Below are 50,951 nucleotides of genomic sequence, written 5' to 3' on the forward strand. Positions count from 1 at the left end.
GCCGCGTCGCAGGACGCCGCTCCCGCGCCCGCGCCCGGGGTCAAGGAGAGCTCGGCCCCCGGGGCCTCGCCCTCGGTGGCACCCGCCGCGTCGGCCGTGTCCGCTGTGCCCGCCCCGTCCGCGCCGCCGACCCCGCCTGCCGCGCCCGACTCGCCGGGCACGCAGGCCGCCGCGGCCCGGATGTTCCCGCTCTCCGGCACGGCGGCGGCGAACGCCGGGACCACTCCGGCAACCACCCAGAAGGTCGCCGCGAAGACCGCCACGGAGACCGTGAAGGGGGCGAGGTCCGGCGGGGTGCTGGCATCCCCGGCGTTCACCCCGGCGTCGGCCGTGGACGGACAGGCGGATGAGGCGGTTCCGGCCTTCTCGGTCGCGATCGTGGTGTGCGCGCTCGTCGCCGTGGGCGCCAAGGCCGTGCTGAGCCGTCCCGCCCACGCCGCCGCGCACCAACCGGGCCGCCACCGCAGGCGGTAGGGACGGCGTCCGCCGCGGGCCGGGACCGCGCGGCTTTACCGCTTGCGGCGCTTGAGCGCTCCGGCCACGCGCTTGAGCACGCGGTCCCACTCCGAGCCGAACGGGTTGTCCTGCACCAGATAGGTCCAGGTGGCCGTGGGCCGCTTGAGGCCCTGCTCCGCGAGGTCCCGGGTGACGTCGGCCTTGTCGAAGGTCTCCGTGGAGCGCCGCTCGACCTCGTCGAGCATCGCCCGGTAGGCCGGAACGGCCTCGCGGTTGAACTCGTCGAGCGGGTTCAACCGCCCGAGGGCCCGCAGGTGGATGCCCTCGCGGAGGTCGGCGAGGAAGCCGAGGTGCTCGGTCCAGCAGCGGTCGAGGTGATACAGCACGATCTGCCGGGCCGCCCGCTCGACCGCCTCCTCGCCCGCCGTCTCGCACAGCTCGCGGTAGCGCTCCGGACGGGCCTGCTCCAGGGCCCGCGCCCCGGTGTCGCCGTACAGGACGCGGTCGCGCCGCTCCAGCACCTCCGTCCGCTGGCGCTCCTGCAGCCGCGTATAGCGCCAGGTGTTGCGGTGGATCTCCAGGTTGACGCCCTCCGCCACGCGCTGGGCGTGCGCCACCAGCGCGGCGGCGTTCGGGTCCCGCACCAGGCCGTCGCGACCGGCCGCGGGCAGCGACTGGTCCGGTGCGTACGCGGTGAGGAGGGTGTCCTCTCCGCTGACGAAGAAGACCGAGCCGCCGGGGTCGCCCTGCCGTCCGGCGCGGCCCCGCAACTGGTCGTCCAGCCTGCTGCTCTCGTGCTTGCCGGTGCCGATGACGTAGAGCCCGCCGAGCGCGGCGACCTCCCGCTCCTCGTCCGGGTCGCCCGCGCCGAGCCGGATGTCGGTGCCGCGCCCGGCCATCTGGGTGGAGACCGTGATCGCCTCGCGCCGGCCGGCCTTCGCGATGATCTGCGCCTCCTCGGCGTCGTTCTTCGCGTTGAGCACGGCCGCGCTCAGCCCCTTGGCCTTCAGCGCCTCGGCCAGGCGCTCGGACTCGGCGACGTCGAGCGTGCCGACGAGGATCGGCTGCCCGGTGCCGTGCCGGGTCTCGATCTCCTCCAGCAGCGCCCGCTCCTTGTCCTCCAGCGTGGCGAAGATCCGGTCGGGCTCGTCCACCCGTACGCACGGTTTGTTGGGCGGGATGACCGCGACCCTGAGGTCGTAGAACTCGCGTAGCTGCTCGGCCACCGCGATGGCGGTGCCGGTCATGCCGCACACGCGCGGGTAGCGGCGGATGAGGCTCTGCACGGTGAGCGAGTCGAGGATCTCGCCCGTCTCCGACGCCGGCAGGTGCTCCTTGGCCTCGACGGCCGCCTGCAGCCCGTCCGGCCAGCGCTGCAGGACGGCGACCCGGCCGCGCGAGGTGTTGATCAGGTGGACCCGGCCGTCCCTCACGATGTAGTCGACGTCCCTGGTCAGCAGCGCGTGGGCGTGCAGGGCGAGGTTGACCTGGGTCACCACGCCGGGGTGCTCGTAGAGGTCGATCCCGAGGGCCTTCTCGACCGTGTCGGTGCCCTTGGGGGTGAGGAAGACGCTGCGCCCCTCCTCGTCGATCGTGTAGTGGTAGCCGCGCGACAGCCGCCGTACGAGCGCGGCCATCTCGGGCAGCGCCGTTCCGGGGTCGGCCGCCCCGGCCAGCACGAGCGGCACGCGGGCCTCGTCAACCAGCACCGAGTCGGCCTCGTCGACCAGCGCGACCTCGGGGGCGGGCACGACCAGCTCGGCCGGGTCGGTGCGCAGGCGGTCGCGCAGCACGTCGAACCCCAGCTCGCTGACGGCGCCGTACGTGACGTCGCAGGCGTAGGCCGCCCTGCGCTCCTCGGGAGCCGAGGTCTCGGCGATCCACCCGGCCGTGAGGCCGAGCGTCTCGTAGAGCGGGCCCATCCACTCGGCGTCGCGGCGGGCGAGGTAGTCGTTGACCGAGACCGCGTGGACCCGGACGCCGCGCAGCGCGAACCCGGCCGCCGTCAGCGCGCCGACGAGCGTCTTGCCCTCGCCGGTGGCCATCTGCACCACGTGGCCGTCCAGCATGGCGAGCATGCCCACGAGCTGCACGTCGTACGGCCGCTGGCCGAGCGCCCGGCGGGCGGCCTCGCGCATCACCGCGCAGAAGTCGGCGGAGCCGACCCAGCCGGGATCGGCGGTGGGGGGGCGAAGGTCGGCGCGCCGGGCGACCTCGCTTTCCAGCTCGCCCGCCTCGGCCACGATCCGCTGGAAGGGGGCCAGATCGACGCTTCCTGGTTTGTCCAGAAACCGCCTGATCCATTCGCCTACCCGTGCCACATCCGCTCCAACGACTCGCTTGCCGGACTGGTTCCACATGCCCGGTTCATGGTCCCACTATCGGCGCGGATTTCCGCGGGCCGGCTACCTGACACTCCCTGACAGGTATACGCGACAGGATGAGTGCCATGACAACGACAGCGAAGCTCATCGCCGTGACCCTCGACTGTGCCGAGCCGAAGAAGCTCGCCGAGTTCTACTCCCAGGTCACCGGATTCGCCGTGCAGTACGCCGAGGAGGAGTACGCCGGGATCGGCGACGGCGCGACGAGCATCTACTTCCAGCGCGTGCCCGATCGGAAGGCCCCCTCCTGGCCCGGCGCGGACAAGCAGTTCCACCTCGATTTCCGGGTGCCCGACGTGGCCAAGGCGGTGGAGGAGTACATCGCCCTCGGAGCCACCAAGCCGGAGTTCCAGCCGGGCGACTGGGTGGTGCTCGCCGACCCGGAGGGCCACCTTTTCTGCGTGTGTCCCGAGAGGTCCTGAGGCGAGCCCCGAGAGGTCCTGAGACGAGCACAGTGGAGCGGCGACATCACCCGGCCCCCGCCACGTCGGCGGGGGCGTGGTGGTCGACGGAGCCTCGGTCGGGTGCCGGTAAAGCCCTACTTGTGTCGCGGGATCCCGAGGCGCGTGTCGCGTCCCACTAAGCTTGCGTGGTGATTTCTCGACACACCGGCGGGCGCGCATGACCTGGGTGGGAGTGGTGATCGCCCTCGTCGGCGCGCTGGGATACGCCCTGGGCGCGGCGCTGCAGCAGTTCGAAGCGGTGAGCGAGGGGGCGACCCTCGCCCTCGTCAGAAGGCCCCGCTGGTGGATCGGCGGGGTCATCGGTTTCGCCGGGGCGTCCCTGCACGCGGTGGCGCTCAGCGTCGCTCCGCTGGTCGTCGTCCAGCCCGTGAGCGTGGCGACCCTCGTGTTCGCGGTGCCGCTCGCCGCGACGCTGCACGGCAGACGCCCGCGCCGGGCCGAGATCGCCGGGTCGATCGCGGTGGCGGTCGGCCTGCTCGGATTGATGCTGCTGGTCCCGGCGCACAACGTGACGCCGGTCCTGTCCGACGTGCACGCCCTGGAGCTGATCGGCTGCGTCGCCCTGGTGGTCGCCGTCGCGTTCACCGTGGCCCGCCGGCTCAAGGGGCCGGCGAAGGCGCTGCTGATGGCGGTCGGCGCCGGAGCGGTCACCGCCACCGTGTCCACCTTCGTCCGGGTCGTCGGCGGAGGGCTCGAAGGAGATCTCGGCCGCCTGCTCCACTGGTTCACCCTGGCCATCCCGGTGCTGCTGGTCTGCGCCGTGGTGCTGCTTCAGAAGTCGTACGCCGTCGGCTACTTCGGCATCGCCTACGCCGGGGTCCAGGTCGTCGACCCCATCACCTCGGTGACCGCCGGAGCGGTGCTGCTGGGCGAGTCGCTGCCCACCGAAATGAGCAAGGCGATTCCCGCGCTGCTGGCGGCCGGGCTGCTGATCGCCGGGACGATCACGCTCGGCCGTCTCACTCCCGACCATTCCAAGCCCGCCGCCGCACCGGCCGAGCCGGAGAGGATCGGCGACCCGGTGGTCGCGTCCGAGGCGGCCTGACCTCTCAGGCCCGACTCTCAGGCCTGGCCTCTCAGGCCTGACCTCTCAGGCCTGACCTCGGGAGGCCGCCGGCCTCTCCGGCTGCCGGCCTGTCTCTCCGGCTGGTGGACTCGGCGATCTCAGGGCGCCCAGGTGAAGATCTCGTCGCCCTGACGCAGCGCGACGTTGGGCCCCAACCGGCCCGCCGCCCGCATCGCGCCGTTCCGCAGGGTCACGGCCACCGGGTTGCGCCACCGGGTGAGCCGGCAGATCGCCCGCGACCGTCGCACGATCGGCGTCGTCCGCGCCAGCCGTTCCCGGCTGTAGGCCGCCAACCCTGCGGCCGGCCCCGCGGCCGGGTTGTCGCCGCCGGGGGAGACCCGGCCGGCGAGCACGACGGCGTCCTCCATGGCCTGGCAGGCCCCCTGCCCGAGGTTGGGCGTCATGGGGTGGGCCGCGTCGCCCAGCAGCGCGACCCGTCCCACGTGGAAGGCGGGCAGCGGGACGTCGAGGCTGTGGATGTCGTGACGGAGCACGGCCGCGGGGTCGGCGGCCTCCAGCAGTGCCGGGATCGGGTCGTGCCAGCGGCCGAACAGCCGGAGCAGTTCGTCCCTCTCGTCCGCCGCGCGCAGGCCCGGCGGGACCGTCGCGGTGGCGTAGCAGTACACCTGGCCGCCCGCGAGCGGCATGACCCCGAAGACCAGCCCGCGTCCCCAGGTTTCGGAGGCCAGCACAGTTTCGGAGGCGGGCACAGTCTCGGAGGCCAGCACAGTTTCGGAGGCGGGCACAGTTTCGGAGGTGAGCACAGTCCCGGACGCTCCCGTCACGCCGGGCAGCGGCACGACCGCCCGCCAGCTCGTCACGCCCGCGTAGACCGGCGCGGGATGCCCGGGGAACAGCGCCGAGCGGATCGCGGAACGGATCCCGTCGGCCGCCACGACGAGGTCGGCGTCGAAGGTCTCCGCCGTCCCCGACACGACGACGCGGCCGGTCGAGGGATCGACGGACTCGACCGGGGTGTTCACCCGCAGGGCGCCGTGCGGCAGGCGTCCGGCGAGGATGCCGACCAGTGCCGAGCGGGTGAGCAGCACCATGGGGTCGCCATATCGCGCGGCGGCGTCCTCGGCGGTGGTCCGCGCGAGCCATCGGCCGTCCGGCAGCCGGAGGCCGCTCTGGCCCTGGATGGCGGAGAGCTTCCGCACCTCGTCGCCGGCCCCGATCACGTCGAGCGCCCGCAGCGCGTTGGGCGCGACCGCCAGCCCGGCGCCCACCGGTTCGATCGAGGGGGCCCGTTCAAGGATCGTCACCTCCCAGCCCTTGTGCGCCAGCGCGAGGGCCGCCGTCAGCCCGCCGATGCCCGCCCCGATCACCACCGCGTGCGCCATGCCCGCCTCCTCGACACTACAGATGTAGTGACCGTACTACACCTGTAGTCCGCCCCCTACGATGAGGGGGTGAGGAGTCAGCGTGCGGTCGTCGTCGCGGACGCGGCCATCGCGATCCTGGCCGAGCGGGGGATGCGCGGCCTCACCCATCGGGCGGTGGACGAGGCCGCGGGGCTGCCGCCGGGCTCCACCTCCAACCACGCCCGCACACGGGCGGCGCTGCTGGAGCTCACGCTGGCCCGGCTCACCGAGCGCGAGGAGGCCGTGTTCGCCGCGGCGATGGCGCCCGCCGGCGACATGCCCGCGGGTGCGGGCGAGGCGGCCCGGCTGGCGGATCTGCTGGCGCGGACGATGTACGCGGCGATCACCGTGCACCGCGAGACCACGATCGCGCGATACGAGCTGGCGCTGGAGGCGACCCGGCGCCCCGAGCTGCGAAAGACATACGACGAGGTGGGGCGCCGGATCCGGGAGCAGGTCGTCGCGGCGCTGGCCGCCGCCGGCTCGCCCGATCCCGTGCGGCACGGCCGGCAGATGGTCGCCTACATCGAAGGGCTGCTGTTCGACGCGATCGTGGGGGCGGGGGAGGTGCCGACCCTCGACGAGCTCGGCGCCGCCTTCCGGGAGCTGCTCGGCGTCGTCTCGGGCAGGTGAGCCCCGGCTCGTAGAAGCGTCCGCTCACCGTCCGGCGGGGCGATAGACGGTGATGATCACTCCCGTCCCGGTCGCCGCCCACTCGACCAGCCGGAAGTCCCGCAGGCCCGAGCCCGAGCCCAGGTCCGAGCCAGAGTCAGGGAACAGCCGGCGGCCGGAGCCGAGCACGAGCGGGTGGACCAGAAGGACCAGCGTGTCGACGAGGTCGCGCGACAGCAGCGACCGGACCAGGACTCCGCTGCCGAACACCACCAGGTTCTCCGGCAGCTCCTCCTTCAGGCGGCTCACCGCGTCGGCGGCGTCACCTCCGAGGAGCACGGAGTTCTCCCAGGAGAGGGGTTCGGCCAGGGTGGTGGACGCCACGTATTTCCGGGCGCGGCCGAGGGCCTCGCTGAACGGGTTCGGCGGCTGCTCGGGCCAGTAGCCCGCGAACTGCTCGTAGGTCGTCCGGCCGGCCAGCAGCGACCACGCGCTCGACATGTGGCGGCCCATGACCTCCTGCATGGCGGGGTCCTGGTGCCGGCTCGCCCAGCCGCCGTGGCGGAAGCCCTCGCGCGGGTCCTCGTCGGGGTTCCCTGGCGCCTGCATCACGCCGTCAAGCGTCAGGTGCTCGATCGCGACGACCTTGCCCATGCCGTGTCTCCTTCACCGTCGTCCGTCGGTCTCACCCCCTACACGAACGACAGGACGCCGGATCGACACGGGCCGGGGGCGTTATCGCCGGGCGGCCAGCAGGCGGGCGCGGTGGGCCGGCCACTCGTCGTCGAGGATCGAATAGAGGGGGCTGTCGCGCCAGGTGCCGTCCGCGCGGCGATACTGCCGCCGGAGCACGCCCTCGCGGACGCCGCCGATGCGCTCGATGGCCGCCTGCGACCGCAGGTTGCGGATGTCGGTCTTCAGCACCACGCGGACGAACCCCAGGGCGAAGGCGTGGTCGAGCAGCAGGACCTTGCACTCGGTGTTGACGGCGGTGCGCCAGTAGGCCCTGCCATACCAGGTGGAGCCGATCTCCACGCTCTCGTCGAAGCCGCCGACGTCCCAGTAGCCGGTCGAGCCGATCGCCCGGCCGGTCTCCTTGAAGACCACCGCGAACTGGGTGGTGCGCGGGTCGGCGATCAGCTTGTCCACCAGGCGGCGCGTGTCGTCCTCGGTCCGCGGCGTGGGTTCCGGCCGGTGCCGCCAGATCTCCTCGTCGCTTGCCGCGAGGAACAGGTCGGGCACGTGGCCGGGGGCGAGCGGCTCAAGGCGTACGACGCGGCCGTCGAGCACGGCCGGCGCGGGCAACTTCGCGGTCATACGGCCGACGTTATCGCCGGTCCGGGCGGCGAGCGGATGGCCACTTCGGGCGCAACGGCGAGGACCACTTCGCCGTGACCGTGTCGACACACATACCGTCTGGTCGGTACGCTGGCGGGGTGACTCCAGACCCGCCCGGCCTCGACCTCACCCGCCTCGCCGAGCACCTCCATCGCGAGGGCCTGACCGAAGGACCGCTCACGGCGGAGCTGATCGTGGGCGGCAAGTCCAACCTGACGTACGTCGTCAGGGACGGCACGAGCACGTACGTCGTGCGGCGGCCGCCGCTCGGGCACGTCCTGGCGACCGCGCACGACATGGGCCGTGAATATCGGGTCATGAGCGCGCTCCGGGACACCGGCGTCCCGGTGCCCCGCACCTACCACCTCTGCCGCGACTCCGAGGTCGTCGGCGCGCCCTTCTACGTCATGGAATACGTGGAGGGCGGGCAGCCCCAGCTCACCCCCGGCCTCGCCCACGGGCTGGTGGACGTGCTGGCCGCGCTGCACTCGATCACCCCAGAGAGCGTCGGCCTCGGCGACTTCGGCAGGCCGGACGGCTTCCTGGAGCGGCAGGTCGCCCGGTGGAAGCGGCAGCTCGACGCCTCGCGCAGCCGCGAGGTGCCCGGCATCGACGACCTCTACGAGCGGCTCGCCCGCGACGTGCCCGCCTCCGGCGCGCCGGCGATCGTGCACGGCGACTTCAAGCTGGGCAACACGCTCATCGCCGACGACGAGGTGCGGGCCGTGCTCGACTGGGAGATGTCCACGCTCGGCGACCCGCTCACCGACCTGGCGTTGTTCCTCCTCTATGGCGAGTTCGCCTCGCTCGACCGCGGCGCGGCCGGGGAGGCGCCGCCCGGCGCCGAGCTGAGCCTCCACTATGAGGAGGCGGCCGGCCGCGACCTGTCCCGGCTCGGCTGGTACGTCGGCCTCGCCTGCTTCAAGCTCGCGGTGATCGCCGAGGGCATCCATTTCCGATACACGAAGGGGCTCACGGTGGGGGAGGGCTTCGCCGAGGTCGGCGACCAGGTCGCCCCGATCGTCGCCCGCGGGCTGATGGAGGTCTGATGGACTTCGCGTTCGACGCGACCACGAACCGCTACCGCGACCGGCTGCTCGATTTCATGGACGAGTGCGTCTACCCGTCCGAGCACGCCTTCCACGAACAGGCGGCCGGAAGCGGCTGGAGCCCGCCGCCGATGCTGGAGGACCTCAAGGCCGAGGCCCGCTCGCGCGGCCTGTGGAACCTCTTCCTCCCGCCATCCGATGCCCGGGGCGAGCATGGCGCCGGACTGACCAACCTCCAGTACGCCCCGCTCGCGGAGATCATGGGCAGGTCGCCCGGCATCGCGCCGCCCGCGACCAACTGCGCCGCGCCCGACACCGGCAACATGGAGCTGCTGGCGGAGTTCGGCAGCGAGTGGCAGCGCAAGGAATACCTGGAGCCGCTGCTGGCCGGGGAGATCAGGTCGGCCTTCGCGATGACGGAGCCCGACGTCGCCTCCTCCGACGCGACGAACATCGCGACCTCCATCAGGAGGGACGGCGGGGAGTACGTCGTCAACGGGCGCAAGTGGTTCATCACCGGCGCGATGAACCCCAACTGCAAGGTCTTCATCGTGATGGGCAAGACCGACCCCGAGGCGCCCAAGCACCGCCAGCAGAGCATGGTGCTCGTCCCGCGGGACACTCCCGGTCTCACCGTACGGCGCGGCATGACGGTCTTCGGCTACGACGACGCCGACCACGGCGGCCACGCCGAGGTGGTGTTCGAGGACGTACGGGTGCCGGTGGACAACCTCATCGGCGAGGAGGGCGGCGGGTTCGCCATCGCCCAGGCGCGGCTCGGGCCGGGCCGCATCCACCACTGCATGCGGCTCATCGGCATGGCCGAGCGGGCGGTGGAGCTGATGTGCCGCCGGGTGCTTGAGCGCGAGGCGTTCGGCAAGCAGCTGGCCCGGCAGGGCGTGATCCAGGACTGGATCGCCGAGTCGCGGGTGCGCATCGAGCAACTGCGCCTGCTGGTGCTGAAGACGGCCTGGCTGATGGACACGGTCGGCAACAAGGGCGCGCACACGGAGATCCAGGCCATCAAGATCGCCGGCCCGGCGACGGTGGAGTGGATCCTCGACAAGGCCATCCAGGCGCACGGCGCCGGCGGGATCAGCCAGGACTTCCCGCTGGCGGCGCTGTGGGCGGGCGCGCGGTCGCTGCGGTTCGCCGACGGCCCCGACGAGGTCCACAAGCGGTCGCTGGCCTATCGCGAGCTCAAGAAATACATGGGGTGATATTTCGTGGCATGGGATGAGGCGTCGGTCGCCGAGCGCGCCAGAGCCTTCCTCGCGGAGCACGACCCGGCGGCCATGGACCGCCTGGAGTTCCTGCGCGCCCGGTTCGACGCCGGGCTCGCCTGGGTGCACTTCCCGGAGGGCCTCGGCGGGCTCGGCGCGCCCAGGGAACTGCAGGCCGTCGCTGAGCGGGAGCTGAAGGGCACGCCCGACAACCGGCCGGGCCGGATCGGCATCGGCCTCGGCATGGCCGCCCCGACGATCCTCGCCTTCGGCACCGAGGAGCAGAAGAAGCGCTTCCTGCGGCCGCTGTGGACGGGCGAGGAGGTGTGGTGCCAGCTGTTCAGCGAGCCCGGGGCCGGCTCCGACCTCGCCACGCTGGCCACCCGGGCCGTACGCGAGGGCGACGAGTGGGTGGTGGACGGCCAGAAGGTGTGGACGTCGAGCGCGCACACCGCGCGCTGGGCCATCCTCGTGGCCCGCACCGACCCCGGCGTGCCCAAACACCGCGGGCTGACCTACTTCGTGTGCGACATGCACGCCCCCGGCGTCGAGGTGCGCCCGCTGCGCCAGATCACCGGTGAGGCCGAGTTCAACGAGGTCTTCCTCACCGGCGTGCGGCTGCCCGACGCGCTGCGGCTGGGCGAGGTGGGCGACGGCTGGCGGGTCGCGCAGACCACCCTCATGAACGAGCGGGTCGCCATCGGCGGCACGCCGACCCGGCGCACGATGATGGGCGTCGTCGCCGAGACCTGGCGTTCCCGGCCCGAGCTGCGCACCCACGACCTGCACCAGCGGCTGCTCAAGCTCTGGGTCGATGCCGAGGTCATGCGGCTGACCGCCGTACGGCTGCGCGAGCAGCTCGCCGCCGGGCATCCGGGGCCGGAGGGATCGGGCATGAAGCTGGCCTTCGCCCGGCTGCACCAGGAGCTGTCGGGCCTGGAGGTCGAGCTGCTCCGCGAGGACGGCCTGGCCTACGACGACTGGACGTTCCGCCGCCCCGGCACGGTCGACTTCGTCGGCCGCGAGGCGGGCTACCGCTACCTGCGCGCCAAGGGCAACTCGATCGAGGGCGGCACCTCAGAGATCCTGCGCAACATCATCGCCGAACGCGTCCTCGGCCTGCCCTCCGAGCCGCGCACCGACAAGGACGTCGCCTGGAAGGACCTCCCCCGATGACGCTGCTGTACACGGAGGTCGAGGAGGAGCTGCGGGCCGCCGTCCGCGACCTGCTCACCGACACCTGCCCGCCGTCCGCCGTGCTCGACCGGGCCGGCTCGGCCGCCGCGGGCGGCACGCCGCACGACGCGGGGCTGTGGAAGGCGCTGGCCCGTGACATCGGCGCGGCCGGGCTGCTGATCCCCGAGGAGCTCGGCGGCGCGGGCGCCTCGACGCGGGAAGTCGCCGTCGTGCTCGAAGAGCTGGGCCGGGCCGTGGCTCCGGTGCCGTTCCTCGGCAGCGCCGTCCTCGCCACCCAGGCCCTGCTGGTGGCGGGGGGAGAGGTGGCCGGCGAGCTGCTGGGACGCCTGGCCGCCGGGGAGGCGACCGCCGCGCTCGCGGTGTCGTTCGCCGCCTCGCCGTACGCGCCCCCGGCCCCGGTGGCGACCCTCGGCGAGGACGGAACGGTGACCGGCACGGTCACGGGGGTGATCGGCGCGGAGGCCGCCGACGTCCTGCTCGTGCCGGTGCGGCTCGCGCAGGGCGTGGGGCTGTGCGCGGTCGAGACGTCGCCCACCATCCAGGGGAGCGTCGAGGGGGCCGTGCGGGTGACGACGGTCACCTCGCTCGACCTGACCCGGCCCATCGCGACCGTCGAGTTCGCGTCGGCGCCGGCGCGGATCGTCGCGAGGGCCGAAGGGCTGGAGCTGCCGTGGGTGTGGGAGGCTTTGGCGCGCGGCGCCGGCCTGCTCGCCTCCGAACAGCTCGGCGTCGCCGAGTGGTGCCTCACCACGACGGTCGCGTACGTGAAGGAGCGCCGGCAGTTCGCCCGGCCCGTGGGGTCGTTCCAGGCGGTCAAGCACCGGCTGGCCGACCTGTGGCTGGAGGTCGTGGGGGCCAGGGCGGCGGCCCGCAACGCGGCGGCCCTGCTGGCGGAGGCGCCCGCCGCGGGACCGCTCGGCGACGAGGCGGCGGTGGCCGTCGCGGTGGCGCAGGCCCACTGCGGGGCGGTGGCGGTGCACGCCGCCGAGGAGTGCGTGCAGCTCCACGGCGGCATCGGGATGACCTGGGAGCACCCCGCACACCTCTACCTCAAGCGGGCCAAGGCCGATCAGATTGCGCTGGGCACGCCGGGCGACCACCGCGACGCGCTCGCCGGTCCGGCCGACCTTCCGGCGCCCATGTGAGCTGTGTTTCCGGGCGTGATCAGGGGCGCAGCGAGTTGAGGAGGAGGTCGGCGAAGTGGCGGCCGACCTCCTGGCCGGTCAGCGGGCCGTCCGGGTGATACCAGGTGCCGAGGTGGTGGACCGAGCCGAAGAAGAAGTCGACCACCATCTCGGCGGGGATGTCGTCGCGGAAGACGCCGTCGCGCTGCCCCTCGACGACGAGGTCGCGGAACCGCTCGTGGTAGCGCCGCCGCTCGGCCCGCACGCTCTTGTACGTCTCCGGTGCGAGCTGGTGCATCGACCTGAAGAAGATCTTGGAGTCGTCGAGGTTGTCGACCGTGGTCACCACCACGTCCATCGCGGCGGCGTGCAGCCGCTCGGCCACCGGGCCCTCCGCGTCGGCGAACCGGTTGAGGCGCTCCATCTGCAGGCGCAGCACCCGGGCGTAGATCTCGTGGAGCAGGTCGTCCTTGGAGTCGAAGTAGTGGTACATGGCGCCCTTGGTGACGCCGGCCGCCGCGACGATCTCCTGCACCGACGTGCTCTCGAAACCCCGCTGGGCGAACAGCCGGGTGGCCTCGGCGAGCAGGCGCTGCCGTACCGGCTCCTCCAGGGACCCGTTCGCGCGGTCCCCCGTTACGCGGCGGGCCATTGCCGACCTCCTTCGTCTCTCGGTCAAGCATACCGACTGGTCGGTCAAGTGGCGGCACTGGCGTAACTGCGCTACTTCCCTCACCTTAGGAGGGTTGGGATTCCCGCTCGGGTATCCCGGAGAAAGCCGCATGCCTAGTGTGGGGGGTTTCGCGTGCCCAGTGGGTCCATTTACGTCCCGAAGGATGAGAAGTTCACGGGCGCATCGCCGCAGAATCTGTACGAGACGTTCTGGTTCGCCGGGCGCAAGAACCGCATCCGGCTGCGGGCCGCCGTCGCCTTCGCGGGGTTCGTCATCGGCAACCTGATGGGCCCGCGGTTCGGGCTGAACATGTTCGCCGCCGGTGTCGGCCTGGGCGTCCTCGCGGGCGGCACCGATCTGTTCATCGCCTGGCGCCTGCACGAGCGTACGGCCGTGTGGCGGGGCAAGCGCCGCGGCGAGGTGCGTACGGGACGGCTGCTGCGGTTCGCGCTGCGCCGGCACGGTTATCGGGTGATGGACGGCCGGGCCGTGCCCGGCGAGGCGTCGATCGACCACCTCGTCATCGGGCCGGGCGGCATCTGGATCGTGGACAACGAGGCGTGGTCGCCCGACACCCTGATCGCGCGCTACGGCGAGCGGCTGTTCTTCGACGAGAAGTTCGGCACCTCGGTCGCGAAGGGGCTCATCTCCGCCGCCGGGTCGTTGGCCGCGCTGCTGACCAAGGAGACCGGCATCGAGGTCTCCATCGACCCGGTGCTCGCCGTGCACGGCGGGAAGATCAAGGCCAGGGGCGGCGTGCTGCACGGAGAGGGCCTGACTGTGGCCTACCCGGGCAGGGTGGCTCGCTGGATCCGCGCGCACGGGTCCGAGAGGTTCACCGAGGAGCAGATCGAACTGCTGGCCCGTACGGCGGCACGTATCCTGCGCCGCATGAGCTGAGCCGCATGAGCTGAGCTGAGCGGCCCGCGGCCGTGTCGATTCGGGCGAAGGGAATCGACTCCGGCCGGCGTCTCTCAGGCCGGCGTCTGTCAGGCCGGCGTCTGTCAGGCCGGCGTCTGTCAGGCCGTGTCTCTCAGGCCGGCGTCTGTCAGGCCAGTGTCTCGACGAACGCGGCGAGCTGGGCGACGTTGCGGCACTCGTGCATGGGCACGACCGAGCCGTACGCCGTGGCGAGGGAGTCCCCGGTGTCCCACTGGGCCCGGGGCTCGGGGTTGAGCCAGTAGGCGTGCCTGGCCTGCCCGGCCAGCCGCTTCAACGTGCCCAGCGCGGGGACCTGATAGTTGGACCTGGCGTCGCCCAGGATCAGCAGCGACGTCCGGGGGCCCACGGCGTCGGGGAAGCGTTCGGCGAAGCGCTCGAAGACATGGCCATAGTCGGTGCGGCCGAACCTGACGATGTCGGCCTCGTCGGTGAGGCGGCCGATGGCGTCCAGCACGTCCGCGCCCGGGGCGAACAGGTCCGTGATCTCGTCCACGGTGTCCACGAACGCGAACGCCCGCACCTTGGTGAACTGCTCCCGGAGCGCGAACGTCAGCAACAGCGTGAAGTGCGAGAACGTGGAGACCGAGTCGCTGGCGTCGCACAACACGACCAGCTCGGGCCGGTGGGGGCGGGGCGGGCGCAGATGCGTGGTGAGCGGCACTCCACCCGTGGACAGCGAGGCCCGCACCGTGCGCCGGAAGTCGAGCCGCCCGCGCCGCCCCCGCTTCTGCCTGATCGACAGCCGCGTGGCCAGGCGGCGGGCGAGGGGATAGACCTCCCGGCGCAGCCGGGCCAGCTCCTCCTTGGTCGCGCGCAGGAAGTCGACCCGGTCGATCGGCGGCCGCACCGTAGACCTGGCGATCTTCTCGACGCCCGACTCCTCGGCGATCCTGCGGCGTATGTCGGAGGCGACCGCGTCGGTGAACGCTTCAATGGTCCGCGAGATGTGCCGCCGGGCGACCTTCTCCGGCAGGCCGCCGCGCTCGTCGAGCATGGCCGCCAGCATCCGGGCCACCAGCGTCTCCGGCGACAGCGCGCGCAGCACCGGGAAGGAGAACCACGACTGCCTGCCGGGGGCCGCCTGGACCTGCCCGAACCGTCCGGCCATCGCCCGCGCGAACTCCCGGAAGGCGGGGTCGGCCGGATCGCCCATCAGCAGCTCCGCCAGCCGCTCGCGCAGCTCCGGCAGCGCGGCGTCGCCGGGGATGTCCGCGCTCGCGGCCGGACCGGTCACCGGCGGGAACCACAGGTCGAAGAGCAGGTCGAACCCCGGCCGGTGGGCGGGCCGCTTCACCAGCGTCGCGGCGTACGCCTCACGCAGCGTCTCCCGCTCGGCCAGGTCGATGACCATGAGCGCGTGGGCCGCGTCCAGGCCCTCGGCCGGGGAGACCGGCAGCCCGGCCTCCCGCAGCGCGTGGACGAACCCCACGTGCCGGTCCACGAGGGACGCCGGAGCCGTCATGACCGGGACGGCAGGCCGAGCTCCTTGGCGGCCCGCACCTGGTCGGAGTTGTGCTTGAGCACCACGCCCAGCGTCGCGCCGATCAGCGCCTCGTCCAGCTCGGTGCGGCCCAGCGCGAGCAGGGTGTGCGCCCAGTCGACGGTCTCCGCGATCGACGGCGACTTCTTCAGCTCCAGCCCCCGCAGCGTGGCCACCGTACGGGCGAGCTGGTCGGCGATGCTCGCGGGCAGGCCGGGGATCTGCGCGAGCAGGATGTCGCGCTCCCGTTCCGGGGTGGGGTAGTCGAGGTGGAGATAGAGGCAGCGCCGCTTGAGCGCCTCCGACAGCTCGCGGGTCGCGTTCGAGGTCAGCACGACGTACGGCCGGCGTGCGGCGGTGATCGTGCCCAGCTCGGGGATCGTGATCTGATAGTCGGACAGGATCTCCAGCAGCAGCCCCTCGACCTCGACGTCGGCCTTGTCGGTCTCGTCGATGAGCAGCACCGTGGGCTCCTCGCTCCTGATCGCCCTCAGGAGGGGGCGTTCGAGCAGGAACTCCTCGGAGAAGATGTCGTCCCAGGCGCCGTCGTCGGCCTGGATGCGCAGCAGCTGCTTCTTGTAGTTCCACTCGTAGAGCGCCCGCGCCTCGTCCAGGCCCTCGTAGCACTGCAGGCGGATGAGCCGGGCGCCGGTGGCCTGCGCCACGGCCTTGGCGAGCTGGGTCTTGCCCACCCCCGCCGGTCCCTCGGCCAGCAGTGGCTTGCCCAGCGCTCCGGCCAGGAACACCGATGTCGCGATGCCGTCGTCGGCAAGGTAGCCGACGGCCGCCAGCCGCCCCCGGACCTCGTCAGGCGAGGCGAACCACATGTGCGCTCCCAACCGCTGAACCGAATGTTGTTCTACTCTAACCGGATTTTGTCTGATCTGGCCGCTGCGGTAACCTCTAAGAGCTTTCGCGCCGCTAGCTCAGTTGGTTAGAGCAGCTGACTCTTAATCAGCGGGTCCGGGGTTCGAGTCCCTGGCGGCGCACCAGCAGGAAACCCCAGGTCGGCATCGTCGGCCTGGGGTTTCTCATTGGTGCTCGCTTCGGTGGCGCGCCGTTCCCCTGGCGCTCTTCCTGCTGCTGATCGCCGCCACGCTGCTGTCGAGCGGCTGACGCCGGGAAGGGCCGGCGCCGCGAACCGGCCTGAAGTGCTATTCGAACGGCGCCGATCGCACTTTCGGCTGATACCGGGCCAGGCCCGGACCTCGCAGGATCAGGCCATGCCATACAACGATCCGCACGCGGCGCCGAGAGCCGAGGGCCCCACCAGGCATGACGAGGCACGTCCGGCTCCGACCGGCCGTCGCCGGAGCAGCGGGAAGCCGGCGTTCCGGACTCCGATCCTGCGGGCCGGCCTGGCCGGGATCGCAGCGCTGCTCACCCTGACGGTCACCGCATCCTGGACGCCGGCGTCCGCCTCGTCCGCGGACGCCTCCACCGGCTCTTCGGTCACGACGAGCAGCACGCCGTATCTGCCCGAGCCGACCGGTCCCCATCCGGTCGGCACAACGTCCCTGCGTCTGGAGGACACCTCACGCCCCGACCCCTGGGTCCCCGAGGCCGAGTCGAGGGAGCTCATGGTCTCCCTCTGGTATCCGGCGAGGTCCCGCAACGGACGGCGTGCGCCCTACATGACGCCCAAGGAGTCGGAGCTCATCCTGAAGGGCAAAGGGGTCACGGGCGTGCCGTCCGACGTGCTGAGCAGAACGCGGACCAACGCGTTCAGCGGCGCCGAACCGGCGGGACGTGGACACACGCTGCCCCTTGTCGTGCTCTCTCCCGGCTTCACCGACCCCCGGAGCTCGCTCACCGCCCTGGCCGAGGAGCTGGCGAGCAGAGGCTATGTGGTGGCCGCCATCGACCACACGTACGAGACCTTCGCCACCACGTTTCCCGGCGGGCGGGTGACCACCTGCGCCGCGTGCGAGCTCGAAGGCGTCGACGACTTCGGTGAGAAGGCGGTGAAGAACCGGGCGGTCGACGTCTCCTTCGTGATCGATCAGCTGACCGGTCCACACGCCACGTGGACGGGCGCTTCGCTGATCGACGCGTCCCGGATCGCGATGGCGGGCACCTCCCTCGGAGGCGCGAGCGTCGCCGAGACGATGCTGAAGGACTCCCGCGTACGCGCGGGAATCAACATGGACGGCCTCATGTTCGCCCCCATCCCCGCGAGGGGGCTGGCGCGCCCGTTCCTGTTTCTGGGACAGCCGTTGCACAGCCCGGGCGGCATGGACGCCACGTGGGACCGCGACTGGGAACACCTGACCGGGTGGAGGCGCTGGCTCGTGGTGGCCGGAGCGGTGCACCCGTCCTTCAGCGACTACGACCTGCTGGCCCAGCAGATCGGCGTCGACCTCGGCAGCGAGCTTCCCGGGCGCCGCTCCGTGGACATCACCCGCAGGTACGTCCGGGCGTTCTTCGATCTGCACCTGCGCGGTAAGCCCCAGCCTCTGCTGCACAGGCCGTCGGTGCGCTATCCCGAGGTCGAGTTCTGCTCGCCGGAAACGAAGACCTGCGGGTGATCATTCGAGTTCCTGGCCGCGCGCCTCACATCCCCGGTCAGCAGGGCCGGGTCGCCGTCGTCACCGGCGCGAACTCGGGGCTCGGCCTGGTCACCGCGACCGAGCTCGCCCGGCACGGCGCCCACGTCGTGATGGCCGTACGCGACACCGCCGCGGGCGAGCGGGAGGCCGAGACGATCCGGCGATCCGCGCCCGGAGCCGAGATCGAGGTGCGGCAGCTCGACCTGGCCTCGCTCGCGTCGGTGTACGCGTTCGCGAAGGAGCTGGCCGCCGACTTCCCGGCGATCGACCTGCTGGTCAACAACGCCGGCGTGGTCCTCCTCGGCCCCGCCCGCACGACGTCCGACGGGTTCGAGCTCCAGCTCGGCACCAACATGCTGGGCCACTTCGCCCTCACCGGCCTGCTGCTCGGCAACCTCGGCCGGGCGGACGCCGCACGGGTGGTCGGCCTCAGCTCGATCACCCACAAGAACGCCCACCTCGACTTCGACGACCTGATGTCGCGGCGCGACTTCAGCGCGAGCCGCGCGTACGGCCGCTCCAAGCTCGCCACGACCGTCTTCGGCCTCGAACTCGACCGCCGCCTGCGTGCCGCGGGCTCACCGGTCGTCAGCGTCCTCGCCCACCCCGGGCTGTCGAGGAGCAATCTCACTCCGCGGGCCTGGGAACACCGCGGGCGGCTCGGCCGGATCGTCGCCCGAGCCGGGCTGCTGGTGACGCAGCCCGCCGAGCGAGGGGCGCTGCCCCAGCTCTTCGCCGCCACCGCCCCCGGCGTACGCGGCGGTCAGTTCTTCGGACCGTCCGGCCCCTGGGAGACGCGCGGCCGCGTCGTGGAGGTGCACCCCAGCACGGAGGCGGCCGACCCGAGCGTCGGCCGCCGCCTGTGGACCGCCGCCGAGACCCTGACCGGCGTCACCTACCTCTGACCCCGCGTCCTGGCTACCCTCGGCCGGGGGCCGTTCCGAGATCTATGAGAGGCAGGTGTGATGGCCGGCTACCACACCCGCTGGGTGCGACCGTTCGCCTGACCCCCGGATAGGTGGGGTCCACGCGCCGTCGTCCAGGACGATCCCGGTCATGTGATCACACTACGACGAGGGCGCGGACTCCTGAACCCGCTCGTACGGCGGCGCCGGGTCGAGCGTCCCGGCGCCGCCGTTCAGAGGACGGGGATCAGTAGAGCTTGACCTCCGGCACCGGCAGCTTCACCTGCTTCGGGCCGTGCCAGTCCTTGTGGCCCTTCGGCAGGCTGAGCAGCGAGCCGACCAGGTCGAGCGGAAGCGAGACGCTGCTCTTTTTGAGATCGACGGTGACGTTCGCACCGGTGGCCTGCTCGCGGCTGTAGGTGGAGTCGGTGCCCGCGATCACCAGGCCGATCCTGTGGCCCTTCTTGAACGTGTACTCCTGCGGCAGGGTCTTCCACGTGACCTGCGCGTACGTTCCCGGGGTCAGCGGCGACGACTGGCTGAGGGAGTCGCGGTTCTGCGCGTCGATCCAGCCGCGGGCCACGACCTCCAGGGGCCGGGTGGCCAGGTTGGACGCGACCTTCTTGTAGCAGCCGTCGTCGTCGGCGGTGCCGTCGCCGTGGCAGTCCTCCTCGGTGAGGGTGGTGATGCCCTGCCCGAGACGCCAGTCGATCCGGGTGTCCTCGCCGAAGTCGACCAGGAGCGCGGTCAGGTTCGAGGTCGGCTTGTCGAGGGAGATCCGCAGGTCCACCTCGGGGGTGCCGGACATGCGCAGGTTCAGCGGCAGCTCGCCGGTGGTGAAGGCGATCCTGCCCGGCGCGGCCGTGCCGGCGTCGGCGACCATCGCGTCCTCGGACTGGCGGGTGTCGGTGAAGACGGCCGTCTCACCCTTCTTGGCGGGCAGCAGGCCGAGCGAGCCGTCGGCGGCCGGGCGGAGCGGGACCTTGCGGGCGAGCGGCGCGGGCCAGTCGCGCTGCGTGATCCACTCGGCCGGGCCGACCTGCACGTCGGCGCGCGGCTCCCGCATGATCCCGTTGTTCACGCCGAGCAGCCAGTGGTCGAACCACCGGTGCAGCGTGTCGACCCACACGTCGCGGCGTCCCTCGAAGTCGAAGGGGTCCACGTGCTGATACTGGCCGACCCAGATCTTGCGCGGCACGTCGCGGTCGGCGAGCGCCTGCCACCACACCGAGAAGTTGTCGGGCTTGACGTTCAGGTCGTTGACCGTGTGCACGACGAAGACGCTGGCGTGCACCTTCGAGGCGTCGCCGAGCGACCCGGCGACGTAGTCGCGCTCGGCCCAGAAGCCGTTGTAGTTGCCCGTGGTGTCGTCGGCGTCGACGTCGAGCCGGGCCCGCTTGGCCGCGCACTTGGCGGCCGGGTCGGTGTCGACGGCCCGGGACAGGTACGACATGTAGTTGAAGTTGTAGATGACCGCGTTGGAGCGCTGGTACTTGTACCAGGAGCTGATGGCGGAGATCGGGACGATCGTCTCCAGGCCCTCGACCCCGGTCGCCGCGACCGCGTTGGCCAGCGTGCCGTCGTACGACTTGCCGATCATGCCGGCCTTGCCGGTGCTCCAGTCGGCCACCGCGGGGGAGCCGTCGTCGTGGAAGGCGGGGGCGCGGCCGTTCAGCCAGTCGATGACCGCCTTGCCGCCCAGGACGTCGGCGCTGCCGCCGACGTCCGGGCAGCCGTCGGACTTCGTGGTGCCGACCATGTCGACGTTGAGCACGGCGTATCCGCGCGGCACGAAGTAGTTGTCGTAGAACAGCGGGAACTTCACGGGCTCGCCCGCCGCGTCGTACACCTTGCGCTCGGACTCGTTGCCGCGCCCGGAGTTGTCGTAGTAGGGGCTCTCGTCGATGATCGTCGGCACCTTGAGCCCGGGGCCCGACTCCCTGGGCCTGATGATGTCGACCCTGACCCGGTCGAGGCGGCCGTCGGAGTCGCTGTCGACGCTCGACTCGACGTAGACGTGCTCGCGGATGGCGTCGGCGTAGGAGAAGACCGGTTGGGTGCGTCCCTTGTCGACGGTGATGGCCGGACCGGTGGCCGCGTGGGCCGGGGCCGCGCCGATCGCGGCCACGGCGACCGCGGCGATGGCTGCTCGTAACAGCACGGAGAGCCTCCAGAGGGGGTGTGGAAATCACCCGCAAATCTCCATGCGTGCCGCTATGCCGACAAGATCCCTTTATGCGATCGACATCACCTTGATCCTGCTGTGTGACAGAAGTGGTTCACGGGGGTCAGGAAGCGTTGTGAGATTGCGGCCGGTTCATCGGGGTGACGAACACCGGCGTGCCGGAGACGGCCAGGCGCAGCCGCCGGTCGCGGACCTCGACGGCGTGCGGCTCGCCGAACGCGTCCACAGCGGTCGCGGCGGACGCCGGCCAGGGCCAGGAGACGGCGACGGGCGGCTGATCCTGGTCATCGACCATGTCGCGGTGGTCCCACAGCACGAGCAGCGGTTCGTGTCCGGCACGCTCGACCTCGAACGCGTACAGATCGGGCGCGTCGGCGGACGGGACGCGGGTCACCCGCCGGGCGCCCGCGAGCTGCGCGGCGAGCAGGGCGAAGGTGTCCGCCGCCGGGTGCCGGACGGTGAGCTCGCCGTCGCGGTAGCCGAGCATGGCGAGCTTGCCGAACATCAGATGCATGATCTGCAGAGGATCGGCCAGGCCGGGCACCTCGGGCGCGAGGTTCCAGTAGAGGGTGCGGCGGACCCCGGACGCCAGCGCCTGCAGGGTGCACGCGACGAGCTGGCGGCAGTTGATCCGGTGTCGCCTGGCTTCCAGCTCGGGCGGGCACCCTTCCATGAACATCTGCAGCCGGGGCGGGAGCTGCGGCATCCGGGCGTACAACGCGGCCATGGCCTGCCGCTCGGGGGTGTCCTGCCGCGCCCTGGCGGCCAGTTCTTTCGTGCTCTGCACGGCCGGCTGGCTCGTGCTCTGCACCTGCCCGCCCGCCTCGGCGAAGGCCTTGGCGAACACCTCGTACATGACGGCCTGGGCTTCGGGGAACTCGAACGGCACGGGCGCGGCGAACTCGCCTGCCACCACCGGCCGGAGACAGTCGTGCGCCCGCATCAGCTCCCGTACGGCCTCGATGTGGGCGGGGACCGCGGCGGCGTCGCCATAGAGATGCACGTCGAAGAGGTCGAAGGCGTCCCGGCCGCCGCGCAGCACCTGCTCGAAGAAGCGCCACGGCTCGCTTCCCGGCTCGCCGCCGAGCACGTCGTAGCCGCACCCGCCGAGCACCACGGCGGCCGCGGGGTCGGCCTCCTTGACCGCGGCGTACATGACCTTGAGCTGCGCGACGTACTCGTCGGCGGTGCCCGCCCACAGCAGGTCGGTGTTGCTCGGCTCGTTGTCGCACTGCCAGTAGCGCACCCGGCCGGCGCAGCGGCGCACCACCCGGCGGACGAACTCGGCGTACGCGTCCAGGTCGAGCGCGGGGGAGGGCGGCAGGAAGTCGGTCGGCGTCCGGGTCGCCCAGGGGGAGCTGGAGCACAGCGTGATCCACACCTCCTCGTCGCCGTCGAGCTGGCCGAGCAGCGCGTCGACCATGTCCCAGCGGTAGTGGCCCGGCTCGGGCTCGACCTGGCTCCAGTAGACGTACGCCCGCAGGATCCCGGCCCCCAGTGACCGGGCCTGGGGGACGAACGTGCCGGGCGGGCCGAACAGCCCGTAGCTGATGCCCCTCACCACGCCCAGCCGGATCCCCTGCGGTTCGTACGCGTCGCTCATCGCTCGCCCCATCGGTGCCTCCGTAAGTTTATGACGTACACATAGAGTGTATGGCGTAAACTTACGGCATGGGAGAGGGAGAGACGGACGGGTTCCCGCTGATCTGGACCCAGCCGCAACCGCGCAGGCGCGGGCTGGACCGGGAGAAGGTCGTGGCGGCGGCGATCGGCGTGGCCGACGAGGCCGGGCTCGACGGCCTGACGATGAAGGCGGTCGCCGCCCGGCTCGGGCCTTACTCGCCGATGGCCCTCTATCGGCACGTGCACAGCAAGGAGGGCCTGTTCGACCTCATGCTCGACGCGGCCACGGCCGAGATCCCGCTGCCCGCCGAGCCCGGCGACGACTGGCGTGACGACCTGCGCACGCTCGCCCTGGAGACCCGGCGGATGACGTCACGGCATCCCTGGTTCGCCGTGCTGGTCCACGCCCGTCCTCCGGCAGGCCCGCACATGATGCGCCGGCTGGAGTTCATGCTCACCGTCCTCGTACGGCAGGGCGCGAGCGTCGGCGATGCGATGACCTACGCGGCGCTGCTCGATCGGCACGTGCTCGGCAGCGCGTTGCAGGACAGCGAGGAGGCCCGTCAGGAGCGGCGCCAGGGCCTGGACGACGACGCCCGGCTCTACGCCGCCGTCGCCGCGCTGCGCGACCTGGCCGCCGCCGACGGCGGCCTGCCCCATCTCACGGAATGGCTCACCCATCCGGCCGGTCCCACGCCGGAGGAACGCTTCGCGATCGGGCTCGACTTCGTCCTCGACGGGATCGCGCGCAGGCTGTCGTGATCGCGCCGCGTCGGAAACGCAAGATCACGAATGAGCCGGGGCAGGGCGGCGTTCATGAAGGAGCAAGGAGCGGCCCCGGGCCTGCCCGACCGGGCCCGGGGGTGCTCACCCCCGGGTGCTCTCCCACTGCAGCGCGCCCTTGACGATCTTCGGCCGCCAGCCGCGGATCGGCCTGCCGGTCTCCAGCGATCTCGTGGTCGCCTTCAGCAGCGCCAGGTAGGACGGCCACACGACGTCGCCCTCCAGGGTGAGGCCCTCCTCGTTGAAGAACTCACCGGTCTTCCCCGTACGGGTGTCGACGAAGAGGTTGCCGCCGTCGTTCGCGTAGGCGAAGGGGATCAGGTGACCGTCCCACCAGTAGCCGTCGGGACCGATGTCGCAGAGCATCTTCCACTCGCTGTGGATGTGCTCAGCGGACATCAGCTCATAGAAGGGGGCGGGGCCGAATCCCCACGAGCCGGCGCCGTCGTGCCGCAGCAGCGAGGCACGCAGGTCGTCGGGGAAGCGCAGCCTCATCGCCGCCTCCGACCTGGCGATGTCCAGAGGGCGGGCCGGTGGCCGCAGGCTCTTGTACGTGACGGGCGCCTTCCGGGCCAGCCACCGCTCGATGCGCCGCCACACCGCGTTGACCTCGGCGGTCACGCGCGGCCCCGGCATGCGCACCCGGGTCGTACGGCCGGGTGTACGGCGGCCCGGCAGGCATCCGACGGCGCGCAGCTCCCCGGCCGTCGGCTTCTCCGGGGTCGGCTCCACGGTCGGCGTCGGGGTGGGGGACGGCCGGGGGCCGCCGGCGCAGCCCTGCCGCAGGGGCGTGGGCTCCTCGGCCCAGCGCAGCTCGCAGCCCGTGGTGACGACCGGATGCCAGTCGCGCAGCGCCTCGCCTCGCTCCAGCGCGCCGGTCAGCGCCTCCAGCATCGCCAGATGCGACGGCCAGCCCATCGGGCCGTCATACTCCACCTGTTCCTGCGCCCCGGCCTCGCCCACCCGGCCCGTCCGCGGCTCGACGAACAGCTCCCGTCCGGAGCCGTCGCTGCCGACGGCCAGGAAGCTGCCGTTCCATCTCCCGTCCTCGGGGTCGGCCGCGTCCAGGTCGCCCTCCATCACCAGGTCCTGGCAGTTGCCCCAGTTGATGTAGTCGATCTCGAAAAGGCCGAGCAGGCCGTACGCGGGCGGGAGCTGGAACCCCGCGCCCAGGTTGCCGTCGGCGCCGTCGTGCCGGAGATAGGAGACGTACAGGTCGTCGGGCAGGCGGCGGCCGTGGTTCGACTCCCACCCGGCGAGGCTCTGCGGGTCGGCGCCGAACTTGAGCCTGCGCAGCGTGGCCGAGGCGTGCGCGCCCAGCCAGCGTTCGATGCGGTCCCACGCCTGGTTCACCCGCGCCGCGATCGCAGGATCGGGCGTACGCGGGGTGTAGGTGGGCTCGGCGGTCGCGAAGCTCGGGTCCCGCAGCATGTCGGGGGTGAGCTTCGCCTCGTCGCCCCACTGCACCGGCGGGCACCCGATGCTCTTCGCCTCCTCGGGAGTGAGGGCGTTGGCCTTCATCTCGGCTTCGAACTCGGGATCGTCACAGGACAGCGACACGGTGCCGCCCATCGATATGGAGGAGCACATCACCGACTCCCCCATGAGATCCGGCTCACCGGCGACCCCGCCCAGCAGAAGCACGCCCACGAGCGCCGGCCACACGACACGCCGCGATCTGATCACCGGCGCACTGTATCGATCTTGACCGACAGATCTCAGGCCGTTCGCAGGTGCCGTGATCCGTTCATGGAGGTCCTCGCCGGCCGGGCTCGAACCGGCGTCCACCCGGATGAAGAGCCGGGCGTTCTACCTCTGAACTACGGCGGGGCCGGGGTCCAGTCTGCTCGACCGGCCCCGGCCGCGCCACGCATTAACGCGCCACGCATCAATCCGCCTCCACGGCGGGAGGCAGGTCGCCGGTCACGACGCCGGCCCGGAGCCCGTGCAGGGCGTCCGGCGCCAGATCGGGTCTGACGGGCCTGCCGCTGAACACCCCGGCGCGGCGCAGCAGGGCCGCCCACACCGGATCGGCGACGGCGACCCCGTGCACCAGCTCGGGCGTGGGCCGGAACACGGCGACACGACGCGTGGGCGTGGGCGCCGTCCAGCCCGACTTCTCCGGGTCGAGCCCCGCCGTACGGCAGGTCGCTTCGACGTCCGCACGGGTGCAGGACGCCGTGCCGTCCAGCACCTCCCAGGGCGGCGGCAGCGCGGCCCAGACCCGGGTGGCGGGATCGATGTCGCCGCCGGTCGAGCGGTGCCAGGCCGCGAGGTCTGCGGCCATCAGCCGCATCGCCTTCCCCGGGCAGGACGCGTCGAGCAGCTCCAGAGCGTCCAGCGACGCGAGGCACGCGAGCCACCCGGCGCGGGCGGCGTTGTAGGCCCCCGCCAGGGTGTTCCACGTGCTGGAGTCGTCGCCGCGCCGCACGACCATCGACGTCCGATCCGTGGCCGGTCGCCAGCGCCGCCCCAGGAACCGGGCGGCCTGCCGCATGACCGCGGACCACTGACCGAGCAGCCGTCCCCGCTCCCCGTCGGTGAGACGGTGCAGCACGTCGGGCATGGCCCGGACCTGCGCGATCATCCACCAGTCCGCGTCGTCCCCGCATCGGCGGAGCAGCACCTCCGCGATCTCGTCGAAGGGGTTGTCCCGCCCGGAGAGGCTGAACTCGCGGCGCAGCTTGCGGCGTGCCGTGTAGTAAGCCACGAAGCAGGCGGCGTCCGGGTCCGCGACGAACCGCTCCAGCGGGATGCTCGCGCCGAAGCCGGTGACACCGATCAGCAGCAGCCGCCGCTTGTCCTGCTCGGTCTCGAGCGTGCCCGCCTTCTCCTCGATGCGGCGCAGCATCCGGAACCGCCGGTTGTACTGCCGCTTCGACAGGTCCATCCCGGCGGCCTCTCGGGCCTCGCGGTTGAGCCGGTCGGCGAGGAAGTCGGACCTGCCCGGTCTCCACCCGATCATGCGCCCGGCGGTGCCCGCGTACGCCCGCAGCGACTCGGGGTCGTCGGGGTCCACGTCCGCCCGTACGCCGAACAGCCGGGCGGCCGCCGCCACCTGGCGCGCGCCGCCGACGGGGCGCGCGTAGTCGTCCGGCAGCGAGGTGAACCATCCGCGCGAGGAGTGCCGCGCGGCGCGGGCGAGCAGATTGCGCTCACGGCCCGACAGCCGTCCGGCCAGGGCCTGGAGGACCAGTTCGGCGACGTCCTCCGGCCGGTAGCGGCGGTTCAGAGAGCCGTGCAGCTCGGCGAGCGCCTCCCCGCGGGAGTGCTCGGAACCCGTGCGGTGCTTCATGCCCGCCATGATGTCGGCCGTGCCCGCCGGAAATCGATCGGTTATCCGGCCGCCCGCGAAAAGCCGTTGGGCGCACGGGCCGGGACGGAGGAGACTCGGCACATGGAGATCATCGCGGCGGAGCGGCTCACGTTGTGGCCGCTGACCGTGCAGGACGCGGACGAAATGGCGGAGGTGCTGGCGGGGGAGGAGTTGTACGCCTTCATCGGCGGAGCCGCGCCCACCCTGCCGGAGCTACGCGCCAGGTATGCCCGGCTCGAAGCCCGCCGCTCCCCGGACGGGCGGCAGGAGTGGCTCAACTGGATCATCCGCCGCGACATCGACCGGCGAGCGGTCGGCTACGTCCAGGCGACCGTGGCGGACGAGGGGCGGCGGGCCGAGGTCGCGTGGGTCGTGGGGACCGCCTGGCAGGGCCACGGGTACGCCTCGGAGGCGGCGGCGGCCCTGGCCGGATGGCTGCGGGCGCGCGGCGTCGCCCGCATCGAGGCCCACATCCATCCCGATCACCACGCGTCCATGGCGGTGGCCGGCCGCATAGGCCTGCTGCCCACCGATCACGTCGAGGACGGCGAACGCCTGTGGACCTGGGAACGGCCGAGCGGTACGGGGCGGGAGGCCGGAGCCTGAAGGCGCCGGCCTCCCGCGGGTCCGTACGGACCAGCCGGTCTACTTCCCGGCGCCGGGCAGCCGCAGTGTCGCCACGACCCCCGCGTGGTCGGACGGCCACAGGCCCAGCGGCGTACGGTCGGCCTCCCTGTTCCCGACCACGTTGATGTTCTTGACCCCGAACGCCCCGCGGAACAGGACGAGGTCGATGCGGCGCGTCAGGGAGGAGACGGGATTGCGCAGGTCGGGCGCCTGGCAGCAGGTGAATCCGGGGTCCCCGGGTCGCCGGAGCTTCCACGCGTCGGCGAAGCCCTGGTCGAGAAGGAAGCGGTAGGTGGCGAACGTCGGATCGTCCGGGTCACTGGCGTTGGCGTTGAAGTCGCCGACGAACACGACGGGCAGGCGCGTGTTCGCCGCACTGGCCACGAGCTCCTGCGCCTGCGCCCGCTGAACGGTGAACGGTGGTGTCGAGTCCAGATGGGTGTTGACGAAGCGGAACGTCCGCCCGCAGACGGTGGCGTCCACGGAGATCCAGCCGCGGATGTCGGTGATGGCGCCGACGGGTGAGGGCTGCGTCGAGTTGATCACGTAGGTCTGCACCTGCCGGTTGGACAGCGTGATCTTCCTGGCCGCGTCCGCCCTGACGATGACCACGTCACGATAGGTGAGGCGCACGTCGAACCCGAGCGTGCTGGGCGCCTCGATGTCCAAGCCGGGCATGATGCCGACCGTCTCGTAGTGGTGCCCCAGCCGGTCGAGCTCGGCCAGTAGGGCCTGCAACTGGTCCGACTGCACGTTCTCCGCCGGCCGCGAACCGGTGCGGATGATGTCGACCTCCTGGAGTCCCACCAGGTCGGGCTCGTTGCGGGCGATCTCGCGGGCGACCGCGGCCGCACGTTCGGCGGGCGCGCTCGCGATGATGTTCTGGTAGACGGTCGTGACCGCAGCGAGGAACTGCGGGAGCGTCTGCGCGGCGATCAGCGGCGCGAAGCTGCTGCCCACGTACATGTTCTGCGTCATGACGCGAATGTTGGGATCGCAGGGTTTCGGCGCCGGCTCGTTCTTGGGGTTTTTCCGGACGGGCTGCGCCGCGTTCTGCTGGTCGCCGACGTTCTGTCGGCCCTTGACGCTCTGCTTGGCCTTCTGTGCCGATGAATTCCGTACGTGCGAATCGGTCTTTTGGGTGTTCGAGGTGATCGTGCGTGAATGGGCGAGTTGCCGGTTGTCCGGCAGCGCCCTCGATTGCGTCGTCGACTGCTGAACCGGGGACAGGACCTGGGTGAAATCACGGAGCAGCTTCTGGCTCTGGCTCTGGCCCTGGTCGCCCCGCTGCCGCTGATGGTTCTTGTTCTTGTTCCGGCTCGCGCCGGGGTGTGGAGACGCGGGGTGTGGAGAGGAGAGGCCGGCGGCGGCGTCACCGGGCAGGATCCGCGCTGTCTCGAGACCGGCAGTGCCGTCCGCGGCGGCATGGGCGACGGCGCCGCCGGTCAGCAGTGCGCCGACCGCGAGAAGCGCGACAAGGCTCATTCTTCTGGGCAATGCAACTCTCCTATGCACGGGCTCTCCGACATTTCCCCCATAATGAAATGTCGGTATTTGCGACCCGCCGTGAATCGTTCCGTGCCGCCTTGGCTTTCCTGTCCGTCCGTGGTGTAAACGGTCCTCGCCTTTTCTTTCGATTACCTTGAGGGCGTACGTGGTGTCCGTTGCCGGGGCCCTTTCTCGCGTGCTCCTTTCCTCCTGGTTTGATGGAACGTCGACGTCAGGGAGGCGGGCATGGAGACGGCCGAGTGGTACAGGTACTTCGCGGAGCGCGAGGTCAGGGGGCACAGCCCGGTCTACGAGGCGCTCGCCCTCGCGATCGCCGCCGATCCCGGGCTGATCGAACTGATCGACGGCCTGCCGGAGCCGAAACGGCAGCCGAACCTGCTGCTGGCCGCCGTGCGCTTCCTCGGCGGGCCGTACGACGAGTTCGGCGCCTTCCGGGAGTGGACCGTGCGCCACTGGCCCGAGGTGCGGGAGACGATGCTCGCCCGGCGGACGCAGACCAACGAGGCGGGCCGGTGCGCGAGCCTGCTGCCGGTGCTGGCGGCGCTGCCGCAGCCGCTGGCCCTCGTGGAGGTGGGCGCGTCGGCGGGGCTGTGCCTCTACCCGGACCGCTACCGCTACCGGTATGACGACGGGCCCGAGATCGGGCCGGCCGGGAGCCCCGTCCTGCTCACCTGCCGGACGAACGGGAAGGTGCCGGTGCCGGAGCGCCTCCCCGAGGTCGTGTGGCGGGCCGGGCTCGATCTCGATCCCATCGACGTACGCGACGACGAGGCGGTGCGCTGGCTGGAGTGCCTGGTGTGGCCGGAGCAGCAGGACCGGCTCGCCCGGCTGCGCGGGGCGGTGCGGATGGCGCGGCAGGACCCGCCCCGCCTGGTGCGGGGGGACGCCACGGCGGCCCTGCCCGATCTCGTCGCCGCCGCGCCCGCCGGGGCGACGGTCGTCGTCTTCCACAGCGCGCTCCTGCCCTACCTGGACGCCGGGGCGCGGGACCGCTTCGTGGCGCTCGTCCGCGACCTTCGGGTGGGGGGCCTGCCGGTACGGTGGATCTCCAACGAGGGCTCGCCCCGGCTGCCCTCCCTTCTTCCGAAGCTGACGGCCGGGCTGCCGGAGCGGCGGCTGGCGTTCCTGCCCGCGCTCGACGGCGAACCGCTCGCGATGGCCGGGCCGCACGGCGAGTGGCTCGACTGGCTCGCCTGACCGAGCCGATCTCCGAGCCGATCTCCGAGCCGATCTCCGGGCCGATCTCCGGGCCGATCCGTCAGCCGATCTTCAAGCTGCGCGTGGGATCCGCACCGCGGGGGGTAAGGAGAGACCGGAAGGAGAAGGCATGCCTGACCCTGCGGAGACGGAGCGGCTGCGCCAGGTCGTGGACGAGCTCTTCCACGACCGCCTCCGCGTGACGCGCCGCGACCTCTACTCCGCCGCCGCCGCGGACATCCATGTGCCGGCCGAGACCCTCGCCCTCCTGAACGAGATCCCCGAGGGCTCCTACAGCCGGGACGAGATGCTGGAGGCCATCGAGGGGGCCGTACGGGCCCGGGAAGAGGCGGAGCGGGAGACGCGGCGACCCGAGCGGATCGTCGCGCTGGAGGACACCGCCGAGGCCGAGCGCGCCATCACCGAAGACACCACGTTGAACGCGCTGATCCAGGAGCCCTCCGGCCCTCCGCCGGACGCGCCGCGGTTTCAGGAGCCGGGCGAGTGAGACGCCCTGCGTCGCCAGAAGGCACATGAGAAGGCGTACGAGGAGGAGGGGTGACGCGATGCGATCTGGCCCGGTGACCGGACCGGCGACCGGCCCGGTGACGATGCGGGTGCGGCGCTACCTGCCCGACGGCAATCCGTTACGGCGCGGCACCGACCGCGTCGAGTCCCTGGCCGTCCTGGCCTTACTGATCCTGTGCGTGCTGAGCCTGGGCGCGGCGTGCGCCGTGGGCGCCGCCGTCTATCGCGGCGGCCTGGCCGAGGAGCGTTCCGGGCGATGGGTGACGGCCACTGTCACCCGGGACGCGCCGGCGGCCACCTGGGTCGCGGTGGAGGGCACCGCCGCGCGGCTGCGCACGGGCGTCGCCTGGACGACCGCCGACGGCCGCACGGTGACCGGGCAGGCGCCGGTGCCCTCGGCGGCCAAGGCCGGCACGCCCGTGCGGATCTGGCTGGACCACGAGGGCAGGCCCGGCGACGGCCCGCGCAGCCGGATCGACACGGTCGCGGACGGCGTCGCGTCCGGAACGGCCACGGCGGCGCTGTCGCTGACGATGCTGCTCGCCTGCCTCGCCCTCGTGCGCCGCCGTCTCGATCACCACAGGTACGCCGCCTGGGACGCCGGGTGGCTCGCGATGAACCGGCGGCGCAAGCCCAAGGACGCGTAAGCACACAGGAGGCGCGTCGTGCTGACAGTCACCGACCACGCCGTTCGGGCGATCCGCGATCTGATGGTGGGGGAGTATCTCCCCGACGAGGCGGGCCTGCGCATCGCGGCCAAGCCGGGCGAGCCCGCCTCGCTGGAGCTCTCGCTGGTGAGCGCGCCGTTTTCGGGTGACGAGGTGATCGAGAAGGCGGACGTGCGCGTCTTCGTCGAACCGGAGGTCGCCGAGACCGTCGGCGGCAAGACGCTGGACGCCGAGACCGGGCCCGGCGGCCGGCCCACCTTCCGCCTCACCTGATCACCTGATCACCTGTCGCCCGTCCTCACAGCTCGGCCGGGACCCGCGGCGGCGGGACGCTCGCCTCCTGACGACTGCGCAGCGCCTCCAGGCCGACCAGGTCGTCCGGCTCGGCGTCCGGGGTCTCCTGGTCGAACCTCGCCAGGGCCGGATGCCGCAGGGCCAGCGTGATCGTGAGCGCGATGGCCAGGCCGCACACGACGTACAGCAGGCCGATGCCGCGGCCCTCGCCGACTCCGATCACCTTCCCGACCGTGCCGGCCAGCGGGCCGTCCGGCCGCATCAGCGGCTCGAAGAGCAGCCCCACCAGCCAGGCCTGTACGGCGAGGCCGACCGGCTGGGTCGACAGCGCGAGCATCCGGTTGATCGCGATGACCCGGGCGTGGTAGCGCTGGGGCACCTTCGAGTGGATGATCGTCAGCCAGATGCCGTCGCTGATCGTCATCATCAGCGACATGCCGAAGGCGCCGACCGTGATGAGGACGAGCGACGGGCGCAGACCGGCGATCGCGCAGAAGATCCCGAGCACGCCGGCGGCCGCCAGCATGCCGAACATCCGGCGGTCACGCGGGCCACCCCACAGCGTGATGATCAGCCCGCCGCAGACCGCCCCGATCCCGGCGAGCAGCGCCACCCGCCCCGTGTCGGCCAGCTCGCCGACCGACAGCACCAGCGGCGAGATCATGATGAACCCGGTGAACAGGAAGAAGTTCACGATGAACATCGTGAAGGCCATGGCCCGCAGGCCGCGCCGCCGCAGCAGGTAGCGGAAGCCGTTGCGGATCTCGGCGGAGACCGTCTCGCGGCGCCGCCAGGCCATCGTGGCCGGGAAGCGCACGAGCAGGGTCACGGCGAACGCGATCGCGTAGCAGACCACGTTGGCGGTCAGGATGCCCTCGATGCCGATCAGCGCCAGCACGGCGACGGAGAACAGCGGCACCATGAGCTGGGCCACGGCGTTGCCGAGCTGGACGACGCCGCCGACGTGATGCAGATAGTGCTTGGGCGCGAGCTGTGGACCGGCCGACTGCCAGGCCACCCGTTGCAGGGTCACCGATATCGACAGCACCACCAGCAGGCCGTACAGCAGGGGCATGCTCAGCACGTCGCCGGCCATCAGCGCGAGCAGCGCGGCCTGCACGGCCAGCGACAGGCCGTCGGCGGCCAGCATCGCCCGCTTGCGGTCATACCGGTCGACGAGCGCGCCGATCAGCGGCGCGAGGACGAGCCCCGGCACCAGCCCGATGATGGCGAACAGGCCGAACTGCACCAGTGAGCCGCTCTTCAGGTAGGCCCAGATCGGCACGGCGAACTCGGTCATCACGGCGCCGATCATCGAGACGATCTGACCGGTCGCCACCGTGAAGAACCGGCCCAGGCTGGGCTGCGGCCCGCCGACGTCGGCCTTCCGGTCGGTGGACAGCGCCTGCCGCCACCACGTCGCCGGGTCCTCGGGCGGGCGTGGCCGCCACTCTTCGGTGCGTTCGACGGCGGCGTGGGTGGTCGTGACGATCGCGGCCAGTTCCTCGGTGCGATAGCGGAGGAAGTAGTGGCCGGCCTCGGCCATCACGACCAGCGCCGTGGTCTCGGAGACGCAGTGCCAGTCGCGGTAGCGCTCCTGGTAGAAGTCGGTCAGCGCGTCGCGGTCGCCGACGATCGAGATCACCGGGGCGCGCAGCTGCGGGCTCTGCCGCTCCACGAGCTCGCTGAAGTAGTCCTCACCGGCCCGCGCGTCCACGCGCATAGTGCGGATGATGTGGTCGACCTGCTCGGGATCGAGGTCCTGGAGGTCGGCGCCCATCGCGCGCAGCCAGTTGGCGTGCGCGTTGGCGTTGTCCAGCGCCTTGCTGCGGAAGATGCGCCCGAGCAGGCCGTTCAGGCCCTTCGTGGGGGTGGCGAACGGGAAGCTGCCGCCCATGTAGACGGCCTCCACACGCCGCCCGGCCGCCTCGAGCCGCCGCGCGATCTCGGCGGTCAGCGCGCTGCCGACGCAGTGGCCGTACAACGCGACCGGGCCGCGCACGCGCTCGACCACCTCGTCGCAGACCCGCTGGGCGGCCTCGTGGAACGGGATCGTGCTCTCCTCGACACCCAGCTCGTGGCCGGGCAGGGCGACCGCGAACAGCGAGTGGCCGTCCGGCAGCGCGTCGGCCAGCGGCTGGTAGACCATCGCGCTGGCCCCGCCGTACGGGATGCAGACGAGCGACAGCGTCGGCGTCTTGACCGGCCGGGTGAGCTCGACCAGCAGGCCGCGCGGGCCCTCCTCGGCGGTGCTCTCCGGAGTGCCGTTGGCGGCGTCGATCACCGCGGCCAGCTCCCGCACGGTGCGGTTGGCGATCGCGTCGAGCACGGTCACCTGGTAGCCGTCGGAGGGCAGCGCCTGGCGCAGCTTGGCGACCATGCGGATGAGCAGCAGCGAGTGGCCGCCGAGCGCGTTGAAGTCGGCGTCGATCGAGACGGCGTCGATGCCGAGGACCTCCCGCCAGACCCCGGCCACCACGATCTCGGTCTCGGTCGTCGGCTCGGCCAGGTCGTCGCCCACCCGGACCACCGGATCGGGCAGTGCCTTGCGGTCCACCTTGCCGTTGGCGTTGAGCGGGATGGTCTCCAGCGGCACGAACACCGACGGGACCATGTAGTCCGGCAGCCGTTCCGCGCAGTGGTCCGCCAGCTCGGACAACTCCGGCCCGGTGGGGACGTAGTAGGCGACGAGCCGCTTGTCCTCGGGGGTGAACGCGTGCACGGTGACGACCGCGTCGCGCACACCGGGGTGATCGAGGACGGTCGCCCGCACCTCGTCCAGCTCGATGCGGTAGCCGCGGATCTTCACCTGGTCGTCGTAGCGACCCAGGAAGGCCACGTCGCCGTCGCGGGTCCAGGCCACCCGGTCGCCGGTGCGGTACATCCGGCCGCCCGGGTTGAAGGGATCCGGCAGGAACCGCTCCTCGGTGAGGTCCGGCCGGTTCATGTACCCGCGGGTCACGCCCACGCCGCCGACGTACAGCTCGCCCGGCACGCCGACCGGCTGCAGCCGCCGGTGGGCGTCCAGGACGTACATCCGCATGTTGGGCAGCGGGCGCCCGATCGGGACGACCTCCACGAGCTGGGCGTCCCGCACGGGATAGACGCAGGTGCCGACCGACGCCTCGGTGGGGCCGTACTCGTTGATCAGCCGGCCCGGGCCGAGCATCTCCAGCCAGCGGTTGGCCATCGAGCCGGGCAGCGCCTCGCCCGCCACGACGATCTTCCCGGCGAGCGCGGCGGCCTGCCGGGCGTCGATCTGGTGACCGAGCACCTCCAGGTGCCCGGGAGTGCATTTGATGAAGGCGTACGGCCCGCCCGCCACCAGCAGCGCGCCCAGCTCGCCCATGTCGAAGTCCTGCGGCAGCACGGTGACCCGGCGGCCCGCGACGAGCGGCGCCCACAGGTTGGGCACCACGAGGTCGAACGCCACCGAGCCGAACAGCGGCGCGCCGCCGTCGCCCTGGTACGCCAGGTCCTCGACGGCCCACCACACGTGGTTCACCAGCCCGCGGTGGGTGACCTGCACGCCCTTCGGCTTGCCGGTCGACCCCGACGTGAAGATCACGTAGGCCAGCCGGTCGATGTCGTACGGCACGCCTGCCGGGTGGCGCGGCAGGTCGTCGAGGACGCCGCTCTCCACGTCGACGACGTCGTCCAGCACGCCGGCGCCGTCGAACAGGTGCGCGTAGCCCGCCGAGGTCAGGACCAGCGGGGTCGCGGCGATCGACAGCATGTCGTGCACGCGCTGCGCGGGGAACTTGGGATCCATCGGCAGGTAGGCCGCGCCCGCCTTCCACACGCCCAGGAGGCAGGCGATGAGATCCGGGCTCCGGTCGAGCAGCACGCCCACCGTGTCCTCCGGGCCGATGCCCCGCTCGCGCAGCAGGTGAGCGACCTGGTTCGCGCGGGCGTGCAGCTCGGCGTAGGTGGTCGTGCGGCCCTCGAAGGCGACCGCGACCGCGTCCGAGTCCGCGTGGCGCTCCAGCAGCTCGGGCAGGGCGACGTCCGGGTAGGGCCGGGCCGAGTCGTTCCAGTCGTCCAGCACCACGTCGCGCTCGGCGTCGGTGAGCAGCTCCAGGCGGGCCAGCGGGGTGTCCGGGGCGGCGGCGACGCGCTCGGCCAGCGCCCGGTAGTGCCCGGCCATCCGGGCGACGGCGTCCGCGTCGAACCGGTCCTTCTGGTAGGTCAGGTAGAGCTCGGGGTCGCCGGCGCCGTTCAGGTGCACCAGCAGCGCGAGGTCGTAGGTGAAGTCGTCGACCTCGTGCTCCCAGACCGACGCCTCCAGCCCGGGCCAGCGCCCGCGCTGGTCGCGGAAGACCCGCAGCGAGAAGCCCACGGTCGACAGCGAGAAGTTGCGGGCGTCCCGGTCGCTCAGCGCCCCGGCCAGCTCCGAGAACGGCAGGTGGTTGGCGAGCGCCTCGCCGAGCCTGCGCCGGACCCCCGCCGCCGCCTCCCGGAACGACGGGTCGCCGGACAGGTCGGCGCGCAGCGGCAGGGCGTTGACGAAGCAGCCCAGCACGGGCTCCAGCTCCACGCGGCGGCGTCCGCCGTCCACCGTGGCGATCGTCAGGTCGCCCTGCCCGGTGTATCGCGCGAGCAGCATCGAGAAGACCGTGAGCAGGGCCACGAACGGGGTGGTTCCGGGGCCGCCGGCCTCCCGCAGCGCCCGCAGGACCTCCTCCGGCAGGGTGAACAGGTGGCAGTCGCTCCGGTGGCCCTCGGTGACGGCCTGGCCGTCCCGCGCGACGGGCAGCTCCACCGCGCTCGCGCCGTCGAGCCGGTCGCGCCAGTAGATGAGCCGCCGCTCGCGCTGCTCGCCGGTCAGCTCACGCCGAGACCATGCCGCGTAGTCGGCGTACTGGAGCGGCGGCGCGGCCACCTCGGCGGGCCGGCCCTCGTGGGTGGACGCGTACACGCTGGTCAGCTCGTCCACGATGATGCCGACCGACCATCCGTCGCACGCGATGTGGTGGCAGACGAACATCAGCACGTGGTCCTCGTCGGCCAGCCGCACCAGCGTCGTGCGGTGGACCGGCCCGGCCTCCAGGTCGAAGCGTTCGACGGCGGCCCTGCACGTGATCTCCCGGGCCCGGGCCTCCCGCTCGGCCTCCGGCAGCTCTCGCAGGTCCACGACGTCGAGCGGCGCGGGCCCGGGGTCGAGGACGACCTGCCGGGGCTCGTGCCCGTCGCCCTCGTAGACCGTACGCAGGATCTCGTGGCGTTCGACCAGGCTGTGCAGGGCGGCGGTCAGGGCCCGGAGGTCGAGCGGGCCGGTGAGCCGCAGGCCGATCGTGGCGTTCGGCGCCGGGGCGCCCTCGGCGAAGCGGGCGCCGAGCCACATCTGGGTCTGCTCGTAGGAGCAGGGGGCGGGTCCCTCGCCGCGCGGGGTGATCGCGGTCGCGGCGGCGGCCTTGGCGGCCCTGGCGGCCAGGAGCCGGCGCAGCGCCTCCTGCCTGCGTGGGGAAAGCGACGCTATTAAATGCTCGTTGTCAGTCGTCGGCGTTATCGTCACCGAGCGTTCTCCTCTCTGCGCAGACAATGCGCAGGACCAGCTGACCACGCAAAAAAAGTGGTTGAACCAGAAAACGCTTGATCGTCGATTCCGCAGGACGTCGCCGCGTATCTCGCCGCCTTTGAGCCGAGATGCGTGGGAGCGCTCCCACGAAAGTGATTATTTTACGATACGGGATGCACGCTGGGTAACGCAAGCCTCGCTTCCACCTGCGATCCCGTGCGCAGGGTATTGGGAAATCGACCTTCCGTCAGCATTTGCGGGCGACCGAACATGAGCAGTCGTCGGCATTGCCGGCAGACACAGGCATATGTCGGAGAATTTGACTGGCGCCGTCGAGCAGACCGGATGAAACATGTTTCTTGCGCGTAACCCGATCCGGGTTCTATGTTGGCCGCCGGAATCTCTTTCCGCAGGGGCGCCGCTTATTCGAGGGCCTGCCTGCCTTCTTAATTCGACTTTTCCCCGTGCTCGGCCGCGGCCGGATCCCGCGCAGAAGGAGGACGCATGGACGACTTCTGGAAGCCCTTGGAAATAGCCCCGGACGGCTTCGCCGCCACACCCGAGGGGTTGCTGCGACCGCTGCGCGAGCTGAACGTGGGCGACCTGCTGGTCCGCGAGAAGGCGCTCGTCTTCCGGGGGTTCGGCGTCACGCCCGAGACCCTCGATGCCGTCATGGACACGCTGCTGCCCAACCGCCTGGCGTACGTGCACGGCAACTCGCCCCGCACCAAGGTCGGCGGCAACGTCTACACCTCGACCGAGTATCCGCCCGAATACACGATCTCCATGCACAACGAGCTGTCCTACTCCGCCACCTGGCCCTCGCGGCTGCTGTTCTACTGCGAGAAGGCGGCGGCGACCGGCGGGGCCACCCCCGTCGTGGACGGCGTGCGCTGGCTGGAGTCGCTCGACGACGAGGTCAGGGACGCCTTCGCCAAGGGCGTGCGCTACACCCAGAACCTGCACGCCGGCCGGGGACTCGGCAAGAGCTGGCAGGAGACGTTCGAGACCGAGGACCGCGACCAGGTGGCCGCGTTCCTCGACGGCATCGGCGCGGACTGGCAGTGGCGGCCCGACGGCGGTGTGCGGATCTCCCAGGTCAGGCCGGCCACCACCCGCCACCCCGTGACCGGAGCCGAGGTGTGGTTCAACCAGGCCGACCAGTGGCACCCCGCCTCGATCGGCGACGAGGCCGCCGCCATGCTCGCCGAGCTCATGCCGGCGGAGGAGCTGCCCCAGTCGGTGACGTTCCCCGACGGCGCCCCGATCCCCGGCGAGTACGTGATCCAGGTGCGCGACCGGGGCCTGGACAACGCGGTGGACGTCGACTGGCGGGAGGGCGACCTGCTGCTGATCGACAACGTGCTGGTGGGGCACGGCCGCAGGCCCTTCACCGGCTCCCGCCGCATCCTCGTGGCCATGTCCGACTGATCACGCGCCTTTCGGAAGGGACACCGAAGTGAACAAGATCGGGCTTGGGGTCGCCGCGACCTTCACCGCTGAGCCGATCGGGGACGCCCTGCGGTTCTGGCTCGCCGAACTCGGCATCCACGGGGACGCCGGGGAGGCCGTCGCCTTCGCGCCGTACGACCAGGTCTTCCCCTCGCTCCTCGACTCGGGCAGCGTGCTCGGCCGGGCCCGTGCCGCCGTCGTGCTGATCAGGGCGGAAGACCTGGTGGCCGAGCAGGAGGGGCTCGACGAGGCGGAGGCCGTCGCCACCGACCTCGCCGCCGCGCTGCGCACCTCGGCGCGCGGGTCCGGCAGTCCGCACGTGCTCGTCGTCTGCCCTCCCTCGCCCGAGCACGGCTCGCCCGAGGTGCACGCGCGCCTCGCGTCCAAGCTGGTCCGGGCGTTCCAGGACGACCCGGCCGTCTCCGTGCTCACCTCCGCCGAGCCGTACGAGCCGGGGCCGGAGGACGTGCACGACGCCTTCGCCGACCGGACCGGCAACGTGCCCTACACCGACCGCTACTTCGCGGCGCTGGCCGCCGCGGCCGTCCGCCGCCTGCACGCCATGACCACCCCGCGTCCCAAGGTCGTCGCCGTGGACTGCGACGGCACGCTCTGGGACGGCGTGGTCGGCGAGGACGGCCCCGACGGCGTGGTCATCGGCCCCGAGCGGCTGGAGATCTGGCGCGAGCTGGCCCGCCAGGTCGCCGCTGGCAGGCTGCTGTGCCTGTGCAGCAAAAACGAGGAGAAGGACGTCCGCGAGGTGTTCGCGCGGCATCCGGAGCTGCCGGTCGGCCTGGACGACGTCGCCGCGGTGCGCGTCGGATGGGACGCCAAGCCGGTCTCACTGCGCTCGATCGCGGCCGAGCTCGGCCTCGGGCTCGACTCCTTCGTCTTCCTCGACGACAGCCCGGTCGAGTGCGCCGAGGTGCGGGCCGGCTGCCCCGAGGCGCTGACGCTCAGGCTCCCGGCGGACGCCGCCGAGGCGGCGGCCTTCCTGCGGCACTGCTGGCCTCTCGACCTGGCCGCGGTCACCGAGGCCGACCGCGAGCGCACCCGGCGCTACCAGGAGGAACGGCAGCGCGAGCAGGCCAGGGGCGAGATGTCCCTCGCGGACTTCTTCGCCACGCTCGACCTGCGGGTGACCATCACCCCGGCCGGTCCCGAGCACGAGGCCAGGGCCGCGCAGCTCGCCGAGCGGACCAACCAGTTCAACCTCTCGGGGACGCGCCGCCTGGACGGCGACGAGAAGTTCGTCGTGGACGTGCGTGACCGCTTCGGCGACTACGGCGTCGTCGGCCTCACCGACGTGCGTACGGAGGGCGACACGCTGCGCGCCGGCGCGTTCCTGCTGAGCTGCCGGGCGCTCGGGCGCGGGGTGGAGCACCGCATGCTCGCGCACCTGGGGGCCCTCGCGCGGGAGCGCGGGCTGGCCCGGGTGGCCCTGGCGTTCCGGGAGACCGAGCGCAACCAGCCGGCCAGGGACTTCCTCGCCGCCCTGCCGGCGACGGTGGAGCCGTACGGCGAGGAGGCGGCCTGGTATGTCCTCGACGCGGCCGGCGCGGCCGCCGTCGTCCACACGCCGGGCCCTGCTGAGGAGAGGGCAGCGGGGCCCGCCGAGGACACCCCATCTGTCGGACCCGCCGGTTGGGCGGCCGTCGAACGGATCGCGACCCGGCTGACCGGCGCCGGCGCGATCCTCGACGCCATGCGGGCCGCCCGTCCCGTGACGGAGGTGGCGGGAGCGAGCCCCGTCGAGGCGGGCGTCATGCGGATGTGGGCCGAGCTGCTCGACGTGGCGCCGGCCTCGGTGAGCGACGGCTTCTTCCAGCTCGGCGGCCACTCGCTGCGGCTGGTGCAGTTCATGGCGCGGGTGCGTGCCGAGTTCGGCGTCGAGCTGCCCTTCGACACGCTCTACACCACCTCGTTCACCGTCGCCGAGGTCGCCAAGGCGATCGAGGAGCGGCAGCTCGCCGACACCGACGACGAGGAGCTGGCCGGGCTGCTCGACGAGCTCGCGGGCCTGTCGGACGAGGAGATCGACGCCCTGCTCGACTCCGAGAACGGCTGATCCGCATGGCCACGATGCTGCTGAGCACCCACGGCACCAACGGCGACGTGCTCCCGTTCGTACGGATCGGGCGCGAGCTGGCGGACCGCGGCCACGACGTCGTCGTGATGACGCACTCCTGGTTCGCCGACCGGATCGCGGCCGCGGGCCTTCGGCACCTGCCGATCGACACGGACGAGGGCTACGACCGGCACCTGGACGACGCCCGGCGCTACATGCTCGACCCCCTGAAGGACCCCGAGGGCGTGCTCGCGCTCTACCGGCGCAACGGCCTGTTCGAGCTGCTGGCCGACGAGGTCCGCATGATCGAGGCGCACTACCGGCCGGGGGAGACCGTGGTGGTCGCCCGGCACACGTCGGGCATCGCCGCGCTGATGGCCGCCGAGCGTCGCGGCGTGCCGGTGGCGCTGGTGTCGGTCACGCCCCACCAGTACGTCTCGCTGCCGGTGCTCGCGAACCTCTTCCGCCGCGTGCTCGGGCAGGGGTACGACGAGGTCTTCCGGGAGTTCGGCCTGCGGCCGGTCCGCGACTGGACCGCCTATCTCAACGGCGCCACGACCCAGCTCGCGCTGTGGCCGGAATGGTTCGACGCCGCGGGCCAGCCGGCGCCGGAGGGCGTCGTCCGCTGCGGGTTCGTGCTCGGCGACACGGCGGAGGGGCCGGCGCCCGGCTGGGCCGAGCCGCCCGTGCTGATCACCGGCGGCACCGGGCAGGTGCTGCACGACCGCTTCTACGACGTGGCGGCGCGGGCGTGCCGGCGGATCGGCAGGAAGGCCCTGCTGGTGAACCGGCACCCGTCGTTCCTGCCCGAGTCGCTGCCCGACGGGGTGGAGTGGGTGCCCTCGGCGCCGTTCGCCACGGTCATGCCCCATGTCGCCGCGGTCGTCCATCACGGCGGGATCGGCACGCTCGCCCGGGCGCTGTCGTCGGCGACCCCGCAGGTGCTGCTGGCGCACGGCGTCGACCGTCCGGACAACGCCGAGCGGCTGGAGCGCGCCGGGGTGGCGACCTGGCTGCCCGTGACGCACTGGACCGAGGACCGGGCGGCCGATTTGCTGGCCCGGGCCCTGGAAGAGGGCGAGGCGGATGGCGGATACCGGGAGCGGATCGCGCCGCTCGCCGCCGACGCGGCGTCGGAGAACGCCGTGCGCGTCGCGGCCGACCACGCCGAGGCGCTGCTCGGCACCGACGCGGTCATGACGCGGCCGGACCCGCGCGAGCGGCTGGCGCGCCTCACGCCGGAGCAGCGCACGCGCCTGGCCGCCATGGCCCGCGCCCGCCGGGCCGTGTAGAGGGGGAGCTCCCGGGTACGCCGGGGCCATGACGGACACGACGGCGCCGATCTCGCGCTTCGACTACGACAAGGTGGCGATCGTCACCGGGGCCGACTCGGGGATCGGGCGGGCGACCGCGGTGCTGCTCGCCGCGCACGGCTTCGACGTCGGCGTCACCTATCACCGCGACGAGAAGGGCGCGCGGGGGACCGCGGAGCAGGTCGCGGCGCAGGGGCGCCGGGCCGCCGTCCGGCAGCACGACCTGACCGACCCGGTGGCCGCGGCGGCCGTGATCGACGAGCTCGCCGACGAGCTGGGCGGCCTCGGCGTGCTGGTGAACAACGCGGGCACCGGCACGTCCGAGCCGCTGCTGGAGATGGGCTACGACCGGTGGCGGTCGGTCCTCGCGGTCGACCTCGACGGGCCGTTCCTGTGCTCGCAACGGGCGGCCCGCCGCATGATCGAGCGCGGCGCGGGCGGCCGGATCGTCAACGTCACCAGCGTCCACGAGGAATACCCCCGCCTCGGGTCCGGGCCCTACTGCGCGGCCAAGGGCGGCCTGCGCATGCTCAGCCGCACCCTGGCGTTGGAACTGGGCAGGCACGGCATCACGGTCAACACCGTGGCTCCCGGGGAGATCGCGACTCCCATGACCGGGCAGGAGGACCAGCCGCCCCGGCCGGGCAGCCGGCCCGGCTACCCGCTCGGCCGTCCCGGCGACGCCCGCGAGGTCGCCGCGGTGATCGCCTTCCTGGCCGGGCCCACCGCGTCGTACGTCACCGGCGCGTCGCTGTTCGTGGACGGCGGGCTCGGCCTGATGGGCCCGCAGGCCGCGGGCGCGATCGACAAGGACATCTGGGCCTCCGCCTGACCGTCACCTGATGGGGAGCGCGGCGGCCAGGCCGTCGAGCACCTGGCGCAGCCCGGCCGCGAAGAGCCGCTGGCGGGATGTATCGTCTCGGTGAGCGCGGCCACCAGATATACCGACGCCACCCGGCAGGCCGTCACCTACCGGGCCGGCCGGGTCCTGCTGGCGGGCGACGCCGCGCACATCCATTCGCCGGCCGGCGGGCAGGGCCTCAACCTCGGGATCGGCGACGCGATGAACCTCGGCTGGAAGCTCGCCGCGACCGTGCGCGGACGGGCGCCGGAGGGGCTGCTCGACGGTTACACGGAAGAGCGCCACCCGGTAGGCGCGTGGGTGCAGGGCTGGAGCGACGCGCAGAGCGCGCTCGGCCGTCCCGACGCCCGCAGCGCGGCGCTGCGTGCCGTGGTCGCCGACCTGCTCGACACCGTGCCCGGCGCGACGTACGTGCTCAAGCAGATCTCCGGTGTCGGCCGGCTGCACGGCCGTGTGGCCCCCGATCTCGTGCTCGACGACGGCAGTGACCTCGCCCGGCACTGCCGCACCGCCCGGTTCCTGCTCGTCACCCGCGACCCGGGGCTCGTCGCGCGCGCCGAGGGCTTCGCCGATCGTCTCACCGTGCTCCCGGGCTCGCCGGCCATGCTCGTACGGCCGGACGGGTTCGTCGCGTGGACCGGCGAGCCGCCCGCGGACCCGTTCGCACACTGGCTCCGCTGAGCAGACTCGGGCCTTGTCGGACGCCCCGGGCGTGGGTGACGATGGCGCCTGAAGACGCGGAGAGTGAGGGCGCCGTGACCAATCCATGGCTCGCGCTTGAGTCCGGGGCCGACGCTGCGGAACGCACCGGTGAGCTGCGCCGCGCCCATGAGCGCTTCCTGTCGGCAGGGATGATCGACGGCCCGATAGACGGCCCGGTGCGTTCCGTGGTCGCCGACTCGTGGCGGCGTTCGGCGCGGGCCGTCGATCCGGACGCGCTCGCGCCGCTGGAGCTCACCGACGCCGAGCTGGAGGAGTATCGCCGCGCGCACCCGCTGGCCCAGGTGCTGCCGCTGTTCCGCGACCTGCTGGGCGGCATCGCCGACGACGGGCGGCACCTGCTCGCGGTGTGCGACGCGGCCGGGCGGCTGCTGTGGGTCGAGGGCCATCGCGGGGCGCGGGCGCGGGCCGAACGGATGAACTTCGTCGCCGGGGCCCGGTGGGACGAGTCCCACGCGGGCACGAACGCCCCCGGCGTCGCGATCACGGTCGACCATCCGGTGCAGATCTTCGCGGCCGAGCACTTCGCCGTGCCGGTGCAGCCGTGGACCTGCGCCGCCGCGCCGATCCACGACCCGCACACCGGCCACCTGCTCGGCGCGGTCGACGTCACCGGCGGCGACAACCTGGCCAGCCCGTACAGCCTGGCCCTCGTGCAGGCGGCGGCCCGCGCGGCGGAGGCCCATCTGGCCACCCTTCCCGCGCCGGATCTCGCGCCCGCCGTGACGCTCACCGCCCTGGGCCGGGACGACGCCGTGCTCGGCGAGGGCCCGCGCCGCATCAGGCTCGGCCCCCGGCACAGCGAGATCGTCGTGCTGCTGGCCTGCCACCCCGAGGGGCTGAGCAGCGACCAGCTCAGCATGGAGCTGTACGGCGACCGCGCGCTGAACCCCGTCACGCTCCGCGCGGAGCTGTCCCGGCTGCGCCACCGGCTCGGCCCGCTGCTCGACTCCCGTCCATACCGGCTGCGGGTGCCGGTGCGGGCCGACTTCCAGGAGCTCGCGGAGCACCTGGCCGCCGCGGACGCGGACGCCGCGCTGCGGGCCTACCGGGGCCCGCTCCTGCCCGGCTCGGACGCGCCCGGCGTCGTCTGGCAGCGCCGCCTGCTGGACGACGGCGTACGCGACCTGCTGGTGGCCCGGCGCGACCCCGCGCTGCTCGAACGGTGGACACGCGCGCCGTGGGGGAGGGACGACATCGTCGCCTGGCAGGCGCTGCTGGCCGCGCTGCCCGCCGGGTCCCCGGCGCGGGCGCGGGCCGCCCGGCGGGTGCGGGACCTCGACGCGGAGTACGGCCTGCCGTTTAGGTGAGGTTCTTGAGCCAGCGCAGGGCGACGGCCGCCGCCAGGCGGGGCGGCACGGTGCCGGCCCCGAGCCCGACGTCGACGAGCAGGTCGAACACCTCGGTGCGGCGGGCGGCGACGTCGATCGCCGCGTCGATGAACCCGGGGGAGCGGGCGGCCAGGGCGAGCGCGTCGGTGGTGCGCAGGTGCCGCCCGAGCGCCCGGCGCAGCCCGCGCCGGTAGGCCCGCAGCGGGTCGTCCGGCGATCCGATCGCCGCCTCTGCGGCGAGCCGTCCCGACAGCAGCGCGTAGTAGATGCCCTCGCCGGTCAGCGGGTTGATCAGGCTCGCCGCGTCACCGGCCAGCAGCACCCGGCCCGCGCCCGGCACCGGCCGCCCGCTCGACAGCGGCAGGTGGTGGGCGCGCAGGTCGCGCACCTCTCCGGGCGGGCTCTCCATCATCTCGGGAAGCAGCCGGGCCAGCCGCCCGTGCAGCACCTCGCGGCCCGGCAGCCCGGTCTCCCGCATGCGGGGCAGCAGCAGGCCGTAGCCGACGTTGGCCGTGCCGTCGCCCACGGGGAACGACCAGCCGTAGGCCGGCCACGCCTCACTCTGCATGACGATGACCTGCACGTCGTCGTCCGGGGGCACGTCGGCGTACCCGCGCACCGCGATGGCGGTGTGCCGGTCCGGGCTCGGCGGCACGCCGATCAGCCGCCGTACGGCCGAGTTGGCGCCGTCGGCGGCGACGACCGTCCGGGCGACCAGGTGACCGTCGACCACGACGTGCCCGCCGAGGGCGGTCAGCGTGCGCACCCGGTGGCGGCGCACCTCCACGCCGCGCGCCCGCGCCGCCTCGACCAGCCGGGCGTCGAAGACCCGGCGGGGCACCACGTGGTTGGGCCGCGCGACGACGGCCGAGACGTGGGCTCCGCCGGGCGACGTCACCGACAGGCGCGGCGTCGGCCGGTGGTCGTCGAGCAGGCCGGGCAGCCCGAGCAGCGCGAGCTCCTGCCGTGCGTGCGCCGCGATGCCGTCGCCGCAGGGCTTGTCCCGCGGGAAGGCCGCCCGGTCGAGCAGCAGCACCCGGCAGCCGGGGTCGAGCTGCCGGGCCCGCAGCGCGGCGGCCGAGCCCGCCGGCCCGGCGCCGACGACCACCAGATCCCAGACGTCGTCCACATTCACAGACCGTACGTGGAGAAGAGGTTGGTGGTGGGCCACGACTTCACCGAGTTGGCGGCGGTGTGGAGAAGGGGGTCGATGTCCCCGTAGCTCAGCCCCGAGGCGTCGTCGCGCTGGTCGAAAAGCACCACCCAGCTCAGCCCGTCGTAGCGCCGCACCATGAGGGTGGAGGTGCCGGCCAGGGTACCCGTGTGCCAGGTGTTGCGGCCCCCGGTGACCGGGCGGACCTGCCAGCCGAGGCCGTAGTACCAGCCGTTGGGGTTGATCCCGATCGACGGCTGGGCGAACGCCTTGGAGATCGAGGCCGAGGTCAGCACGCCGGCCGCGTCGAAGAGGGTGGTGAACTTCGCCAGATCGACGGCCGTGGCGAGCCAGCCGCCGTGGGCGGCCATGTTCTCCAGGTTGAACCCGCCGTACGGGAAGGGCACCACGGAGCCGGAGGTGTCGATCACGCTCGTGCCGGTGTACTTCGAGAAGTACGGCACCTCGCCCGATTTGCGGAGACTCTTCGCCGTCCTGCCGAGCGTCATCCGCTTGATCTTGAGCGGCGTCAGGATCTTGCTCTGGACGTAGCTCGCGTACGAGACCCCGCTCGCCTTCTCGATGACCTTCTGCAGGAGGAGGTATCCGTAGTTCGAGTACACGTACGTCGTCCCGGGCGCGTGGTCGAGCTTGCGGCCGGTGGCGTACTGGATGATGTGCGCCTGGGTGACCGGCAGCGGGACGCCGAACTTGGCCGCGATCGTCCGGTCGCTGAACATCGGATCGCCCGACACGCCGGAGTCCCAGCCGCCCAGGTGCTGCAGCAGGTGGGTCACGGTGACGGAGGCGAGGCGCGGGTCGGCGGCCGTGCTCAGCCCCAGCAGCGGCGCGACCTTGGCCGTGAGGCTGAGCTTGCCGTCCTGCACCAGTTTCAGCACCGCGGCGGCGGTGATCGGCTTGCTGAGGCTCGCGATGCGGAACAACGAGGCGGGCCCGGCCGCGATCGAGGTGTCCGCCGTCCAGTTGTAGCCCCGGGCGAGCACCAGCTTGCCCTTGCGGACCACGGCCAGGGAGGCGTGCGGGATCGTCCGATCCTGCATGAAGCGTTTGAGCGTGTCGTCGAAGGGCTTGAGCGACGTCGCGCCGCTGCCCGTGACACTCCACACGCGGGCGGCCGCGCTCGCCGGCGACGCGGGCAGCCCGGCGGCGAGCCCGGCCGCGGCGCCGCCCGCCAGCAGGCGCAGGGCATTCCTGCGGGAGGCGGAAAACGTTTCCGAAATCATGACGCGTGATCTTAGGGGAGATTTGACCGGTCATAAGTGCATTTCTGGCTATCCGGATCGGAGGCTGAATGCGGAAAAGGCTGATTTCGGAAGACGCTGGAAAGACGCCGGGAACGACGCCGGGAACGACGTCGGGAACGACGCCGGGAACATGGACGCAACGTGTCGGCAACGTGCCCGCGACTAACGTCCGGGGCGTCAGACCCACACCCTGTCCGGGAGGTCCATCCCATGACCCGTTACGCCGCGCCGGGACAGCCGGACGCCCTCATGGCGTACGAGCAGCGTTACGACCACTGGATCGGCGGGGAGTACGTCCCGCCGCAGCGGGGGCGGTATTTCGACAACCCCACGCCGGTGACCGGTCAGACCTTCACCGAGATCGCGCGCGGCACGGCCGAGGACGTCGAGCGCGCCCTGGACGCCGCGCACGGCGCCGCCCCCGCCTGGGGACGCACGCCCGCGGCCGAGCGGGCGAACGTCCTCAACCGGATCGCCGACCGCATGGAGCAGAACCTGGAGCGGCTCGCCGTCGCCGAGACATGGGAGAACGGCAAGCCGATCCGGGAGACGCTGGCCGCCGACATCCCGCTGGCCATCGACCACTTCCGCTACTTCGCGGGGGCGATCAGGGCCCAGGAGGGCAGCCTGTCGGAGATCGACGCGGACACCGTCGCCTACCACTTCCACGAGCCGCTCGGCGTCGTCGCGCAGATCATCCCCTGGAACTTCCCGATCCTGATGGCCGCCTGGAAGCTCGCGCCCGCGCTGGCCGCCGGCAACGCCGTGGTCCTCAAGCCGGCCGAGCAGACCCCCGCGTCGATCCACTACTGGATGAGCCTGGTCGCCGACCTCCTCCCGCCGGGCGTCCTCAACATCGTCAACGGATTCGGCGTCGAGGCGGGCAAACCGCTGGCCTCCAGCGCGCGGGTCGCGAAGGTGGCCTTCACCGGGGAGACCACCACCGGGCGGCTGATCATGCAGTACGCCAGCGAGAACATCAAGCCGGTCACGCTGGAGCTCGGCGGCAAGAGCCCCAACGTCTTCTTCGACGACGTGTCCTCCGCGGACGACGAGTTCTTCGACAAGGCGCTGGAGGGCTTCACGATGTTCGCGCTCAACCAGGGAGAGGTGTGCACCTGTCCCTCCCGGGCGCTCATCCAGCAGGGCCACTACCAGCGGTTCCTGGAGGCCGCGGTCGAGCGTACGGAGAAGATCGTGCGCGGGCACCCCCTGGACATGGCCACGATGGTCGGCGCCCAGGCGTCCAACGACCAGCTGGAGAAGATCCTGTCCTACCTCGACATCGGCCGGCAGGAGGGCGCGAAGGTGCTCACCGGCGGGCAGCGCGCCGACCTCGGCGGCGAGCTGTCGGGCGGCTACTACGTCGAGCCGACGATCTTCGAGGGCGCCAACCACATGCGGGTGTTCCAGGAGGAGATCTTCGGGCCGGTCGTCTCGGTGACCTCGTTCACCGACTTCGACGACGCCATCAAGATCGCCAACGACACGTTGTACGGCCTCGGGGCCGGCGTGTGGACCAGGGACGTCAACAAGGCGTACCGGGCCGGGCGGGCCATCCAGGCCGGGCGGGTCTGGACGAACTGCTACCACGCCTATCCCGCCCACGCCGCCTTTGGCGGCTACAAGCAGTCGGGCATCGGCAGGGAGACCCACAAGATGATGCTCGACCACTACCAGCAGACCAAGAACCTGCTGGTCAGCTACTCGCCCTCGAAGCTCGGCTTCTTCTGATGCCCGAGGTGTCCCGCGTGGACCTCACCCCCGCGGCCGCCGGCCTCATCCGGCGGCTGCGGGCGGCCCACGGCCCGCTGATGTTCCACCAGTCCGGCGGCTGCTGCGACGGCAGCGCTCCGATGTGCTACCTCGAGGGCGAGTTCCGCACCGGCTCCTCTGACGTGCTGCTCGCCTCGCTGGCCGTCGAGGGCGTCGACGAGCCGGTCACGTTCTGGATGTCGGCAAGCCAGTTCGAGCGCTGGCGGCACACCCACCTGACCGTGGACGTCGTCCCCGGCCGCGGCAGCGGCTTCTCCCTGGAGGCGCCCGAGGGCGTGCGTTTCCTGATCCGTTCCCGCCTGCTCACCGAGGCCGAACGCGCCGCCCTCGATGGTTGAACGTCGATTACTCATTGACGTCGAAATGTGACGGTGTAATGCCTCCGCTGTAGTCGGGTGCGGTGGCGGACGGACCGGGAGGGGTACGGTGAGCATGCGGCTGATCCGGGGAGGAGCGGTGATCAGCATGCCCGTCGATACGCCGAATCCTCTGGCGGGGTCCGTGCTGTCCATACTCCTGGCGGCACGGGAGCTGGGCCTGTCGGTGACCGAGACCCACCTGGTGGGGCTCCTTTATCTCACCGACGTCGCCGCCGTCGAGGCGGGGCGACCGGTCGTCGTCCTGAGCGGCGACGCGAAGAACCAGCAGCCGGACTGGGATCTGATCTATGTCGCGCCGTTGTCGACGGCAACGACGCTCAAAACGGAGTACTGCGTGAAGCTCGCGCAGGGAACCGCCAATCTGTCCAGCAAGTGCTGGGTGCGCACCCGTTTGTGCGCAGCCCTTTCTCAAGGAAGAGCTCGGCGACTACCTGGGGCAGCTTCCGCCGCAGTTGGTGGCCCTGATCGAGGACAACCTGTTCGCCTATCTCGGCATGATCGACTGACGGGCGAGCGGAGGCCGCGGCGTGGGGAGCCGCGGCCTCTGGGAACTTCTCCTGGGCTCAGATCTTGCCGGTGCCCGCGTTGGCGAGGACGGTCGCCTTGACGCCACTCGGGTTGTCCACGGTGTACGAGTACGGGATGGAGGCCACGCTGCCGGAGGTCTGCGGCGTGCCGGAGTTCACGAAGTAGTTGTTGCGGGCGACGATCGACCCGCCCGGCGACGAGCCTTCGGCGGTGTGGGTGGGCTCCGCGATGTTCTCGAAGTAGTTGCCCTCGACGAGCACCCCGGCGCCGCAGGTGGAGGCGATGCCGTAGCTGTAGTCGGTGTAGGACGAGTCCTTGTAGTAGTAGTTGTTGAACACGTGCACCGGGTTGCCGAAGCGCACCCGCGGGTTGCGCTGGCCGCAGGTCTGGAACGCGTTGTGGTGGTACGTCACGCGCAGGTGCCCGGTGTCCTCGGAGCTGTTGTTGTCGCTGTGGCCGACGAGTGAGCACTTGACGTGGTCGTGCAGCTTGTTCCAGGAGACGGTGACGTAGTCGGAGCCGTGCGTGATGTCCAGCAGGCCGTCGTAGTAGTCGGTGCCGTGGCTGGTGTCGCTCGACAGGTCGTTGTGGTCGAGCCAGACGCGCTTGGCGTTGTCGAGGTGGATCGCGTCGCCGTTGCCGTTCCCGGCCCGGACCTTCGAGATCTTCATGTTGCGCACGACGACGTTGTCGACGTCACGGATGTTCAGGCCGCAGCCGGTCAGCCCGGAGTTGGCGCCGACGCCGACGATGGTGGTGTTGCCGCCCACCCGCACGTCCTCCGAGCAGGTGAAGTTGCCGTTCACCTGGACGATCTTCGCGGCGTTGTCCTTGACGGCGGCGGTGAGCGCGGTCAGGGAGGTGACCGTCGTCGTGCCGCCGCCCGCACCGCCGCTGGTGCCGCCGCCCTGGGTCGCCCAGCCGATCAACCCGGTGGTGGGCGGGGTGGTCGGGCCGCCGCTGGGCGGGGTGCTCGGCGAGGGGGTCGGGCTGCTCGTCGGCGTCCTGGTGGGGGTGGGGGAGGCGGGT

42 protein-coding genes and 2 tRNA genes (1 of these 44 running past the window's edge) are annotated in these 50,951 nt (G+C 72.0%); 27 read left to right on the forward strand and 17 right to left on the reverse strand.

The window, feature by feature from the left end:
- Positions 1–474: the 3' end of a hypothetical protein gene (locus tag FLX08_RS41965; protein ID WP_244312475.1), read on the forward strand. Its footprint begins 660 nt before the window's first position; only the last 474 of its 1,134 coding nucleotides appear in the window; its start codon lies off the left edge, out of view; its stop codon occupies positions 472–474.
- A 35-nt stretch (positions 475–509) separates the two neighbouring features.
- Here the strand turns inward: FLX08_RS41965 and secA2 are convergent, their stop codons facing one another.
- Positions 510–2,777 (reverse strand): accessory Sec system translocase SecA2, encoded by a 2,268-nt coding sequence (secA2, locus tag FLX08_RS07610; RefSeq protein WP_244312476.1) that lies wholly within the window; start codon positions 2,775–2,777, stop codon positions 510–512.
- A gap of 128 nt (positions 2,778–2,905) precedes the next feature.
- Between secA2 and FLX08_RS07615 the strand changes: the two genes are divergently transcribed.
- Positions 2,906–3,262 carry a VOC family protein gene (locus FLX08_RS07615; RefSeq protein WP_142617494.1) on the forward strand — a complete coding sequence of 119 codons (357 nt, stop codon included), beginning with the start codon at positions 2,906–2,908 and terminating at the stop codon, positions 3,260–3,262.
- A 199-nt stretch (positions 3,263–3,461) separates the two neighbouring features.
- The gene (locus FLX08_RS07620) at positions 3,462–4,349 is read left to right on the forward strand and encodes a DMT family transporter (protein ID WP_142617495.1); all 888 of its coding nucleotides are present in this window, start codon (positions 3,462–3,464) and stop codon (positions 4,347–4,349) included.
- Positions 4,350–4,468: 119 nt separating this feature from the next.
- Here the strand turns inward: FLX08_RS07620 and FLX08_RS07625 are convergent, their stop codons facing one another.
- On the reverse strand, positions 4,469–5,713 hold the full coding sequence (locus FLX08_RS07625; RefSeq protein ID WP_142617496.1) for an FAD-dependent monooxygenase: 1,245 nt from the start codon (positions 5,711–5,713) through the stop codon (positions 4,469–4,471).
- 69 nt (positions 5,714–5,782) lie between these two features.
- Here FLX08_RS07625 and FLX08_RS07630 point away from each other — a divergent pair, with 69 nt between their 5' ends.
- Complete coding sequence (locus tag FLX08_RS07630; RefSeq protein ID WP_142617497.1) at positions 5,783–6,367, forward strand: TetR/AcrR family transcriptional regulator; 585 nt, start codon at positions 5,783–5,785, stop codon at positions 6,365–6,367.
- A 24-nt stretch (positions 6,368–6,391) separates the two neighbouring features.
- Here FLX08_RS07630 and FLX08_RS07635 read toward each other — a convergent pair whose 3' ends face one another.
- On the reverse strand, positions 6,392–7,000 hold the full coding sequence (locus FLX08_RS07635) for a dihydrofolate reductase family protein (RefSeq protein ID WP_142617498.1): 609 nt from the start codon (positions 6,998–7,000) through the stop codon (positions 6,392–6,394).
- Positions 7,001–7,081: 81 nt separating this feature from the next.
- Entirely contained in the window at positions 7,082–7,663 is a 582-nt protein-coding gene (locus tag FLX08_RS07640; RefSeq protein WP_142617499.1) for a GNAT family N-acetyltransferase, read from the reverse strand.
- 119 nt (positions 7,664–7,782) lie between these two features.
- Between FLX08_RS07640 and FLX08_RS07645 the strand changes: the two genes are divergently transcribed.
- The 4 genes from FLX08_RS07645 to FLX08_RS07660 are packed head-to-tail and all read left to right on the forward strand — an operon-like array spanning position 7,783 to position 12,298.
- Positions 7,783–8,733, forward strand: a complete 951-nt coding sequence (locus tag FLX08_RS07645) for a phosphotransferase family protein (protein WP_142617500.1) — start codon at positions 7,783–7,785, stop codon at positions 8,731–8,733.
- Positions 8,733–9,953, forward strand: coding sequence for an acyl-CoA dehydrogenase family protein (locus tag FLX08_RS07650; RefSeq protein WP_142617501.1), 1,221 nt, complete (start codon positions 8,733–8,735; stop codon positions 9,951–9,953). Before FLX08_RS07645 ends, FLX08_RS07650 begins: the two co-directional genes overlap by 1 nt.
- Positions 9,954–9,959: 6 nt before the next feature.
- The gene (locus tag FLX08_RS07655; RefSeq protein WP_142617502.1) at positions 9,960–11,132 is read left to right on the forward strand and encodes an acyl-CoA dehydrogenase family protein; all 1,173 of its coding nucleotides are present in this window, start codon (positions 9,960–9,962) and stop codon (positions 11,130–11,132) included.
- Entirely contained in the window at positions 11,129–12,298 is a 1,170-nt protein-coding gene (locus FLX08_RS07660) for an acyl-CoA dehydrogenase family protein (protein WP_142617503.1), read from the forward strand. The genes FLX08_RS07655 and FLX08_RS07660 overlap by 4 nt, the downstream gene beginning before the upstream one ends.
- 19 nt (positions 12,299–12,317) lie before the next feature.
- Here the strand turns inward: FLX08_RS07660 and FLX08_RS07665 are convergent, their stop codons facing one another.
- The gene (locus FLX08_RS07665; RefSeq protein ID WP_142617504.1) at positions 12,318–12,929 is read right to left on the reverse strand and encodes a TetR/AcrR family transcriptional regulator; all 612 of its coding nucleotides are present in this window, start codon (positions 12,927–12,929) and stop codon (positions 12,318–12,320) included.
- Between the two features lie 153 nt (positions 12,930–13,082).
- Between FLX08_RS07665 and FLX08_RS07670 the strand changes: the two genes are divergently transcribed.
- Positions 13,083–13,850, forward strand: a complete 768-nt coding sequence (locus tag FLX08_RS07670; RefSeq protein ID WP_142617505.1) for a nuclease-related domain-containing protein — start codon at positions 13,083–13,085, stop codon at positions 13,848–13,850.
- 148 nt (positions 13,851–13,998) lie between these two features.
- On the opposite strand, the gene FLX08_RS07675 is transcribed toward FLX08_RS07670, so the two are convergent.
- Positions 13,999–15,354, reverse strand: coding sequence for a vWA domain-containing protein (locus FLX08_RS07675; RefSeq protein ID WP_142617506.1), 1,356 nt, complete (start codon positions 15,352–15,354; stop codon positions 13,999–14,001).
- Positions 15,351–16,199, reverse strand: coding sequence for an AAA family ATPase (locus FLX08_RS07680; protein ID WP_142617507.1), 849 nt, complete (start codon positions 16,197–16,199; stop codon positions 15,351–15,353). The genes FLX08_RS07675 and FLX08_RS07680 overlap by 4 nt, the downstream gene beginning before the upstream one ends.
- Before the next feature lie 88 nt (positions 16,200–16,287).
- Between FLX08_RS07680 and FLX08_RS07685 the strand changes: the two genes are divergently transcribed.
- The 3 genes from FLX08_RS07685 to FLX08_RS07695 all read left to right on the forward strand — a co-directional run bounded on the left by FLX08_RS07685 (position 16,288) and on the right by FLX08_RS07695 (position 18,826).
- Positions 16,288–16,364 (forward strand) — tRNA-Lys (locus tag FLX08_RS07685).
- A 231-nt stretch (positions 16,365–16,595) separates the two neighbouring features.
- A complete protein-coding gene (locus FLX08_RS07690; protein WP_142617508.1) occupies positions 16,596–17,900 on the forward strand; it encodes an alpha/beta hydrolase family protein in 1,305 nt (434 codons plus the stop codon).
- Positions 17,897–18,826: an oxidoreductase gene (locus FLX08_RS07695; RefSeq protein WP_244312477.1), complete on the forward strand. Its 930-nt coding sequence runs from the start codon at positions 17,897–17,899 to the stop codon at positions 18,824–18,826. Before FLX08_RS07690 ends, FLX08_RS07695 begins: the two co-directional genes overlap by 4 nt.
- A 247-nt stretch (positions 18,827–19,073) precedes the next feature.
- On the opposite strand, the gene FLX08_RS07700 is transcribed toward FLX08_RS07695, so the two are convergent.
- Both FLX08_RS07700 and FLX08_RS07705 read right to left on the reverse strand, forming a co-directional pair.
- Positions 19,074–20,987: a Xaa-Pro dipeptidyl-peptidase gene (locus tag FLX08_RS07700; RefSeq protein ID WP_142617509.1), complete on the reverse strand. Its 1,914-nt coding sequence runs from the start codon at positions 20,985–20,987 to the stop codon at positions 19,074–19,076.
- Positions 20,988–21,114: 127 nt separating this feature from the next.
- Positions 21,115–22,626 carry a glycoside hydrolase 5 family protein gene (locus FLX08_RS07705; RefSeq protein WP_142617510.1) on the reverse strand — a complete coding sequence of 504 codons (1,512 nt, stop codon included), beginning with the start codon at positions 22,624–22,626 and terminating at the stop codon, positions 21,115–21,117.
- 56 nt (positions 22,627–22,682) lie between these two features.
- On the opposite strand from FLX08_RS07705, the gene FLX08_RS07710 reads away from it, so the two are divergent.
- Complete coding sequence (locus tag FLX08_RS07710; RefSeq protein WP_142617511.1) at positions 22,683–23,396, forward strand: TetR/AcrR family transcriptional regulator; 714 nt, start codon at positions 22,683–22,685, stop codon at positions 23,394–23,396.
- 105 nt (positions 23,397–23,501) lie between these two features.
- Here FLX08_RS07710 and FLX08_RS07715 read toward each other — a convergent pair whose 3' ends face one another.
- From FLX08_RS07715 to FLX08_RS07725, 3 genes are all read right to left on the reverse strand, one after another.
- A complete protein-coding gene (locus FLX08_RS07715; RefSeq protein WP_142617512.1) occupies positions 23,502–25,103 on the reverse strand; it encodes an SMI1/KNR4 family protein in 1,602 nt (533 codons plus the stop codon).
- A gap of 70 nt (positions 25,104–25,173) precedes the next feature.
- A tRNA-Lys gene (locus FLX08_RS07720) sits at positions 25,174–25,247 on the reverse strand.
- 58 nt (positions 25,248–25,305) lie between these two features.
- Positions 25,306–26,712, reverse strand: coding sequence for a hypothetical protein (locus tag FLX08_RS07725; protein ID WP_208761306.1), 1,407 nt, complete (start codon positions 26,710–26,712; stop codon positions 25,306–25,308).
- A gap of 102 nt (positions 26,713–26,814) precedes the next feature.
- Between FLX08_RS07725 and FLX08_RS07730 the strand changes: the two genes are divergently transcribed.
- Positions 26,815–27,339, forward strand: coding sequence for a GNAT family N-acetyltransferase (locus FLX08_RS07730; RefSeq protein ID WP_142617513.1), 525 nt, complete (start codon positions 26,815–26,817; stop codon positions 27,337–27,339).
- A 39-nt stretch (positions 27,340–27,378) separates the two neighbouring features.
- Here the strand turns inward: FLX08_RS07730 and FLX08_RS07735 are convergent, their stop codons facing one another.
- Positions 27,379–28,845: an endonuclease/exonuclease/phosphatase family protein gene (locus FLX08_RS07735; protein WP_167530307.1), complete on the reverse strand. Its 1,467-nt coding sequence runs from the start codon at positions 28,843–28,845 to the stop codon at positions 27,379–27,381.
- Positions 28,846–29,094: 249 nt separating this feature from the next.
- On the opposite strand from FLX08_RS07735, the gene FLX08_RS07745 reads away from it, so the two are divergent.
- The 4 genes from FLX08_RS07745 to FLX08_RS07760 all read left to right on the forward strand — a co-directional run bounded on the left by FLX08_RS07745 (position 29,095) and on the right by FLX08_RS07760 (position 31,535).
- Complete coding sequence (locus FLX08_RS07745; protein ID WP_142617516.1) at positions 29,095–30,066, forward strand: DUF2332 domain-containing protein; 972 nt, start codon at positions 29,095–29,097, stop codon at positions 30,064–30,066.
- Positions 30,067–30,196: 130 nt separating this feature from the next.
- Positions 30,197–30,574: a hypothetical protein gene (locus FLX08_RS07750; RefSeq protein WP_142617517.1), complete on the forward strand. Its 378-nt coding sequence runs from the start codon at positions 30,197–30,199 to the stop codon at positions 30,572–30,574.
- Positions 30,575–30,632: 58 nt separating this feature from the next.
- On the forward strand, positions 30,633–31,241 hold the full coding sequence (locus tag FLX08_RS07755; protein ID WP_142617518.1) for an Rv1733c family protein: 609 nt from the start codon (positions 30,633–30,635) through the stop codon (positions 31,239–31,241).
- Between the two features lie 18 nt (positions 31,242–31,259).
- The gene (locus tag FLX08_RS07760; protein ID WP_142617519.1) at positions 31,260–31,535 is read left to right on the forward strand and encodes a HesB/IscA family protein; all 276 of its coding nucleotides are present in this window, start codon (positions 31,260–31,262) and stop codon (positions 31,533–31,535) included.
- A 25-nt stretch (positions 31,536–31,560) separates the two neighbouring features.
- Here FLX08_RS07760 and FLX08_RS07765 read toward each other — a convergent pair whose 3' ends face one another.
- Positions 31,561–37,071, reverse strand: coding sequence for a non-ribosomal peptide synthetase/MFS transporter (locus FLX08_RS07765; protein WP_142617520.1), 5,511 nt, complete (start codon positions 37,069–37,071; stop codon positions 31,561–31,563).
- 507 nt (positions 37,072–37,578) lie between these two features.
- Between FLX08_RS07765 and FLX08_RS07770 the strand changes: the two genes are divergently transcribed.
- The 6 genes from FLX08_RS07770 (at position 37,579) to FLX08_RS07795 (ending at position 44,799) form a co-directional block, all read left to right on the forward strand.
- Positions 37,579–38,505, forward strand: a complete 927-nt coding sequence (locus tag FLX08_RS07770; RefSeq protein WP_142617521.1) for a TauD/TfdA family dioxygenase — start codon at positions 37,579–37,581, stop codon at positions 38,503–38,505.
- Positions 38,506–38,533: 28 nt separating this feature from the next.
- Complete coding sequence (locus tag FLX08_RS07775; RefSeq protein WP_142617522.1) at positions 38,534–40,594, forward strand: HAD-IIIC family phosphatase; 2,061 nt, start codon at positions 38,534–38,536, stop codon at positions 40,592–40,594.
- Positions 40,595–40,599: 5 nt separating this feature from the next.
- Positions 40,600–41,886: a glycosyltransferase gene (locus tag FLX08_RS07780; RefSeq protein WP_142617523.1), complete on the forward strand. Its 1,287-nt coding sequence runs from the start codon at positions 40,600–40,602 to the stop codon at positions 41,884–41,886.
- Positions 41,887–41,914: 28 nt separating this feature from the next.
- Positions 41,915–42,739: an SDR family oxidoreductase gene (locus FLX08_RS07785; RefSeq protein WP_142617524.1), complete on the forward strand. Its 825-nt coding sequence runs from the start codon at positions 41,915–41,917 to the stop codon at positions 42,737–42,739.
- Between the two features lie 90 nt (positions 42,740–42,829).
- Positions 42,830–43,450 (forward strand): FAD-dependent monooxygenase, encoded by a 621-nt coding sequence (locus FLX08_RS42900; RefSeq protein ID WP_280117089.1) that lies wholly within the window; start codon positions 42,830–42,832, stop codon positions 43,448–43,450.
- A gap of 74 nt (positions 43,451–43,524) precedes the next feature.
- Complete coding sequence (locus FLX08_RS07795; RefSeq protein ID WP_142617526.1) at positions 43,525–44,799, forward strand: helix-turn-helix domain-containing protein; 1,275 nt, start codon at positions 43,525–43,527, stop codon at positions 44,797–44,799.
- On the opposite strand, the gene FLX08_RS07800 is transcribed toward FLX08_RS07795, so the two are convergent.
- Positions 44,792–45,949, reverse strand: coding sequence for an NAD(P)/FAD-dependent oxidoreductase (locus FLX08_RS07800; RefSeq protein WP_244312478.1), 1,158 nt, complete (start codon positions 45,947–45,949; stop codon positions 44,792–44,794). The genes FLX08_RS07795 and FLX08_RS07800 overlap by 8 nt on opposite strands.
- A 2-nt stretch (positions 45,950–45,951) precedes the next feature.
- On the reverse strand, positions 45,952–47,217 hold the full coding sequence (locus FLX08_RS07805) for a serine hydrolase domain-containing protein (protein WP_142617528.1): 1,266 nt from the start codon (positions 47,215–47,217) through the stop codon (positions 45,952–45,954).
- 231 nt (positions 47,218–47,448) lie between these two features.
- Here FLX08_RS07805 and adh point away from each other — a divergent pair, with 231 nt between their 5' ends.
- From adh to FLX08_RS43350, 3 genes are all read left to right on the forward strand, one after another.
- Positions 47,449–48,972: an aldehyde dehydrogenase gene (gene adh / locus FLX08_RS07810; protein WP_142617529.1), complete on the forward strand. Its 1,524-nt coding sequence runs from the start codon at positions 47,449–47,451 to the stop codon at positions 48,970–48,972.
- Entirely contained in the window at positions 48,972–49,352 is a 381-nt protein-coding gene (locus FLX08_RS07815; protein WP_142617530.1) for a DUF779 domain-containing protein, read from the forward strand. The genes adh and FLX08_RS07815 overlap by 1 nt, the downstream gene beginning before the upstream one ends.
- 127 nt (positions 49,353–49,479) lie before the next feature.
- Positions 49,480–50,001 (forward strand): type II toxin-antitoxin system PemK/MazF family toxin, encoded by a 522-nt coding sequence (locus FLX08_RS43350; RefSeq protein WP_425280616.1) that lies wholly within the window; start codon positions 49,480–49,482, stop codon positions 49,999–50,001.
- Here FLX08_RS43350 and FLX08_RS07825 read toward each other — a convergent pair.
- Positions 49,958–50,851 carry a pectate lyase family protein gene (locus tag FLX08_RS07825; protein WP_482809800.1) on the reverse strand — a complete coding sequence of 298 codons (894 nt, stop codon included), beginning with the start codon at positions 50,849–50,851 and terminating at the stop codon, positions 49,958–49,960. The genes FLX08_RS43350 and FLX08_RS07825 overlap by 44 nt on opposite strands.
- Between the last annotated feature and the right edge of the window lie 100 nt (positions 50,852–50,951).

It is taken from the genome of Microbispora hainanensis (genome assembly GCF_006874475.1).
Lineage (GTDB): Bacteria > Actinomycetota > Actinomycetes > Streptosporangiales > Streptosporangiaceae > Microbispora > Microbispora hainanensis.

Bases quoted from the DNA above. Each gene is read 5' to 3' on its own strand.
- FLX08_RS07625 (WP_142617496.1), bottom strand. From the start codon at position 5,713: ATGGCGCACGCGGTGGTGATCGGGGCGGGCATCGGCGGGCTGACGGCG.
- FLX08_RS07675 (WP_142617506.1), bottom strand. From the start codon at position 15,354: ATGACGGCTCCGGCGTCCCTCGTGGACCGGCACGTGGGGTTCGTCCAC.
- FLX08_RS07640 (WP_142617499.1), bottom strand. From the start codon at position 7,663: ATGACCGCGAAGTTGCCCGCGCCGGCCGTGCTCGACGGCCGCGTCGTA.
- FLX08_RS07755 (WP_142617518.1), top strand. From the start codon at position 30,633: ATGCGATCTGGCCCGGTGACCGGACCGGCGACCGGCCCGGTGACGATG.
- FLX08_RS43350 (WP_425280616.1), top strand. From the start codon at position 49,480: ATGCCCGTCGATACGCCGAATCCTCTGGCGGGGTCCGTGCTGTCCATA.
- FLX08_RS07780 (WP_142617523.1), top strand. From the start codon at position 40,600: ATGGCCACGATGCTGCTGAGCACCCACGGCACCAACGGCGACGTGCTC.
- FLX08_RS07745 (WP_142617516.1), top strand. From the start codon at position 29,095: ATGGAGACGGCCGAGTGGTACAGGTACTTCGCGGAGCGCGAGGTCAGG.
- FLX08_RS07660 (WP_142617503.1), top strand. From the start codon at position 11,129: ATGACGCTGCTGTACACGGAGGTCGAGGAGGAGCTGCGGGCCGCCGTC.
- FLX08_RS07805 (WP_142617528.1), bottom strand. From the start codon at position 47,217: ATGATTTCGGAAACGTTTTCCGCCTCCCGCAGGAATGCCCTGCGCCTG.
- FLX08_RS07665 (WP_142617504.1), bottom strand. From the start codon at position 12,929: ATGGCCCGCCGCGTAACGGGGGACCGCGCGAACGGGTCCCTGGAGGAG.
- FLX08_RS07615 (WP_142617494.1), top strand. From the start codon at position 2,906: ATGACAACGACAGCGAAGCTCATCGCCGTGACCCTCGACTGTGCCGAG.
- FLX08_RS07815 (WP_142617530.1), top strand. From the start codon at position 48,972: ATGCCCGAGGTGTCCCGCGTGGACCTCACCCCCGCGGCCGCCGGCCTC.
- FLX08_RS07620 (WP_142617495.1), top strand. From the start codon at position 3,462: ATGACCTGGGTGGGAGTGGTGATCGCCCTCGTCGGCGCGCTGGGATAC.
- FLX08_RS07750 (WP_142617517.1), top strand. From the start codon at position 30,197: ATGCCTGACCCTGCGGAGACGGAGCGGCTGCGCCAGGTCGTGGACGAG.
- adh (WP_142617529.1), top strand. From the start codon at position 47,449: ATGACCCGTTACGCCGCGCCGGGACAGCCGGACGCCCTCATGGCGTAC.
- FLX08_RS07705 (WP_142617510.1), bottom strand. From the start codon at position 22,626: ATGGGGCGAGCGATGAGCGACGCGTACGAACCGCAGGGGATCCGGCTG.
- FLX08_RS07770 (WP_142617521.1), top strand. From the start codon at position 37,579: ATGGACGACTTCTGGAAGCCCTTGGAAATAGCCCCGGACGGCTTCGCC.
- FLX08_RS07725 (WP_208761306.1), bottom strand. From the start codon at position 26,712: ATGAAGCACCGCACGGGTTCCGAGCACTCCCGCGGGGAGGCGCTCGCC.
- FLX08_RS07680 (WP_142617507.1), bottom strand. From the start codon at position 16,199: ATGTGGTTCGCCTCGCCTGACGAGGTCCGGGGGCGGCTGGCGGCCGTC.
- FLX08_RS07785 (WP_142617524.1), top strand. From the start codon at position 41,915: ATGACGGACACGACGGCGCCGATCTCGCGCTTCGACTACGACAAGGTG.
- FLX08_RS07690 (WP_142617508.1), top strand. From the start codon at position 16,596: ATGCCATACAACGATCCGCACGCGGCGCCGAGAGCCGAGGGCCCCACC.
- FLX08_RS07735 (WP_167530307.1), bottom strand. From the start codon at position 28,845: ATGAGCCTTGTCGCGCTTCTCGCGGTCGGCGCACTGCTGACCGGCGGC.
- FLX08_RS07650 (WP_142617501.1), top strand. From the start codon at position 8,733: ATGGACTTCGCGTTCGACGCGACCACGAACCGCTACCGCGACCGGCTG.
- FLX08_RS07730 (WP_142617513.1), top strand. From the start codon at position 26,815: ATGGAGATCATCGCGGCGGAGCGGCTCACGTTGTGGCCGCTGACCGTG.
- FLX08_RS07635 (WP_142617498.1), bottom strand. From the start codon at position 7,000: ATGGGCAAGGTCGTCGCGATCGAGCACCTGACGCTTGACGGCGTGATG.
- FLX08_RS07710 (WP_142617511.1), top strand. From the start codon at position 22,683: ATGGGAGAGGGAGAGACGGACGGGTTCCCGCTGATCTGGACCCAGCCG.